50 protein-coding genes and 1 pseudogene (1 of these 51 running past the window's edge) are annotated in these 57266 nt (G+C 64.8%); 34 read left to right on the plus strand and 17 right to left on the minus strand.

All coding sequences use genetic code 11. The annotated features are described in order from the left end of the window. Positions 1-94 precede the first annotated feature (94 nt). A pseudogene (locus C7441_RS21960) lies at positions 95-775 on the plus strand (Gfo/Idh/MocA family protein); the annotation flags it as partial. A 99-nt stretch (positions 776-874) separates the two neighbouring features. On the opposite strand, the gene C7441_RS21965 reads toward C7441_RS21960, so the two are convergent. Further along, the gene (locus C7441_RS21965; protein ID WP_244916227.1) at positions 875-1921 is read right to left on the minus strand and encodes a zinc metalloprotease HtpX; all 1047 of its coding nucleotides are present in this window, start codon (positions 1919-1921) and stop codon (positions 875-877) included. 176 nt (positions 1922-2097) lie between these two features. Here C7441_RS21965 and dnaK point away from each other — a divergent pair, with 176 nt between their 5' ends. From dnaK to C7441_RS22005, 8 genes are all read left to right on the plus strand, one after another. Continuing rightward, positions 2098-4014, plus strand: a complete 1917-nt coding sequence (dnaK, locus tag C7441_RS21970) for a molecular chaperone DnaK (RefSeq protein WP_109614701.1) — start codon at positions 2098-2100, stop codon at positions 4012-4014. Between the two features lie 195 nt (positions 4015-4209). Beyond that, the gene (gene dnaJ / locus C7441_RS21975; RefSeq protein WP_109614702.1) at positions 4210-5346 is read left to right on the plus strand and encodes a molecular chaperone DnaJ; all 1137 of its coding nucleotides are present in this window, start codon (positions 4210-4212) and stop codon (positions 5344-5346) included. A gap of 115 nt (positions 5347-5461) precedes the next feature. After that, complete coding sequence (gene pmtA, locus C7441_RS21980; RefSeq protein WP_109614703.1) at positions 5462-6070, plus strand: phospholipid N-methyltransferase PmtA; 609 nt, start codon at positions 5462-5464, stop codon at positions 6068-6070. A gap of 63 nt (positions 6071-6133) precedes the next feature. Then, complete coding sequence (locus tag C7441_RS21985; RefSeq protein WP_086002606.1) at positions 6134-6724, plus strand: NADPH-dependent FMN reductase; 591 nt, start codon at positions 6134-6136, stop codon at positions 6722-6724. Continuing rightward, the gene (gene pyrF / locus C7441_RS21990; RefSeq protein ID WP_170125228.1) at positions 6724-7419 is read left to right on the plus strand and encodes an orotidine-5'-phosphate decarboxylase; all 696 of its coding nucleotides are present in this window, start codon (positions 6724-6726) and stop codon (positions 7417-7419) included. Before C7441_RS21985 ends, pyrF begins: the two co-directional genes overlap by 1 nt. Before the next feature lie 52 nt (positions 7420-7471). Continuing rightward, positions 7472-7759: a DUF1330 domain-containing protein gene (locus C7441_RS21995; protein ID WP_109614705.1), complete on the plus strand. Its 288-nt coding sequence runs from the start codon at positions 7472-7474 to the stop codon at positions 7757-7759. A gap of 217 nt (positions 7760-7976) precedes the next feature. Next, positions 7977-9254, plus strand: coding sequence for a polyhydroxyalkanoate depolymerase (locus tag C7441_RS22000; RefSeq protein ID WP_109614706.1), 1278 nt, complete (start codon positions 7977-7979; stop codon positions 9252-9254). 177 nt (positions 9255-9431) lie between these two features. Then, positions 9432-10055 carry a transglutaminase-like cysteine peptidase gene (locus tag C7441_RS22005; protein WP_170125229.1) on the plus strand — a complete coding sequence of 208 codons (624 nt, stop codon included), beginning with the start codon at positions 9432-9434 and terminating at the stop codon, positions 10053-10055. Between the two features lie 540 nt (positions 10056-10595). Here the strand turns inward: C7441_RS22005 and C7441_RS22010 are convergent. Together C7441_RS22010 and gshB are read right to left on the minus strand one after the other, a co-directional pair. Then, complete coding sequence (locus C7441_RS22010) at positions 10596-12128, minus strand: YifB family Mg chelatase-like AAA ATPase (RefSeq protein WP_109614707.1); 1533 nt, start codon at positions 12126-12128, stop codon at positions 10596-10598. A gap of 175 nt (positions 12129-12303) precedes the next feature. Further along, positions 12304-13245 (minus strand): glutathione synthase, encoded by a 942-nt coding sequence (gene gshB / locus C7441_RS22015; RefSeq protein WP_109614708.1) that lies wholly within the window; start codon positions 13243-13245, stop codon positions 12304-12306. A 187-nt stretch (positions 13246-13432) separates the two neighbouring features. On the opposite strand from gshB, the gene C7441_RS22020 reads away from it, so the two are divergent. From C7441_RS22020 to mgrA, 8 genes are all read left to right on the plus strand, one after another. Further along, a complete protein-coding gene (locus C7441_RS22020) occupies positions 13433-14782 on the plus strand; it encodes a putative bifunctional diguanylate cyclase/phosphodiesterase (protein ID WP_109614709.1) in 1350 nt (449 codons plus the stop codon). 88 nt (positions 14783-14870) lie between these two features. Next, positions 14871-15638 (plus strand): SDR family NAD(P)-dependent oxidoreductase, encoded by a 768-nt coding sequence (locus C7441_RS22025; protein ID WP_109614710.1) that lies wholly within the window; start codon positions 14871-14873, stop codon positions 15636-15638. 48 nt (positions 15639-15686) lie between these two features. Next, positions 15687-16568 (plus strand): SMP-30/gluconolactonase/LRE family protein, encoded by an 882-nt coding sequence (locus C7441_RS22030; RefSeq protein WP_109614711.1) that lies wholly within the window; start codon positions 15687-15689, stop codon positions 16566-16568. Positions 16569-16663: 95 nt separating this feature from the next. Then, positions 16664-17095 (plus strand): Fur family transcriptional regulator, encoded by a 432-nt coding sequence (locus tag C7441_RS22035; RefSeq protein WP_109614738.1) that lies wholly within the window; start codon positions 16664-16666, stop codon positions 17093-17095. Positions 17096-17244: 149 nt separating this feature from the next. After that, a complete protein-coding gene (gndA, locus tag C7441_RS22040) occupies positions 17245-18666 on the plus strand; it encodes an NADP-dependent phosphogluconate dehydrogenase (RefSeq protein ID WP_109614712.1) in 1422 nt (473 codons plus the stop codon). A gap of 36 nt (positions 18667-18702) precedes the next feature. After that, the gene (locus C7441_RS22045) at positions 18703-19449 is read left to right on the plus strand and encodes a sugar phosphate isomerase/epimerase family protein (protein ID WP_109614713.1); all 747 of its coding nucleotides are present in this window, start codon (positions 18703-18705) and stop codon (positions 19447-19449) included. A 28-nt stretch (positions 19450-19477) separates the two neighbouring features. Then, the gene (locus C7441_RS22050) at positions 19478-20617 is read left to right on the plus strand and encodes a Gfo/Idh/MocA family protein (protein WP_109614714.1); all 1140 of its coding nucleotides are present in this window, start codon (positions 19478-19480) and stop codon (positions 20615-20617) included. Positions 20618-20827: 210 nt separating this feature from the next. Then, the gene (mgrA, locus tag C7441_RS22055; RefSeq protein ID WP_109614715.1) at positions 20828-21856 is read left to right on the plus strand and encodes an L-glyceraldehyde 3-phosphate reductase; all 1029 of its coding nucleotides are present in this window, start codon (positions 20828-20830) and stop codon (positions 21854-21856) included. Between the two features lie 260 nt (positions 21857-22116). Here the strand turns inward: mgrA and C7441_RS22060 are convergent, their stop codons facing one another. From C7441_RS22060 to C7441_RS22075, 4 genes are all read right to left on the minus strand, one after another. Beyond that, the gene (locus tag C7441_RS22060) at positions 22117-23709 is read right to left on the minus strand and encodes a peptide chain release factor 3 (protein WP_109614716.1); all 1593 of its coding nucleotides are present in this window, start codon (positions 23707-23709) and stop codon (positions 22117-22119) included. A 262-nt stretch (positions 23710-23971) separates the two neighbouring features. Next, positions 23972-24598: a phosphonate metabolism protein/1,5-bisphosphokinase (PRPP-forming) PhnN gene (gene phnN / locus C7441_RS22065; RefSeq protein WP_170125230.1), complete on the minus strand. Its 627-nt coding sequence runs from the start codon at positions 24596-24598 to the stop codon at positions 23972-23974. Beyond that, on the minus strand, positions 24595-25734 hold the full coding sequence (locus C7441_RS22070; protein ID WP_109614718.1) for an alpha-D-ribose 1-methylphosphonate 5-triphosphate diphosphatase: 1140 nt from the start codon (positions 25732-25734) through the stop codon (positions 24595-24597). Before C7441_RS22070 ends, phnN begins: the two co-directional genes overlap by 4 nt. A gap of 2 nt (positions 25735-25736) precedes the next feature. Continuing rightward, positions 25737-26444: a DUF1045 domain-containing protein gene (locus C7441_RS22075; RefSeq protein ID WP_026060384.1), complete on the minus strand. Its 708-nt coding sequence runs from the start codon at positions 26442-26444 to the stop codon at positions 25737-25739. Positions 26445-26671: 227 nt separating this feature from the next. Here C7441_RS22075 and hrpB point away from each other — a divergent pair, with 227 nt between their 5' ends. The 3 genes from hrpB to C7441_RS22090 all read left to right on the plus strand — a co-directional run bounded on the left by hrpB (position 26672) and on the right by C7441_RS22090 (position 31203). Beyond that, a complete protein-coding gene (hrpB, locus tag C7441_RS22080) occupies positions 26672-29173 on the plus strand; it encodes an ATP-dependent helicase HrpB (RefSeq protein WP_109614719.1) in 2502 nt (833 codons plus the stop codon). A 38-nt stretch (positions 29174-29211) separates the two neighbouring features. Further along, the gene (locus tag C7441_RS22085; RefSeq protein WP_026060383.1) at positions 29212-30540 is read left to right on the plus strand and encodes an ActS/PrrB/RegB family redox-sensitive histidine kinase; all 1329 of its coding nucleotides are present in this window, start codon (positions 29212-29214) and stop codon (positions 30538-30540) included. A gap of 99 nt (positions 30541-30639) precedes the next feature. Next, on the plus strand, positions 30640-31203 hold the full coding sequence (locus C7441_RS22090) for an ActR/PrrA/RegA family redox response regulator transcription factor (protein WP_019172113.1): 564 nt from the start codon (positions 30640-30642) through the stop codon (positions 31201-31203). A 221-nt stretch (positions 31204-31424) separates the two neighbouring features. On the opposite strand, the gene C7441_RS22095 is transcribed toward C7441_RS22090, so the two are convergent. The 3 genes from C7441_RS22095 to mtgA form a co-directional block, all read right to left on the minus strand. Next, positions 31425-33017 (minus strand): gamma-glutamyltransferase family protein, encoded by a 1593-nt coding sequence (locus C7441_RS22095; protein WP_342353283.1) that lies wholly within the window; start codon positions 33015-33017, stop codon positions 31425-31427. A 306-nt stretch (positions 33018-33323) separates the two neighbouring features. Then, positions 33324-33506: a 50S ribosomal protein L32 gene (gene rpmF, locus C7441_RS22100; protein ID WP_008834724.1), complete on the minus strand. Its 183-nt coding sequence runs from the start codon at positions 33504-33506 to the stop codon at positions 33324-33326. 173 nt (positions 33507-33679) lie between these two features. Beyond that, positions 33680-34387, minus strand: coding sequence for a monofunctional biosynthetic peptidoglycan transglycosylase (mtgA, locus tag C7441_RS22105; RefSeq protein ID WP_170125232.1), 708 nt, complete (start codon positions 34385-34387; stop codon positions 33680-33682). Positions 34388-34588: 201 nt separating this feature from the next. Here mtgA and C7441_RS22110 point away from each other — a divergent pair, with 201 nt between their 5' ends. Both C7441_RS22110 and C7441_RS22115 read left to right on the plus strand, forming a co-directional pair. Further along, complete coding sequence (locus C7441_RS22110) at positions 34589-35506, plus strand: polyprenyl synthetase family protein (RefSeq protein WP_109614721.1); 918 nt, start codon at positions 34589-34591, stop codon at positions 35504-35506. 261 nt (positions 35507-35767) lie between these two features. Then, on the plus strand, positions 35768-38110 hold the full coding sequence (locus C7441_RS22115; RefSeq protein WP_109614722.1) for a response regulator: 2343 nt from the start codon (positions 35768-35770) through the stop codon (positions 38108-38110). 22 nt (positions 38111-38132) lie between these two features. On the opposite strand, the gene C7441_RS22120 is transcribed toward C7441_RS22115, so the two are convergent. From C7441_RS22120 to ispG, 3 genes are all read right to left on the minus strand, one after another. Then, positions 38133-38888 carry a class I SAM-dependent methyltransferase gene (locus C7441_RS22120; RefSeq protein WP_109614723.1) on the minus strand — a complete coding sequence of 252 codons (756 nt, stop codon included), beginning with the start codon at positions 38886-38888 and terminating at the stop codon, positions 38133-38135. A 106-nt stretch (positions 38889-38994) separates the two neighbouring features. Further along, on the minus strand, positions 38995-39957 hold the full coding sequence (locus tag C7441_RS22130; protein ID WP_170125231.1) for a lytic transglycosylase domain-containing protein: 963 nt from the start codon (positions 39955-39957) through the stop codon (positions 38995-38997). 3 nt (positions 39958-39960) lie between these two features. Then, positions 39961-41214 carry a flavodoxin-dependent (E)-4-hydroxy-3-methylbut-2-enyl-diphosphate synthase gene (ispG, locus tag C7441_RS22135; protein WP_109614725.1) on the minus strand — a complete coding sequence of 418 codons (1254 nt, stop codon included), beginning with the start codon at positions 41212-41214 and terminating at the stop codon, positions 39961-39963. A 326-nt stretch (positions 41215-41540) separates the two neighbouring features. Between ispG and C7441_RS22140 the strand changes: the two genes are divergently transcribed. The 3 genes from C7441_RS22140 (at position 41541) to C7441_RS22150 (ending at position 43367) form a co-directional block, all read left to right on the plus strand. Then, complete coding sequence (locus C7441_RS22140; protein WP_019172103.1) at positions 41541-42500, plus strand: sugar-binding transcriptional regulator; 960 nt, start codon at positions 41541-41543, stop codon at positions 42498-42500. A 101-nt stretch (positions 42501-42601) separates the two neighbouring features. Then, the gene (locus C7441_RS22145) at positions 42602-43048 is read left to right on the plus strand and encodes an SRPBCC family protein (protein WP_109614726.1); all 447 of its coding nucleotides are present in this window, start codon (positions 42602-42604) and stop codon (positions 43046-43048) included. Next, positions 43035-43367: an ArsR/SmtB family transcription factor gene (locus C7441_RS22150; RefSeq protein ID WP_019172101.1), complete on the plus strand. Its 333-nt coding sequence runs from the start codon at positions 43035-43037 to the stop codon at positions 43365-43367. Before C7441_RS22145 ends, C7441_RS22150 begins: the two co-directional genes overlap by 14 nt. An 11-nt stretch (positions 43368-43378) precedes the next feature. On the opposite strand, the gene C7441_RS23890 is transcribed toward C7441_RS22150, so the two are convergent. Next, a complete protein-coding gene (locus tag C7441_RS23890; protein ID WP_146201551.1) occupies positions 43379-43561 on the minus strand; it encodes a hypothetical protein in 183 nt (60 codons plus the stop codon). 117 nt (positions 43562-43678) lie between these two features. Between C7441_RS23890 and C7441_RS22155 the strand changes: the two genes are divergently transcribed. From C7441_RS22155 to C7441_RS22195, 9 genes are all read left to right on the plus strand, one after another. After that, complete coding sequence (locus tag C7441_RS22155; protein WP_109614727.1) at positions 43679-44584, plus strand: LysR substrate-binding domain-containing protein; 906 nt, start codon at positions 43679-43681, stop codon at positions 44582-44584. Between the two features lie 194 nt (positions 44585-44778). Continuing rightward, a complete protein-coding gene (locus C7441_RS22160; RefSeq protein WP_109614728.1) occupies positions 44779-46092 on the plus strand; it encodes an ABC transporter substrate-binding protein in 1314 nt (437 codons plus the stop codon). 86 nt (positions 46093-46178) lie between these two features. Further along, on the plus strand, positions 46179-47051 hold the full coding sequence (locus C7441_RS22165) for a carbohydrate ABC transporter permease (protein ID WP_019172098.1): 873 nt from the start codon (positions 46179-46181) through the stop codon (positions 47049-47051). Positions 47052-47061: 10 nt separating this feature from the next. Beyond that, entirely contained in the window at positions 47062-47886 is an 825-nt protein-coding gene (locus tag C7441_RS22170) for a carbohydrate ABC transporter permease (protein WP_109614729.1), read from the plus strand. A gap of 41 nt (positions 47887-47927) precedes the next feature. Next, entirely contained in the window at positions 47928-48926 is a 999-nt protein-coding gene (locus tag C7441_RS22175; RefSeq protein ID WP_109614730.1) for an ABC transporter ATP-binding protein, read from the plus strand. Continuing rightward, on the plus strand, positions 48923-49699 hold the full coding sequence (locus C7441_RS22180; RefSeq protein WP_109614731.1) for an L-iditol 2-dehydrogenase: 777 nt from the start codon (positions 48923-48925) through the stop codon (positions 49697-49699). Before C7441_RS22175 ends, C7441_RS22180 begins: the two co-directional genes overlap by 4 nt. A 69-nt stretch (positions 49700-49768) precedes the next feature. After that, positions 49769-51238, plus strand: coding sequence for a mannitol dehydrogenase family protein (locus tag C7441_RS22185; protein WP_109614732.1), 1470 nt, complete (start codon positions 49769-49771; stop codon positions 51236-51238). A 287-nt stretch (positions 51239-51525) separates the two neighbouring features. After that, entirely contained in the window at positions 51526-52458 is a 933-nt protein-coding gene (deoC, locus tag C7441_RS22190) for a deoxyribose-phosphate aldolase (RefSeq protein ID WP_244916228.1), read from the plus strand. 24 nt (positions 52459-52482) lie between these two features. Beyond that, positions 52483-54858, plus strand: coding sequence for an aldehyde dehydrogenase family protein (locus C7441_RS22195; RefSeq protein WP_109614733.1), 2376 nt, complete (start codon positions 52483-52485; stop codon positions 54856-54858). A gap of 113 nt (positions 54859-54971) precedes the next feature. Here the strand turns inward: C7441_RS22195 and C7441_RS22200 are convergent, their stop codons facing one another. From C7441_RS22200 to C7441_RS22210, 3 genes are all read right to left on the minus strand, one after another. Continuing rightward, positions 54972-55514: a hypothetical protein gene (locus C7441_RS22200; protein ID WP_109614734.1), complete on the minus strand. Its 543-nt coding sequence runs from the start codon at positions 55512-55514 to the stop codon at positions 54972-54974. Then, positions 55511-56860 (minus strand): HD domain-containing protein, encoded by a 1350-nt coding sequence (locus C7441_RS22205; RefSeq protein ID WP_109614735.1) that lies wholly within the window; start codon positions 56858-56860, stop codon positions 55511-55513. Before C7441_RS22205 ends, C7441_RS22200 begins: the two co-directional genes overlap by 4 nt. Before the next feature lie 136 nt (positions 56861-56996). After that, on the minus strand, positions 56997-57266 hold the 3' end of the coding sequence (locus C7441_RS22210) for an NADP-dependent malic enzyme (protein ID WP_109614736.1). 2016 nt of this gene lie beyond the right edge of the window; only the last 270 of its 2286 coding nucleotides appear in the window; its start codon lies off the right edge, out of view; it ends in the stop codon at positions 56997-56999.

Here is a 57266-nt window from a genome sequence, read left to right on the forward strand (position 1 = left end):
CTTGACCAGTCATCATCGAGAGAAAATGCGCGTTTCATCTCGATGTTGAATCATCGAAAGCGCAAAACGCCAACCCTTAAGTTAGCGCCTATGGGACATCGCCCCGCTCATCGAAATCCGCGACCGCGAAAAGGTGCTGGTCAGCGAAGCCTTCATGCTGTTCTACCATCCGCAATGGCACAAGGTGCGCGAACTGGTGGCGAACGGCGCCATTGGCCGGCTGCGGCATGTGCAGGGCGCTTTCAGCTATTTCAACGTCGACCCGGCCAATATGCGCAACCAGCTTGCGCTGGGCGGCGGCGCGCTGCCCGATATCGGCGTCTATCCCACGGTGGCGACGCGGCTGGTGACGGGCAAGGAGCCCCGGCGCGTCCAGGCCACCATCGAGTGGGACAAGGCGTTCGGGACGGACATCTATTCCTCGGTGAAGGCCGATTTCGGCGATTTCGAGCTGAGTTTCTATTGCTCCACGCAGATGGCGCAGCGCCAGTCCATGGTGTTTCACGGCGAGGCGGGGTTCATCGAGGTGCATGCGCCTTTCAATGCGGGCGATTACGATCATCACCGCATCGAACTGCACAACCAGAAGCATACGGAAGCGACGGTGCTCCGCTTCCCCGGTACGCGCCAGTACCGCCTGCAGGTCGAGGCTTTTGCACGCGCCGCTCAGGGCGGCGGCGAGCCGGTCTTCACGCTGGAGAACTCCGTGCTCAACCAGAAGGTGATCGACGCGATCTATCGTGCCGGCGCGCAGGACGGATGGGAAGAGGTCTGACCGCGATCACCGGTAGACACCGCGCGTCAACCGGATGTGCGGCCCTTGCGGCGGGTTGAGGGGTAGCTCACTGGCAGGCGTATCCCGCTCGTTTTCGGGCTAAATGGCAAAAAGTGCGGAAAAATTGCCCATTCCGCCCAGATGCCGGCCTGAATGCGGCCGGATATGCGGCACGGTGGAAGCGCGCCGCCGTCGCTGCGGCGCCTCATAGGGGGCGAAGGGGGCCTCAAACGCGGTTCGCGCCCGCTTCAGCGCCATCAGCCGCGCCACACGCTCGTCCGTGCGCGGATGCGAACGCAGCACCGAAGGGTCGGGAATGCGCGCGCCCGGCAACAGGATGCTCTCCCAGCGCCGCGCCTGCGCCTGTTCCAGCTTGGCGAGTGCGGCGGCAAGGCCGTCCGGGTCGCCGGTCAGCGCGGCCGCACCCAGATCGGCGTCGAATTCGCGGGTGCGCGACAGGGCCATTTGCAGGAGCCCGCCGATGGTCGGGGCGGCCAGAAGCACGATGACGCCGAGCCAGGGCACGTGGTAGCCGGCGCCGCCCACCGCCCCGCCGATATTGAGGAACAGCGAAAACAGGCCCACCGTCGACATGACCGAGGTGAAGCGCGACACCATGTCGGCAAAGGCCATCACCTTCACGTCCTCATTGGCGATATGGGTCATTTCGTGGGCCAGAACGCCCGCAAGCTCGCGCGTCGACAGGTTGCGCGCCAGCGCGTCGGTGATGGCGATGGCCGAATCCTCGCGGCGGCCGACCGCGAAGGCGTTCATCATCTGCGACGGAATGACATGCAGCCGGGGAACGCTGGGCAGCCCGGCGCGGCGCGACAACTCGGCCACGATGCGCGGTCCGGCGGGAAATGTTTCGGGGGAAATCGGCTTCGCATTGTACATGCCAAGCACCATCTGCGGCGTCACACGACGCACCGCCGCGATTGAAAACGTTCCGAAAACCAGCGCGAAGACGACGCCCGCCAACCCCGCGAATGCCCAGGCGGTGACGGCAAGCAGGACTAGGCCCGCCGCGCCGAGCAGCCAGGTATGCACCATGTTCGTCCGGCGATTGCGCCTTTGGGCCATCAGGTCGAGCTTGCCGAAATGGGTCATGCCTTCAATATGGGGCTGGTGCGGGGCTTTGCCCAATGGCCATCCCGCTATCTTGAACGCTTGCGCAGCAGGGCCCCTCTTCTTATATACCCCCGAGATCGTCCGGCTTGCCTTCAGCCGAAGCGAGGCGGACGAAATTCTTGTGAACCAAAGGGGCTGCCGCCGGAACGCCTGATGGGTCCTGGCAGCTTGCTAAGTGGAGAGAAACAAAGATGGCAAAAGTAATCGGCATCGACCTCGGAACGACCAATTCCTGCGTCGCCGTCATGGACGGCAAGGACGGCAAGGTTATTGAGAATGCGGAAGGTGCGCGCACAACTCCTTCCATTGTCGCCTTTACCGACAATGACGAGCGACTCGTCGGCCAGCCGGCCAAGCGCCAGGCGGTGACGAATCCCGAAAACACGATTTTTGCGGTCAAGCGCCTTATCGGCCGCCGCTATGACGACCCGGTGACCGAGAAGGACAAGAAGCTTGTTCCCTATCACATCGTGAAGGGCGACAATGGCGACGCCTGGGTCGAAGCCGGCGGCAAGAAGCAGTCGCCCTCGCAGATTTCCGCGATGATCCTGCAGAAGATGAAGGAAACGGCGGAAGCCTATCTCGGCGAGAAGGTCGAGAAGGCGGTCATCACCGTTCCGGCCTATTTCAACGACGCCCAGCGCCAGGCCACCAAGGACGCCGGCAGGATCGCCGGCCTGGAAGTGCTGCGCATCATCAACGAGCCGACCGCTGCTGCGCTGGCCTATGGCCTCGACAAGCGCGAAGGCAAGACCATTGCCGTCTATGACCTTGGCGGCGGCACCTTCGATATTTCCGTGCTGGAGATCGGCGACGGCGTGTTCGAGGTGAAGTCGACCAATGGCGACACCTTCCTCGGCGGCGAGGACTTCGACATGCGTCTGGTCGAATATCTGGCCGACGAGTTCAAGAAGGAGCAGGGCATCGACCTGCGCGGCGACAAGCTGGCCCTGCAGCGCCTCAAGGAGGCCGCTGAAAAGGCCAAGATCGAGCTGTCGTCCGCCTCGCAGACCGAAATCAACCTGCCCTTCATCACGGCCGACGCCAGCGGCCCGAAGCACCTGACCATGAAGCTCACGCGCGCCAAGTTCGAGAGCCTCGTGGACGACCTCGTGCAGCGCACCATCGAGCCCTGCAAGGCCGCTCTCAAGGATGCCGGCCTGCGTGCGGGCGAGATCGACGAGGTGGTGCTGGTCGGCGGCATGACCCGCATGCCCAAGGTCCAGGAAGTCGTGAAGCAGTTCTTCGGCAAGGAGCCGCACAAGGGCGTGAACCCTGACGAGGTCGTCGCCATCGGCGCCGCCATCCAGGCGGGCGTCCTGCAGGGCGACGTCAAGGACGTGCTCCTGCTCGACGTAACCCCGCTCTCGCTGGGCATCGAGACGCTGGGTGGGGTGTTCACGCGCCTCATCGAGCGCAACACCACGATCCCGACCAAGAAGAGCCAGACCTTCTCGACCGCCGAGGACAACCAGAACGCGGTCACGATCCGGGTCTTCCAGGGCGAGCGCGAAATGGCGGCAGACAACAAGATGCTCGGCCAGTTCGACCTCGTCGGCATTCCGCCCGCACCGCGCGGCGTGCCGCAGATCGAGGTGACCTTCGACATCGACGCCAACGGCATCGTCAACGTCTCGGCCAAGGACAAGGGCACCGGCAAGGAGCACCAGATCCGCATCCAGGCCTCGGGCGGCTTGAGTGATGCCGACATCGACAAGATGGTCAAGGACGCCGAGGCCAATGCCGAGGCCGACAAGAAGCGCAAGGCGCTGGTCGAGGCCCGCAACCAGGCCGAATCGCTCGTGCATTCGTCCGAGAAGTCGCTCAAGGACTATGGCGACAAGGTCTCCGAGGCCGACCGCACCGCCATTTCCGATGCCATTGCGGCGCTGAAGACGGCGGCTGAGGGCGATGACGCCGCCGACATCGAGGCCAAGACGCAGACGCTTGCCGAAGTTTCGATGAAGCTCGGCCAGGCCATGTACGAGGCCTCGCAGAAGGAAGCCGCCGAATCCGACGCCGCTGCCGATGCGGCCAAGGACGGTGACGTCGTGGACGCCGATTTCGAGGAAATCAGCGAAGACGACGACAAGAAGAAGTCGGCCTGACGGGCTCGATCCAAGTCTCACCAGAGGCCCGGCGACGTTTGCCGGGCCTTTTTGCAACTGGTGGGAAAAATCCACGCTTCGCGGCACTGTCACTCTGGTATCGGCGCGCGAGGCTTACTAAATCGGATGCTGTGCGCCGAAGATAACGGACGAAGCGATGCATCAAGACATTGAAAATCCGGGTCGCGGAATACGATGAAAGCCGACTTTTATGAAACGCTGGGCGTCCAACGGGGCGCGGATGAAAAGGAGCTGAAAAGCGCTTTTCGCAAGCTGGCGATGCAGTTCCATCCGGATCGCAACCCCGGCGATCACGCTTGTGAACACAAGTTCAAGGAAATCAACGAAGCCTATGAATGCCTGAAGGACCCGCAAAAGCGCGCGGCCTATGACCGTTTCGGTCATGCGGCATTCGAAAATGGCGGCATGGGCGGCGCGAACGGCTTTGCCAATGGCTTCGGCGCCGGCGGTTTCTCCGACATCTTCGAGGACATTTTCGGCGAGATGATGGGCGGCGGCCGTCGCCGCTCCTCCGGCGGCCGCGAGCGCGGCGCCGACCTGCGCTACAATATGGAAATCTCGCTGGAGGAAGCCTTCACCGGCAAGACGGCGCAAATCCATGTGCCGACCTCCATCTCCTGCACCGACTGCTCCGGTTCGGGCGCCAGGCCCGGCACCCAGCCGGTCACCTGCTCGATGTGCTCCGGCTCCGGCCGCGTGCGCGCCGCGCAAGGGTTCTTCTCGATCGAGCGCACCTGCCCGCAGTGCCAGGGGCGCGGCACGACGATCAAGGACCCGTGCCCGAAATGCTCCGGCCAGGGCCGCACCACCGAGGAACGCTCGCTGTCGGTCAACATTCCCGCCGGCATCGAGGACGGCACCCGCATCCGTCTTTCGGGCGAGGGTGAGGCCGGCCTGCGCGGCGGTCCATCCGGCGACCTCTACATCTTCCTGTCGGTCCGGCCGCATGAATTCTTCCAGCGCGACGGTGCCGACCTTTACTGCAAGGTGCCGATCTCGATGACCACGGCCGCACTCGGCGGCTCTTTCGAGGTTGCCACGCTCGATGGCACGCAGACCCGCGTGAAGGTGCCCGAAGGCACCCAGAACGGCCGTCAGTTCCGCCTGAAGGGCAAGGGCATGCCGGTGCTGCGCCAGTCGGCGATCGGCGATCTCTACATCCAGACGGTCGTGGAAACGCCGCAGAACCTCAGCAAGCGCCAGCGCGAATTGCTGGAGGAGTTCGAGCAGCTTTCCTCCAAGGACAACAGCCCGCAATCGAGCGGTTTCTTCGCCCGCATGAAGGATTTCTTCGAGTCCTTCGGCGAGTGACGAACCCGCTGCGCGTTGTTGGTTTCGCATCGCAGGGCTCTATTTTACCTTGCGCGGATCAGGCTGCTGACGCTAGGTAAAATCGCTCGGGGGCGAGACGCAGGAGACAACGCCGATGGCAACTGGTTCTGGATTGCGCAAGTCGCTCGCGACGAAATTCGACGACGAATTGCGCTTCTTCAAGGGATGGATCGACAAGCCCAAGGCGGTCGGAGCCATCATTCCAACGAGTTCCATCACCGCCAAACGCATGGCTTCCGTCGTCAATCCGGCTTCCGGGCTTCCGGTCCTGGAACTGGGGCCCGGCACCGGCGTCGTCACCCGCGCCATTCTCGGCCGCGGTGTTGCTGCCGCCAATGTCTATTCGGTGGAATATTCCGTGGAATTCGTCGAGCACATGCGCCGGGCTTATCCGGGCGTGAACGTCATTCAGGGCGATGCCTTCGATCTGGACAGCACTTTGGGCGAAACCGCGAATCACAAGTTCGATTGTGCGATTTCGGCCGTTCCGCTGCTCAATTTCCCCACTGTCAGGCGGGTCCAGTACATAAACGACCTGCTCGACCGCCTGCCGATCGGCCGGCCCGTCATCCAGATCACCTACGGCCCGCTGTCGCCGGTGCCGGCGCGGCGCGGCGAATACACGGTCGAGCATTTCGATTTCGTCATCCGCAACATTCCGCCGGCCCAGCTCTGGGTCTATCGCCGTCTCGGCAGCGCATAAAGGATGGCGGCGGTTGATTCGGACGCGCGTTCGCCTATACCCGGAAGCGAACAGGAGATGCCGATGACCGCCCGTATCCTCGTCTTTGCCGGATCGATCCGCACCGGCGCCTATAGCGGCAGAACCGCCGATGCCGCCCAGCGTGCGCTGGCGCTGCAGGGGGCGGAGGTCACGCGCATCTCGCTGGCCGACTACCCGCTGCCGATCATGGATCAGGATCTGGAGAAGGAGAAGGGCGTACCGGAGAACGCCATGCGCCTTGGCCGGCTGATCGCCACGCATGACGGCTTCCTGATTGCCAGCCCGGAATACAATTCCTCCATCCCGCCGCTGCTCAAGAACACCGTCGACTGGGTCAGCCGCATCCGCAAGGACGGCGGCGTGCCGTTCCATCCCTATGCCGGCAAGGTGGCTGCGCTGTGCTCTTCCTCCGACGGCAATTTTGCCGGCGTGCGCGGGCTCTACCATCTGCGCTCGGTGCTGATGAATTGCCAGGTCGAGATCATCACGCCGCAATGCTCCGTGCCGCGCGCGCAGGATGCGTTCGACGACAATGGTGAGTTCAGGGACGAGCAATTGCGCAAGCGCATGGAACTCGTCGCGCGCACATTGATAGAAAGGGCCAGGATGCTTTCGACACGGGTGGAAGTCTGATGGCCGGCTCCCTGCGCGATCGCCTCATCGTCGGGCTCGACGTGCCGACGGTGAAGGACGCCGAAGCGGTGGTGCGCGAACTCGACGGCGTGGCCTCCTTCTACAAGATCGGCTACCAGCTCGCCTTCGCCGGCGGGCTGGATTTCGCCCGCGAGCTGGCGAGCGGCGGCACCAATGTGTTCCTCGACATGAAGCTGCTCGACATCGACAACACGGTCGCCAGGGGCGTCGAGAACATCGTCAGGATGGGTGTCTCGATGCTGACGCTGCATGCCTATCCCAAGGCGATGCGCGCGGCGGTGGAGGCGGCGAAGGGTTCCGACCTGTGCCTGCTCGCCGTCACCGTGCTCACCTCCATGGATGCGCAGGACGTGGTAGAGGCGGGCTACGAATATGACCCGCACACGCTGGTGTTGCGCCGCGCCGAACAGGCGCTGGCCGCCGGCATGGGCGGCATCGTCTGCTCGGCGGCGGAAGCGAGCGCGGTGCGCAAGGTCGTCGGGCCAAAGCTTGCGCTGGTGACGCCGGGCATCCGCCCCGCGGGCGCCGAGCGCGGCGACCAGAAGCGGGTGGTGACGCCGGCCGATGCGCTGCGCAATGGCTCCAGCCATCTCGTCGTGGCCCGTCCGATCATCGGCGCGGTTGACAGGCGGGCGGCTGCCGAAGCTATTCTGGCCGAAATGGCGAACGCCTAGCTTTCGAGGCACCGGAGTGCCCATGCGGGCTGCTGAGGGGAGGAAAAACATCATGGCGAAGGGATACTGGATCGCGCGCGTCGATATCCGCGACCCCGAGGGTTACAAGGACTATGTCGCCACCGCCAGGCCCGCGTTCGAGCGCTTCGGCGCCAATTTCCTGGCGCGCGGCGGCGCGCATGAAGCCGTCGAAGGGCCCGGCCGCGCCCGCAATGTGGTGATCGAGTTCCCCTCGCTGCAGGCTGCGCGCGATTGCTACAATTCGCCCGAATACCAGGCCGCCAGGGCCATCCGCCAGAAATATGCCGATGGCGAGATCGTGCTGGTGGAGGGCAGCTGACGCCTGCGCCCCCACATCATTGAAAATGCTTGCAAGGCATGAAGACGCCGGCGGGAAGCCGTTTTCGGCAACAAATTTTCAATATTTTGCGCCAGAATATGAACGATTGGCATATTGACTGATATGTTGCATCGCAGCAAAGCTGAGGAACCTGGCCATCCGGGTTGAAAAGGGCTTCCGGTCGGCTCGATTCCATAGCGGCCGAGGAAGGTTTTCGATGTTCTATCAATTGTATGAAATGAATCATGCCGCGCTGCAGCCGGTGCGGGCCTGCGCCGACGCGGTGCGCATGTTCTATTCGAACCCCCTGAACCCGGTCTCCCGCACGCCGTGGGGCCGTTCAGTCGCGGCCACGGCGGAGCTGTTCGAGCGCACCACGCGCCGCTACAGCAAGCCGGCCTTCGAATTGCCGCACACGACGGTCGACGGCAAAACGGTTCCGGTGGCCGAACGGGTGGCGTGGTCGCGCCCCTTCTGCAACCTGCTGCATTTCGAGCGGGCTGTGCCTGCCGGACGTCGGGCCGACCCCAAGCTGCTGATCGTCTCGCCCATGTCCGGCCACTATGCCACGCTGTTGCGCGGCACGGTGGACACGATGCTGCCCCATGCCGAGGTCTATGTCACCGACTGGGTGGACGCGCGCATGGTGCCCGTTTCGGAGGGTTCCTTCGACCTCGACGACTATATCGACTATGTCATCGAGATGCTGCATTTCCTGGGACCGGACACGCATGTCATGGCCGTGTGCCAGCCGTCGGTGCCGGTGCTTGCGGCCGTTGCGCTGATGGAAGCGCGCGGCGATGCCGACGCTCCGGCCAGCATGGTGCTGATGGGCGGCCCGATCGACACCCGCCGCAACCCCACGGCGGTCAATCTGCTGGCCGAGGAAAAGAGCCTCGACTGGTTCCGCGACAACGTCGTCATGCCGGTGCCGTGGCCGGCGCCGGGCTTCATGCGCGATGTCTATCCGGGTTTCCTGCAGCTTTCGGGCTTCATGAGCATGAACCTCGACCGCCATATCATCGCCCACAAGGACTTCTTCATGCATCTGGTGAAGAACGATGGTGACGGCGCCGACAAGCACCGCGAGTTCTACGACGAATATCTGGCGGTGATGGACCTGACGGCGGAGTTCTACCTGCAGACGGTCGACACCGTGTTCATTCGCCACCTGCTGCCGAAGGGGGAGATGACCCATCGTGAAATCCCGGTGGACCCCGCCGCCATCCGCAATGTGGCGCTGCTGACCGTCGAAGGCGAGAACGACGACATCTCCGGCCTGGGCCAGACCCAGGCGGCGCATGATCTGTGCGTCAATATTCCCGAAAACATGCGCCAGCACTATATGCAGCCGGCCGTCGGGCATTACGGCGTTTTCAACGGATCGCGCTTCCGCGCCGAGATCGCCCCGCGCATCGTCGATTTCATCAATCGCCACGGCCACCGGCAGCGGGCGCGCCCGAAACCGCGGCTGGTGCGGTCCTCGAAATCCTGATCCCGGGTCCCGGAAGCTGCGCAAGGAATGCCGCTTGGGGCTGTTGCAGAATCGTCGCGCAGCGCCTTGCCCGGTAACCATAACGCCAGATCGCCCTGTCGCCGCAATTGACAGCGAGCCGTTACAGCCCTTAACGTTTTGTTAACGATTAATTCAAGGGCAAGCGGGACTGGGGGAATGAACTCCTCACCGAAGATGCAGGGCGCGCGCCTGCGCGCAGCCTTTCTCGTTGGACTGTTGACTGCCGGGCTGCCGGCAGCGGTTGCGTTCGCGGGTGCGCCGATGGCCACCGGCGGGCTTACCTCGCAGCCCATCGGCCATTATGAGTTTTGCAAGGCCAATCCGGCCGAATGCGCGCTGCGCCCGCGTGACAAGGGGCCGGAGCGCATGACCGGTGCGCTCTGGAAAACCGTCACCGCCATCAATCTCCAGGTCAATCGTGCGATCAAGCCGATGAGCGACATGGAGATCTACGGCAAGGACGAGGTCTGGGCCTATCCGGACAATGGCGTCGGCGATTGTGAGGACTATGTGCTGGAAAAGCGCCGCGAGCTGATGAGCAGGGGCGTCTCGCTTTCCAATCTGCTGATCACCGTGGTGCGCAAGCCCGATGGCGAGGGCCACGCCGTCCTGACATTGCGCACCGACAAGGGCGATTTCGTCCTCGACAATCTGACCGATGCCGTGCGCCAGTGGGACGAAACCGGCTATCGCTTCCTCAAGCGGCAGGCATCCAACCACACCGGCCATTGGGTCGGCATACGCGAAGGCCAGGCCCCGCTCGTCGGCGCGGTGCAGTAGGGTATCTTGCAGCCGGACGGAAACGCCCGGCGTCGCACAAATGCGGCTAAGAAAACCAGACCGGGGCAGCCGAACCGCGTTCGTCGGGACGCCCGCAGCGGCAGCCTGCGCGGGTTCGCGGACGGTTTCGTCGCCTGCCTGCCCCGGAGTCTGATGATGTGTCCCCGGATCGTCGTCAGGCGCTATCCGGGGCCCTTCCAGCAAAAGTGCGAAACGGCTTTGCTTGCCGCGAAATGCGTAGAACCAAATAGGTGCAGCGGTTCCGACGATCCCGTAAAACAGGAACCGCTCCAATGTTTGAGCACAATCTTTTCCGACACCCGGTTTCCATCTTCGCGGGTGCAAGCCTCCGGTCCGGGAGCGTGCCCCGGTTCGGCAGGCGATGGATCGCATCCGTGACCGCGCTTGCTTGTCCAGCCCGCATATGCCGGATCGGCGCGCCTGACGGACCTCAGCCAATCACGGTTGCCGCCTGGCCCTTTCTCGCAAGCAGATTGGCGTGTGAAGCAGGCTTTGAACCTCCCGTAAAATCCGTCCTCCTCATGCCGCCTGCGCCAGCCGGTCGCCTGCGATGCGATAGGAAATCGCCTCCGCCAGATGAATGCGGCCGACCGTGTCGTTGCCGTCGAGATCGGCCAGTGTGCGCGCGACCTTCAGCACACGGTGATAGGCGCGCGCCGAAAAGCCGAGCTTGTCGCTGGCGTCGCGCAAGAGGGCGAGGCCGGCGGCATCGGGTGCGGCTATCTGCTCGATGAGCGAGGTGGTGCAATGAGCGTTTGTGGCGGCTGCCATGGTGCCGAAGCGTGCATGGCGCTCCTGCTGGATGGCGCGTGCCTGGGCCACGCGCGCCGCCACCGAAGCACTGCTCTCAGCCTGGCCCGGCCGGATGAGGTCGCTTGCCGACACCGCCGGCACCTCGATGCGCAGGTCGATGCGGTCGAGCAACGGCCCCGAAATGCGCGCCTGGTAGTCCGCCTGGCAGCGCGGCCCGCGTGCGCAGCGATGGCCCGGCTCGCCGGCCATGCCGCAGCGGCACGGGTTCATGGCCGCTATGAGCTGAATGCGCGCCGGATAGCTGACCCGGTGGTTGGCGCGCGCAATCACGCATTCGCCGGTTTCGATGGGCTGGCGCAGGGAATCGAGCACTTGCGGTGAAAATTCCGGCAATTCGTCGAGGAACAGCACGCCATTATGGGCAAGCGAAACCTCGCCGGGCTTGACCCGCAAGCCGCCGCCCACCATTGCGGCCATGGAGGCCGAATGATGTGGCGCGCGGAACGGCCGCCGGTCGCTCAGCTTGCCGCCGGCCAGCTCGCCGGCAATGGAAGCCACCATCGAAACCTCGAGCAACTCTCTCGGCGCCAGAGGCGGCAGAATGGAGGGCAGGCGCTGCGCCAGCATGGATTTGCCCGAACCGGGCGGACCGACCATCAGCAGATTATGCGCGCCGGCGGCCGCCACCTCCAGCGCGCGCCTGGCGCTTTCCTGCCCCTTGATGTCGGCGAGGTCGGGCAGGTTCGCCGCCGGTGTGTGGATGCTGGCTTCCGGCCGCGACAGAATCTGGGTGCCGCGAAAGTGGTTGGCGATGGCAATCAGGCTGCGCGGCGCGAGAATGTCGATCTCCGCATCCGCCCATGCCGCCTCGGGGCCTGAAGCGGCCGGACAGATCAGCCCCTTGCCCTCGGCATTGGCCCCGATCGCCGCCGGCAGCGCACCCGCCACCGGGGCGATCGTGCCGTCGAGCGACAATTCGCCAAGCACCACATAGCCGCCCAGCGCATCGGCGGGAACGGCGCCGAGCGCGGCCATCAGCCCAAGCGCGATGGGCAGGTCGTAGTGGGACCCTTCCTTGGGAAGGTCGGCCGGCGCCAGATTGATCGTGACCTTCTTGGCCGGCATCGACAGGCCGGAGGCATGAAGCGCCGCCTGCACCCGCTCGCGGCTTTCGGCAACCGCCTTGTCGGGCAGGCCGACGATATACATGCCGACCTTGCCGGGCGCGACCATCACCTGCACATCGACAGGAACGGCCTCGATGCCCTGAAATGCCACCGTGCGCACGCGCGAAACCATGCCGCCCCCCCCCAGCCCGCCGGTCTTCCCCAAAACACCAGCCTGCAACTGACAGGCCGTCAGACAAGCATAGTTTCAGGGGTGGATCAAGAACAATTCAGGAACAGGCTGACGTGCAGGTTGCAGATGCGGTTGCGGCCGGTTGCGAAGCTGGAACATCCGGCCGCGATACTTTCTATCTGCGCTTGTCTTTCACCGAATCCCAGAACAATGCCGCGATGTCGGCGCCGCCGAAGCGCTTCACCTCGCGCACGCCGGTGGGCGAGGTGACATTGATCTCGGTCAGGTAGTCGCCGATCACGTCGATGCCGACGAGGATGAAGCCGCGTTCGCGCAGCGACGGGCCGATGCGCGCGCAGATTTCGCGCTCGCGGGTCGTCAGGTCGGTCTTTTCGGCGCGGCCGCCCACATGCATGTTGGAGCGGGAATCGTGCTCGGCCGGCACGCGGTTGATGGCGCCCACCGGCTCGCCGTCGATCAGGATGATGCGCTTGTCGCCCTTGCGCACTTCCTTCAGGTAGCGCTGCACGATGAAGGGTTCGCGGAACATCTGGCCGAACATCTCCAGCAGCGCCGACAGGTTGCGATCGGCTTCGTGCAGATGGAAGATGCCGGCGCCGCCATTGCCGTAGAGCGGTTTGACGATGATGTCGCCGAATTCCTTGCGGAAGGCGGCGACTTCCTGCGGATCCTTGGTGATCAGCGTTTCCGGCATCAGGTCCGGAAAATCCATCACGAAGATCTTTTCGGGGCTGTTGCGCACCCAGGCCGGGTCGTTCACCACCAGCGTCTGCGGGTGGATGCGCTCCAGCATATGGGTGGTGGTGATGTAGTTCATGTCGAAGGGTGGGTCCTGGCGCAGGAGCACCACGTCCATCTGCGACAGGTCGGTGCGTACCGGCTCGCCGAGCGTGAAATGGCTGCCCTGTTCGTCGCGCACCCGCAGCTCCTCCAGCCAGGCGGTTACCTGCTTGCCGCGCATCGAAAGCCGGTCGGGCGTGTAGTGGAACAGTTTGTGGCCGCGGCGCTGGGCCTCCAGCGCGAGGGCGAAGGAGGTATCGCCGGCGATCGAGATCGTCGCGATGTGGTCCATTTGTATGGCGATGTTGAGCGGCATGCGCGGTCTCCGGCGGAAAGGGCGTGTACAGCCCGCATGTATAGCTTGCCGGGCGCGCTGCCAATCCCGCCGCATGCAAGTCGAAGCGTCCGGCGCGCTGGCGACGGAAGATTAGCTGGTGCGCGGATACCTTTCCTAAACGGTTTTCTGCCACGGTGCGCCGGGATTTTAAGTGCAGGAAATTGCAATGCAGGCGCCTTTCGGCATGAGCCGCTCCGTGAAAGACAGCAGCGAGCTTGCCTTTACCGACCCGTTGACGGGACTCGGCAATCATCGCCGTTTCTTCGACAAGGTGGACCGCCTCATCAGCGATCGCGCCGAAGACCCCGCACCCTTCACGGTCGGCATCCTCGATCTCGACGGCTTCAAGCCCATCAACGACCTGTTCGGCCATCGTGCCGGCGACGACATATTGATCCAGGTCGGCATGCGGCTGCGCGCGGCCATGGATGGCCAGGCGACCGTCACCCGCATCGGCGCCGACGAATTCGCCTTCCTCTATCCGATGGTGTTTTCGGAAGAGGCGGCGGCGGAAAAGTCGCGCATGCTCATCGAAATCCTGTCGGCGCCCTATGATGTCGGCGAGCGCACCGCGCGGCTGTCGGCCTCGGTGGGGTGTTCGCTGTTCTATTCGGGTGACGAAACCACGGAAATCCTGGTCAACAAGGCCGAGACCGCGCTTTACCACGCCAAGCGCTCCGGCCGCGGCCGCGTCGTGGTCTATACGCGCGAGATGGAAGAGGCGGCCAAGCGCGTCACCCGCATCGAGCAGGCGCTGCGCCGCGCCGTGTCGGCGGGCGAGGTGGAGCCGCATTTCCAGCCAATCGTCGATCTCAAGACCCGGCAGACCATCGGTTTCGAAACGCTGGCGCGCTGGACCGATCCCGATCTCGGTTTCGTCTCGCCGGCCGTCTTCATCCCGATCGCGGAAGAACGCGGCATCATCGGCCCGCTGTCGCAGCTCGTACTGCGCAAGGCCACCGAGGCCGCCCGCAGCTGGCCGAAGGATCTGTTCCTGTCGTTCAACCTGTCGCCGTCGCAACTCGTGGACCAGAACACCGGCCTGCATATCCTGGCGATCCTTGAACGCACCGGCTTCGACCCGCGCCGGTTGGAAATAGAGATCACCGAAACCGGCCTGATGACTGATCCGGCCTCGGCCGAAAAGATCGTCAGCGACCTGCGCCGCTGCGGCATCCGCGTCTCGCTGGACGATTTCGGTACTGGCCAGTCGTCGCTGGGGCGGCTGCGCGAATTCCAGTTCGACAAGCTCAAGATCGACCGCGCCTTCGTCTCCTCGATCCTTGAGGACCGCCCCTCCGAGCACATCATCCGCGCGATCCTGGCCATGTGCGAAGGGCTGGGCATGGATGTCGTGGCCGAGGGCATCGAGGAAGAAGCGCAGGCCGACCGTCTCATCGAGTTCGGCTGCGCCGGAGGGCAGGGCTATCTGTTCGGCAAGCCGGCCGATGCGGACGCCACGCTGGGCTATCTGCGCGACACGTTTCGCGGCGCCTCGCGGGTCGGCGCGCTGTAAGGGCGCCGTAGCCGGGCGTTTTTCTCTGGCCAGCCCGTGCCGGGCGTGCTTTCCATGATGTGAGCACGCAATGGGAGAGCCATCGGCCATGATGCCATCTGCGAGATTTCCCGACCTCCAGGACGCTTCGGTGCTGATCACCGGCGGCGGCTCCGGCATCGGCGCAGCGCTTGTCGAAGGTTTTGCCCTGCAGGGCGCGAAGGTCGCCTTCATCGACATTGCCGACGCACCGAGCAAGGCGCTTTGCGTACGCGTCGGGGAGCAGGCGGGCGCTTCGCCATTGTTCCTGAACGCGGACCTGCGCGACATCGAAGCATTGCGGGCTTGCGTGGTGCGCGCCGCCGAAGCGCATGGCCCGGTGACGGTGCTGGTCAACAACGCCGCGCTCGATGATCGTCATGCGGTGGAGGACGTCACGGTCGACTATTGGGACAACAACCAGTCGATCAATCTCAGGCCGCATTTCTTCACCGCGCAGGCGGTTGCGCCGGGCATGAAGCGGGCGGGGCGCGGTTCGATCATCAACTTCACCTCCACCTCCTTCATGATCAACCACCCCGACATGCCGTCCTATACGACGGCCAAGGCAGGCATTGTCGGCCTGACCAAGGGACTGGCGGGCGAACTCGGGCCGCACGGCATCCGCGTCAACGCGGTCGCGCCGGGATGGGTCGTCACCGAGCGTCAGCGCGCGCTCTGGGTCACGGAGGAGGCGCTCGCCGCCCATGTCTCGCGCCAATGCATCCGGCAGGTCATGCAGCCCCACGACATGGTCGGACCATGCCTGTTTCTGGCGTCGGACGCTTCGCGTATGCTTACGGCCCAGACGCTGATCGTCGACGCAGGGTTTCTGTGACATCGCACGGCGCTGCTGCGGGCCACGGCGCGGTTTCGGGAGGAATGAATGGCTGGCGAAGTGGGCGTTTCGATCCTCTCGGACTATCCGTGTCATCTCGGCGAGGGACCGGTCTACGATCCCGACACCGATACGCTGTTCTGGTTCGACATTCTCGGCAGGAAGCTGCTCGAAAAGCGGCTTGGCGGCATGGAAACCGTGATCCGCGACCTGCCCGAGATGATGAGCGCGCTGGCGATCATCAATGAGGGCAACCAGCTTCTGGTCGGCGAAAGCGGCCTCAGCATCCGCGACGTGAAGACCGGAGCCATCACGCCCTATTTCGCCATCGAGGGCGACAATCCCGCCACCCGCTCCAACGATGCGCGCGTGCATCCCTGCGGGGCGCTCTGGCTGAGCACGATGGGCAAGAAGGCCGAGCGCGGCGCGGGCTCGATCTATTGGTTCTTCAAGGGCGAGTTCCGCACGCTCGTCCCGGACATCTCGATCCCCAATTCGATCTGCTTTTCGCCGGACGGCGCGGCCGCCTATTACACCGACACTGCCGTCAACCTGCTCTACCGCGTCGCCTGCGATCCCGAGACCGGCCTGCCGGCGGGTGAGCGGCGGGTCTTCTTCGACCATGGTGGCAGGCAGGGCGGGCTGGACGGCTCGGTCGTCGATGCCGAGGGCGTGTTGTGGAATGCGCGCTGGGGCGCTTCGTCCATCGACGCCTATTCACCGGATGGCCGTCTCGTCCGCAGCATCGCCCTGCCCACCGGCCAGCCTTCCTGCCCGGCCTTTGTCGGGGCGAATGCGGACCGGCTGGCCGTGACCACGGCCTGGGAACACATGGACGAGGCTGCCCGTCAGGCGGACCGCCACGCCGGCAGGACGCTGTTGCTGGACCTGCCGGTGCAGGGCCGCTTCGAGCCGCGCGTCCTGATCTGAACGGCGTTGCGGGGCTGACGCGAGGGCAACCCGAAGTTGGGTGCGACCTTCAACAATCTTTGCAACTGGTTGTCATCTGGCGCATAGTTGCGGCCATGGCGGACACGAAGAATCAGAAGCCCGACTACGAGAAGATGCTGCGCAAGGCAGGGGTGCGGATCACCCGTCCGCGGCGCGTCATCGTGGAGATTCTGTCGGCCAGCGACGATCATCCCGATGCGCTGGAAATCTTCCGCCGAGCGTCTGAGATCGATCCCAGCCTTTCGCTTTCCACGGTCTATCGCACCATGAAGCTGCTGGAGGGGCTGGGCGCCATCCACCGCCACGCCTTCGAGGGCGGGCCGTCGCGTTTCGAGCAGGCCGGCGGCGAGCATCACGACCACCTGATCGACCTCGACACCGGCGATGTCATCGAGTTCAAGTCCGACCGCATCGAGCATCTGCAGAACGAGATCGCCGAGGCGCTCGGCTACGACATCGTGCACCACCGGCTCGAACTCTACGGGCGCAAGCGCAAGGCCAGATAGGCCGCGTCTATGCGCGGGGCGCAGCCCTGCGTTGCAGGATTGCCTGCCCCTTCCGCGTCGCGACAGGTTGACGCGACAAGCCTGCAGGTCAATCATCATCCGCAATGGGAGAGATGCATTTTCAATTCTGATCTCAGCGGGACATTGTAATGGAAAAAGCCGAAATCGGCCTGATCGGCCTTGGCGTCATGGGCTCCAACCTGGCGCTCAACATCGCCGAAAAGGGTCATCCGGTCGCCGTCTTCAACCGCACCACATCGCGCACCGGCTCCTTCTTCAAGGCGGCGGGCGAGTTGCGCAGGATGATCGTGCCGTGCAGCACCCTCAAGGAGTTTGCCGCATCGATCCGGCCGCCGCGCCCGATCATTATCATGGTGTCCGCCGGCCCGGCGGTGGACGAGCAGATCGCGGCGCTGCGCAGCGTCCTGTCGTCGGGCGACATCGTCATCGATGCCGGCAACGCCAATTTCCGTGACACGGTGCGCCGCTTCACCGATCTGAAGGATTCCGGCCTCACCTTCATCGGCATGGGCGTGTCGGGCGGCGAGGAGGGCGCGCGGCACGGCCCGTCGATCATGGTCGGTGGCACGCGCGACGCCTATGCGCGCGTGGAAAAGGTGCTCACCGACATTTCCGCCAAATATGAGGGCGAGCCCTGCGCGGCCTGGCTCGGGCCCGACGGCGCCGGGCATTTCGTGAAAACCATCCACAACGGCATCGAATATGCCGACATGCAGATGATCGCCGAAATCTACGGCGTGCTGCGCGATGGGCTCGGCATGGCGCCGAAGGAGATCGGCGGCGTCTTCGCCGAATGGAACAAGGGCCGGCTCAATTCCTATCTCATCGAGATCACGGCCAAGGTGCTGGCGGCGGACGACCGCGAGACGGGTCGCCCCATGGTCGACATGATCCTCGACCGCGCCGGCCAGAAGGGCACCGGCAAATGGTCGGCCATCGAGGCGCAGACGCTCGGCGTCTCGGCAACCGCGATCGAGGCAGCGGTTTCGGCGCGCGTGCTGTCGTCGCTGAAGACCGAGCGACTGGCGGCCGAGAAGGCCTATGCGCTGGGCGACCTGCCAAAGATTTCCGGCGACCGGCAGGAAATCCTGCGCGATCTGGAACTGGCGCTGTTTGCCGGCAAGATCGCGGCCTATGCGCAGGGCTTCGCGGTAATGGAGGCGGCCTCGAAGCAGTTCGACTGGCGCCTGCCGCTGCCCACCATCGCCAAAATCTGGCGCGCCGGCTGCATCATCCGCTCGCAGTTCCTCGGCACGCTGGCCGAGGCCTTCCAGGAAAGCGGCGAGCTGCCCAATCTGCTGATGGCGCCTGCCTTCATCGAGATGATGAAGGAGGCGCATCCGTCGCTGCGCCGCATTCTTGCGCGCGCGGTCGAGTCCGGCCTGCCGATGCCGGCGCTGTCGTCGGCGCTCGCCTATTTCGACAGCTACCGGCAAGGGCGCGGCACCTCGAACCTCATTCAGGCGCAGCGCGATTTCTTCGGCGCGCACGGTTTCGAGCGCATCGATGCGGAAGGCGCCTTCCACGGGCCATGGGGCATGGGTGGCTGACCGCCGCTGACGGCAGCGGGCGCGAAGGAGGATGTGTTGGACTGGTCATTTCAACTCTACAGCGCCCGCAATTTCCAGCCCTGGGCGCAGGTGCTGGCAACGCTCGGCCGCCTCGGCTACCGGCAGGTCGAGGGGTTCGGCGGGGTCTATGACAATCCCGCCCTCATCCGCGACGAGCTTGACCGCAACGGCCTGTCCATGCCCGGCGGCCACTTCGCGCTCGAGGCGCTGGAGCAGGATTTCGACGGCGTCGAGCGCATCGCCGAAACGCTCGGCATCGGACTGCTCGTCTGCCCCTGGCTGGACGCGGAAACGCGGCCTGCCGATGCCGCCGGCTGGCGTGATCTTGGCAGCCGGCTGGCGGCGATCGGCAGAAGGGCCGAAGACGTCGGGCTGGAATTTGCCTGGCACAATCATGACTTCGAATTCCTGCCGCTTGGCGACGGCTCGCTGCCACTGGACCATCTTCTCGAAGCCGCGCCCGCCATCGGCTGGGAAATCGACGTGGCCTGGATCATCCGCGCCGGCGCCGACCCGCTCCACTGTATCGCGCGCCATGGGCAGCGCATCGTCGCCGCCCATGTGAAGGACATGGCAGCGCAAGGGCAGGCGGGGAACGAGGACGGCTGGGCCGATGTCGGCCACGGCACGATGGATTGGCGTGCGCTGCTTGCCGCGCTGCGCAACCGCTCGCGCGCCCGCTATTTCGTCATGGAGCACGACAATCCGTCCGATTTCGAGCGCTTCGCGCGCCGGTCGATCGAGGCGATCCGGCACTTCTGATCGCGAGCGACAGGCCAAAGGAGGGGACATGGCCAGGGCATTGGGCATCGGCGTCATCGGTTGCGGCAATATCTCGAAAACCTATTTCCTGCTGGCGCCGCTGTTTCGCGGCATGGAAATGCGCGCCTGCGCCGACATGAACATGGACGCAGCCAAAGCGCGCGCCCGCGAATTCGGCCTGCGCGCCGAGACGGTCGAAGGGCTGCTCATGGCCCGCGACATCGACATCGTCGTCAACCTCACCGTGCCGATGGCCCATCACGACGTCTCGCAGGCGATCCTCGACGCGGGAAAGCACGTCTATTCCGAAAAGCCATTCGTGCTGTCCGTTGCCGACGGCCTCGATTTGAAGAGGCGAGCGGACAAACAGGGCCTGCGCATCGGCTCGGCGCCCGACACGTTTCTCGGCGGCTCGCACCAGCTCGCGCGGTATCTGGTCGATGCGGGCAAGCTTGGCAGGATCACCAGCGGCACCTGCCATGTGCTGAGCCACGGCATGGAGGCCTGGCACCCGAATCCGGATTTCTTCTTCCAGCCCGGCGGCGGGCCGGTGCTCGATCTCGGCCCCTACTACCTGGCCGATCTGGTGCAACTGATCGGGCCGGTGAAGCGCGTGGCGGCGCTGACGTCGATTCCGGCAAGGGAGCGCACCATCGGCTCCAGGCCACGGCGCGGCGAAAGGATTCCTGTCTCGACGCCGACCACCGTCAGCGCCCTGCTGGAATTTGCCGGTGGCGCGGTCATCACCTTCAATGCAAGCTGGGATGTCTGGGCGACCGGCCACGCGCCGATGGAGCTTTATGGCGAGGAAGGCACGCTTTTCATGCCCGATCCGAATTTCTTCGGCGGCGAGCTGCGCGTCACGAAGCGGGACAAGCAGGCGAGGATGCTGCCGAAATGGAACCATCCGTTTTCGCCCGACAATGAAATCCATCCGCACGGGCCGGTCGCCAATTATCGCGCGGCGGGGCTGGCCGACATGGCGCTGGCCATCAGGGAGGGCAGGCCGCATCGCTGCTCGCTCAACCTGGCGCTGCATGTGGTGGAAGTGATGACCGCCATGCTGGAATCGGGCCAAGACAAGAAATTCATCGAGATGAAGACAAGCTGCGAGCGCCCGGCGCCGCTCGGCCCGCGCGAGGCGAGGGCATTGATGGTGCGGCGCTGACGCGCTTGCTCTCCTCGTTTGAGAGTGGTCGTCGCCTGCCTTTTACGGGAGGAGCCCGGCCGCGCACCGGAATGGATGGTGCGTCATTCTTGACGCGGCTCCCTTGACACCCCCACGCCGTTCCGCATTGTCGCTCTGCGACATGCTTCATCGTCCTTCCCACGGGAGGCGACGGCATTGCCGCATTCAGCAATAGTCGAGGTTCATTCCATGACCTATGTTCCCGCCGAAAACCGCTACGACACCATGCTCTACAATCGCTGCGGGCGCTCCGGCCTGAAGCTGCCGGCGGTCTCGCTCGGCTTGTGGCACAATTTCGGCGGCGACACGCCGCATGAGACCAAGCGCGCCATCTGCCGCACGGCTTTCGACCTCGGCATCACCCATTTCGACCTCGCCAACAATTATGGCCCGCCGCCCGGATCGGCCGAGACCGCCTTTGGCGAGATCCTGCGCACCGATTTTGCGAACCACCGCGACGAGCTGATCATTTCCAGCAAGGCCGGCTACGACATGTGGCCCGGCCCCTACGGCGAATGGGGCAGCCGCAAATATCTGCTGGCCAGTCTCGACCAGAGCCTGAAGCGCATGGGGCTCGACTATGTCGATATCTTCTATTCGCATCGTTTCGACCCCGAAACGCCGCTGGAAGAGACCATGATGGCGCTGGATCACGCCGTGCGCTCGGGCAAGGCGCTGTATGTCGGCATCTCGTCCTACAATTCGCAGCGCACGCGCGAGGCGGCGCGCATATTGCACGAGCTTGGCACGCCCTGCCTCATCCACCAGCCGAGCTATTCCATGCTCAACCGCTGGGTGGAGGATGACGGACTGCTCGACACGCTGGACAGTCTCGGCATCGGCTCGATCGTGTTCTCGCCGCTGGCGCAGGGCATGCTGACGACGAAATATCTGAAGGGCGTGCCCGAAGACAGCCGCGCCGCGCAGGGCAAGTCGCTCAAGCCGAACTTCCTCAGCGAACGCACGCTGGCCAATATCCGCGCTCTGAATGCGATCGCCGAACGCCGTGGCCAGACGCTGGCGCAGATGGCCATCGCCTGGGTGCTGCGCAAGGGCCGCGTGACTTCGGCGCTGATCGGCGCCAGCAGGCCGCAACAGGTGGAGGATTGCGTCGGCGCGCTGAAGAATCTCGATTTCAGCGATGCGGAACTGGCCGAAATCGACCAGTACGCCCGCGACGCCGACATCAACCTGTGGGCACGCTCGGCCGAAAGGTGAGGTAATTCAGCTCCCCTCATTGGGGGAGATAGAATTCTGCCCCACCCCGGTTTGCTTCGCAAACCACCATTCCGGGGCGAGCCACGGTTCCCGCCCGTCCTTCGGCCCCCCTTGACGGGGGGAGAGGAAACGCCGTCCGCAAGCCTGGCACCCTTCCTCTCTCCTTTTGAGGGGAGAGGCCGAGCGAAGAGAAGCGGAGTGGGGGGTAGGTCGCGCCATATGCGATTGCCCCCATCAAAACGGAAGGTCCGGCGTGCTTATCACGCCGCCTTGTCGCGGACCTGATAATCCTTCACCGCGGCAAAGCGGATCGCCTTCCAGCGCTCGGCCTCGTAGTTCAGCGAGAACTCGTGCTGGGCGAGGAACACCGGGTCGTCGTCGAGGTCGCGGGCGATGTCGCCGCGATGGCTCTCGATGAAGCGGTGCAGGTCGGCCTTGTCGTCGGCGTCGATCCAGCGGCAGACCGAGAAGCGCGCCACCTCGAAATCCACCGGCAGCGTGTATTCGACGTTCAGCCGTTCCTTGAGAACGTCGATCTGCAGCGCGCCGACCACGCCGACGATGGCCGGCGAGCCGTCCTCGGGCTGGAAGAGCTGCACCACGCCTTCCTCGGCCATCTGCTGCAACGCCTCTTTCAGCTTCTTGGCCTTCATGGCGTCGCCAAGGCGCACGCGGCGCAGGATTTCAGGCGCGAAATTCGGCACGCCGCGGAACAGGATTTCCTCGCCCTCGGTCAGCGTGTCGCCGATGCGCAGCGTGCCGTGGTTGGGAATGCCCACCACGTCGCCGGCATAGGCTTCGTCCGCCGTGATGCGCGAGCGGGCAAAGAAGAATTGCGGCGCCGAAAGGCTGATCGGCTTGCCGGTGCGCACCAGCTTGGCCTTCATGCCGCGTTGCAGAGTGCCGGAGCAGACGCGCACGAAGGCGATGCGGTCGCGGTGGTTGGGGTCCATATTGGCCTGGATCTTGAAGACGAAGGAGGTCATCTTCTCCTCCGTCGCCTCGACCTTGCGGGAGTCGGCTTCCTGCGCGCGCGGCGAGGGGCCGTAGGCGCCCAGCGCCTCGATCAGATCGCGCACGCCGTAATTGCGCAGCGCCGAGCCGAAATAGACCGGCGTCAGATGCCCCTGGCGGAAGGCTTCGAGGTCGAAGGGACGGCAGGCCTCGCGCGCCAGCTCCAGTTCCTCGATGAAGGCCGGCCGGTCGTTGTCGGGCAACAGCCCGGCGGCACGGTTGGAATCGGGACCGTGGACCGGCGTGCGTTCCTTCTCGTCGTCGCCGCGCCGCACCGCATTTTCGGCAAGATGATAGGTGCCGGCGAATGTCTTGCCCTGGCCGATGGGCCAGGTGATGGGCGCGGTGTCGAGCGCCAGCTTCTGCTCGATCTCGTCGAGGATCTCGAAGGTGTCGCGCGCGTCGCGGTCCATCTTGTTGACGAAGGTGACGATCGGGATGTCGCGCATGCGGCAGACTTCGAACAGCTTCAGCGTGCGCGGCTCGATACCCCTTGCCGCGTCGATGACCATGACGGCGCTGTCGACCGCCGAGAGCGTGCGATAGGTGTCGTCGGCGAAGTCCTCGTGGCCCGGCGTGTCGAGCAGGTTGAAGACGTTGTCGCCATATTCGAAGGTCATCACCGAGGTGACGACCGAGATGCCGCGCTCGCGCTCGATCTTCATCCAGTCCGAGCGGGTCTGGATCTTGTCCTTCTTGGCCTTCACCTCGCCTGCGAGCTGGATGGCGCCACCGAACAGCAGCAGCTTTTCGGTCAGCGTGGTCTTGCCGGCGTCCGGGTGCGCGATGATCGCGAAGGTGCGGCGGCGCGCGACCGCCTTGGCTATGTCTTCGGCCATGTCATGGTGATCCTGTTTGATGGAGCGGCTTCTAGCAGGAGGCCGGGCCGCTGTCGAGAAAATGGGACGAGCCGGTCCGGCTGCCGGAACCTGCCCATATGCCAGTGCCGGATTTAGGTGATTTCGCGCGGAAACTCACCAGAATGCCGGTCGATTTTCCATCAAAACATATGAAACAGCGCCCGGAACTGATGACTTGGGCGAGCGGATTCATGCAATCCGGCAAGAGTTGCGCGATGTTTGCGCGGCTGGTGCGGCGGTTTCAGAACCGCCCGACATCGGCGAAGGCGATGGCCTTGCGGATGATGGCGACGAAGCGGTCGCCGGCGATTTCCTTCTCGCCGCTGTTGTCGATGGTGGAAACGCCCGGCCCCGAAAGCTCCATTGCACCGCCGCGCGCAAGGCGCGCCAGCACCTGCTCGCGCGTTTCGCGGCCGCGTGCCGAAAGCCGTTCGGCCAGGATTTCCGGCCGCGCTGTGATCTCCACCACGGCGACGTTTTCATAGCGCGCCCGCAGTGCCGCGATGGTGCCGCGCGAGGCGTTGGCGATGGCGACGCGGCCGTCGCCGATGGCGACATCCACGCTTGCCGGAATGCCGTAATGCAGGCCATGCGCATACCACGACAGGGCAAAGGCGCTTTTTGCCTCGGCATCGCGGAATGCTTCTTCCGTCAGCGTGTCGTGGTCTTCCGTCGCGCCGTCGGACGGGCGGGTGATGACGCGGCGGACGAAATCGACGCCGTCCTCGCCGGCGAAATGTTCGCGCGCATAGGCCATGATCGTGTCCTTGCCGGCGCCGCTGGGGCCGACCACGGCGATGAACACGCCATTGCGGACAGGGAAGGCACTGCTCGCCTGTTCGCGCTCGATCAGGGCCGAAACCATCATGCCACCCGGCGTCCTTCGCGCCACACCATGCGCACCACCGGCACATGCTCATCCACCCTGACCCGCACGAGATCGGCGCGGCGGCCGGGCTCGATCACGCCGCGGTCGGTAAGGCCGACGGCCTCGGCAGGCGTCTTCGACACCATGGCCACCGCCTGCGGCAGCGAGATCGCATCGACGACTTCGCCAAGGAAGAAGGCCGACTGGATCATGCTGAAGGGGATGTAGTCGGAAGACAGAATGTCGAGCAGGCCGTTTTCGGCCAGTTCGCGCGCCGAGACGTTGCCCGAATGCGAGCCGCCGCGCACCATGTTGGGCGCGCCCATCAGCACGCCCAGCCCGGCTTCCTTCGAAGCGCGCGCGGCCTCCACCGTGGTCGGAAACTCGGCCACGCGGATGCCCTGTGCGATCGCTTCCTCGACATGGGCGGTGGTGGCGTCGTCATGGCTCGCCAACACGATGCCGCGCTGGTGGCAGGCAGCCGAGATCGCCGCGCGGTTGGGCGCGGAATTGGCGGCCGACTGCGCCATGCGCTTTTCGCAATAGACGCGGAACTGCTCCTCCGACATCTTCATCTTGCCCATGTAGTAGACCGCATAGGCCTCGAAACTGGCGAACTGGCGCTGGCCGGGCGCATGGTCCATCAGCGAAGCGAGCTTCACCCGGTCATCGTCCTGGAACAGATCGAACGCCTCGCGGCAGTCAGGTGCCGAGACCTCGCAGCGCAGGTGGATGAAGTGGTCGGCGCGCAGGCGGTCTTTGCGCACGCTGTCCTCGATGGCGTCGGCCAGCTTGCGCATGTCCTGCGGCGTGGTGTCGCCATCGGTGTAGAGGCCGACGCGCAGCGCGTCGAACACGGTGGTGATGCCGGCGGTCGCCACCTGCGCGTCATGCGCCAGCACCGAGGCGATGGGGTTCCAGCGCACTTTCGGGCGCGGCGCATAGTGGCCTTCGAGATGGTCGGTGTGCAGCTCCACGAGGCCGGGAATGACGTAATCGCCTGCCATGTCCTCGCCGGTCCGGGACGCACCCGCCGAGACGTCGGCGATCCTGCCGTCGCGGATCAGGATGGAACCATCGACCACCTCGTCGGCCAGAACGATGCGGGCATTGGTCAGTGTCGTTTCGGTCGTCATGTTCAGGCGGTCTTTCTTTCGGTCTGGCGGCCAAGCGCATAGTGGGAGTGCACCATGAAGGGCGCGCCGGGCTCCTGCTCGACGAACAGTGCAAGTCCGTCGATTGCGAAGGGCTCCTGCAGCGCGGGGCCGAAGGTTTCGTCCAGTGCCGCTTTAAGCTTGCGGCTGTCGTCGCCGGCGACGCGGCCGGTCAGCGTCATGTGGAAGCGGAATGTGTCGAACACGTAGGGATAACCCCACTGGCACAGATTGCGGAACTCGGTCTGGCTCAGCGCGTCGGGATTGCGGCGCGCGATTTCCTTCTCCGTCAGCGGCGCGCGAAAACGCTCGAAACCCTCCACGATGTCTCCCGCAAAGCGATTGAGGTCGGATGAGACCTCGCCCGGCACCAGCGCGAAGAAGCCGTCGATCTGGCCGATCACGAGGCGCGGCAGCACCACCGGCTCCAGCGTGGCCGCGTAAGCGGCAAGCGCCCGGTCGAGCGAGGCTTCGCTTTCGCCCTCGGCGAGCCGGAAGGGCGCTTTCAGCGTGGCGTGGAAGCCGTAGCGGCGAGCGGACGCGGTGTGGAAGGCGATCTCGCCCGACGACAGTTCGCCATTGGCCGCAACCTCGTGCTGTGCGCCGGTGAAGGGGTTGCGGCCAAGCCAGTTCGCTGCAATGCCGGTCAGGGCATCGTCGGGGCCGGGAGTGAAATAAATCGCATAACGCATGGGGTTATCCTCGCCTTGCTTCGATGCCATAGGCGATTTGCATGACGGATTGACGAAAGTTCGAATAATTTGTTGGAGATACCAGACAAGTCCCGCAAAGTCACCAGCACGCCGGCCGGCGGCCGGCCCGTGGGCAGGGTGCGGCCGGTTGCAACGACCGCGCCGCTGCTGGTATTTCCTCGCCGCCTCCCGACGCCGACGCGTCCCCGCCGGACCCGATTTCAGCCATGACGAAGACCCTGCCGCAGCTTCCCGTCACCGCCGTCCTGCCGGCGCTTGCCGATGCGCTTGCGGGTGGATCGAGCGCCGTTTTGGTGGCGCCGCCCGGCGCCGGCAAGACCACGCTGGTGCCGCTGGCGCTGCGCGACGCGCCATGGCTGGGCGACGGCAGGATCCTGCTCCTGGAGCCGCGCCGTCTGGCCGCCCGCGCCGCCGCGCGCCGGATGGCGCAGTTGCTGGGCGAGGAGCCGGGCGGCACGATCGGCTATGCCATGCGCATGGAAAGCAAGCAGTCGGCTCGGACAAGAATCCTCGTCGTCACCGAGGGCATCCTGGCGCGCATGATCCTCGACGATCCCGAGCTGACGGGCATCTCGGCGGTGATCTTCGACGAGTTCCACGAACGCTCGCTGGACGGCGATTTCGGCCTTGCGCTGGCGCTCGACGTGCAGGGCGCGCTGAGACCCGAACTGCGCCTGCTGGTGATGTCGGCGACGCTTGACGGGGCGCGCGTGGCGAGCCTGCTCGGCGACGTGCCGGTGATCGAAAGCGCGGGCCGCAGTTTTCCCATCGATGTCCGCCATCAGGAGCGGCCGGCCGGCACGCCCATCGAGGACGCGATGGCAAAGGCCGTGCGCGAGGCGCTGGCCGACGAGCCCGGCAGCGTGCTTGCCTTCCTGCCCGGCCAGCGGGAGATCGAGCGTACGCGCGAGCGTCTCGAAGGCCGTGTCGGTGCCGACACCGACATCGTGCCGCTCCACGGCATGCTGGATGCCAGGACGCAGGACGCCGCGATCAAGCCCGCGCCCGCCGGCCGCCGCAAGGTGGTGCTGGCGACCGCGATCGCCGAAACCTCCATCACCATCGACGGTGTGCGGGTGGTGATCGATTCCGGCTTGTCGCGCCTGCCGCGCTACGAGCCGGCGAGTGGCCTCACGCGGCTGGAAACGGTGCGCGTCAGCCGTGCCTCGGCCGACCAGCGGGCGGGACGCGCCGGCCGCACGGAACCGGGCGTAGCGATCCGGCTGTGGCGATCCGAGCAGACGGCGGCCTTGCCCGCCTTCACGCCGCCGGAAATCCTTGAGGCCGACCTGTCGGGCCTGATGCTCGATTGCGCCGCTTTCGGGGTGGCCGATCCGGCGAGCCTCGCCTTTCTCGACCCGCCGCCCGCGCCGGCGCTTTCTGAGGCGCGCACGCTGCTCACCGAACTCGACGCCATCGACGCCGATGGCCGGCTGACGCAGGCGGGTGCCGCCATGCGCAAGCTGGCGCTTCCCGTTCGGCTCGCGCATATGGTGGCCGAAGCGGCGCGGGAAGGGCAGGGGCTCGAAGCCGCGCGCCTTGCCGTGCTGCTCACCGAACGCGGCCTTGGCGGCGACAGCGTCGATCTGGAGCGCCGCCTGCCGCGCTTCATGGGCGAGAAATCGCCGCGCGCGGTGGCGGCAAGGCAACTGGCCGAGAGGCTGGCGAGAACTTTACCTTCCCCCTTGCGGGGTGGGGGTCGACTTCCAGAAGCGACGGCTTCCCCTTCGAAGGGGGCGGTGGAAAGCGTCGGCGCTCTTCTTCTCCGCGCCTGGCCCGACCGCGTCGCAAAGGCGCGCGGCGCGCGCGGTCGCTTTGTTCTTGCCAATGGCAGCGGCGCAATGCTCGATGCCGCCGATCCGCTGGCGGGCGAAACCTATCTCGTCGTGGCCGATATGCAGGGCAAGGCGCAGGGCGCGCGCATCGCCGCCGCGGCTTCCGTCTCCGAGGCCGAGATCCGCACCGTGCTCGGCCATCGGGTGGAAAAAAGGCTGGAAAGCGCCTTCGATCCGGAAAAGCGCGCCGTGCGTGTGCGTGAGACGGTGCGGCTGGGGGCCATCGCCCTGTCCGAGCGCATGCTGCCCGCTCCTTCCGGCCCGGATGCCGACCGGGCCATCATCGAAGCGTTGAAGACACATGGCCTGTCGCTGCTGAACTGGGGCAAGGAGGCCCAGATCCTGCGCCATCGCCTGCAATGGCTGCACACCGGGCTGGGCGCGCCATGGCCCGATATGTCGGACGGGGCGCTGATGGCCTCGCTTGACGACTGGCTGCTGCCCTTCCTCACCGGCGAGGCGAGCTTTGCACGCATCGGCGCGGGCGTGCTGCACGATGCGCTGCTGGCGCTTGTGCCGCATGACCTGCAGCGCAAGCTGGCCTCGCTCGCGCCCACCCATTTCGACGCGCCGTCCGGCAGCCGCGTGCCGATCGACTATGACGGCGAGTGGCCGGTGCTGGCCATTCGCGTGCAGGAACTGTTCGGCCTCGACACGCATCCGGCAATCGCCGGCGGCACGGTGCCGCTCACGCTGGAACTCCTGTCGCCCGCGCATCGGCCGATCCAGACGACGCGCGACCTGCCCGGCTTCTGGCGCGGTTCATGGGCCGATGTGCGCGCCGACATGCGCGGCCGCTATCCCAAGCATGTCTGGCCCGACGATCCCGTGTCGGCGCAGGCCACCGCGCGCGCGAAACCCCGCGTCAAATAACGCTTGGCGCGGGTGCCTGTCCGGCGCATATACCCTTCATGGTCAAGAGACAGCATATGCCAGATATCCAGCAAACGGCCCGCCTGCGCCTTAACACGCTCATCCGGCTGCGCTGGCTGGCCATCATCGGCCAGAGCGCCACGGTGGTGATCGTCGCCTATTGGTGGCAGTTCCCACTGCCGGTCAGCCTGTGCTTCACGCTGATCGCCTGTTCGGCCTGGCTCAACCTGCTGCTCACCTTCCGCTATCCGGCCGCGCACCGCCTGCAGCCGCTGGCGGCGCTGGCCATCCTCACCTTCGATGCGCTGCAACTGGCGGGCCTGCTCTACATGACCGGCGGGCTGACCAATCCCTTCTCGGTGCTGATGACGGTGCCGGTGGTCATTTCCGCCACCTCGCTGCCGCTCAGCCTGACGGCCATCCTGGGCGTGTTCGTCATGGTGCTCACCACGCTGCTTGCCTTCTTCCACCTGCCGCTGCCGTGGTTTTCCGGCACCGAGCTTGCCATGCCGTTCCTTTATGTTGCCGGCATGTGGATGGCGGTGCTGTCCACCGTCGCCTTCACCGCGATCTATGCCTGGCGCGTGGCCGAAGAGGCGCGACTGCTGGCCAATGCGCTTTCGGCCACCGAACTGGTGCTGCAGCGCGAGCAGCACCTGTCGGCGCTCGACGGGCTGGCGGCCGCGGCCGCGCATGAACTGGGCACGCCGCTCGCCACCATCACCCTCGTCGCCAAGGAGATGGAACGGGCGCTCGGCAAGGATCCCAAATACCACGAGGACGTGACGCTGCTGCGCTCGCAGAGCGAGCGCTGCCGGCAGATCCTCAAGCGGCTGACCAGCCTGTCCTCCGACAGCGAGGTGCATCTGGCGCGCATGCCGCTCACCTCGCTGGTGGAGGAGGTGATCGCCCCGCACCGCGACTTCGGCATCGCCATCAGGCTTGAGCCCGGCGAGCAGGTCGGACCCGAGCCGGTCGGGCATCGCAATCCGGGCGTCATCTACGGTTTCGGCAATCTGGTCGAGAACGCGGTGGACTTCGCCGCCAGCGCGGTCGTCATCCGCTGGAGCTGGAACGACCGCAGCGTCGTCTTCGAGATCATCGACGACGGCCCCGGCTTCCCGCCCGAAATCATCGACCGCATCGGCGAACCCTACATGACGACGCGGCAGGGCGGCGGCGAGCAGGGCGGCGGGCTGGGGCTCGGCCTGTTCATCGCCAAGACGCTGCTGGAGCGCTCCGGCGCCACGCTTGCCGTCTCCAATGCCAATGAGCGCGGCAAGGGCGCCATCGTGAAGATCGAGTGGCCGCGCGACAGTTTTCTCAATGCCGGTTCCGCCGCCAGCTCGATGTTCGACACCGCGTGACGAGAAAGAGCGCTTCCGTCGGGTAGAAAACGAGACTTTCCGCACTTATATTGTTTGCAAAAAGACGCAAGAAAAACAGATAGAACGGACCAGACAATCATGAACGGCGAAGAGACAGTTGATGGTAATCTCACCGGCGGCGACACCTCGCTGCTGATCGTGGATGACGACAAGCCGTTCCTGACGCGTCTGGCGCGGGCGATGGAAAGCCGCGGCTTCCAGGTCGAAACCGCCGAGAGCGTCGAGGAGGCGGTGGCCAAGGCGCGCGCCCACGCGCCCGCCTATGCTGTGGTCGACATGCGCCTGGGCGACGGCAACGGTCTCGACGTGGTCGCCGCCATCCGCGAAAAGCGCGCCGATGCCCGCACCATCATTCTCACCGGCTATGGCAACATCGCCACCGCCGTGACGGCGGTGAAGCTCGGCGCCGTCGATTATCTGTCCAAGCCGGCCGACGCCGACGACGTGTTCGCGGCGTTGACGCGTACCGCGGGCGAACGCGCCGCGCCGCCGGAAAATCCGATGTCGGCCGACCGCGTGCGCTGGGAGCATATCCAGCGCGTCTATGAGATGTGCGAGCGCAATGTGTCGGAAACCGCGCGCCGGCTCAACATGCATCGCCGCACGCTGCAGCGTATCCTGGCCAAGCGCGCGCCTCGCTAAAGCATGATCCCGAAAAGTTGCAGACTTTTCGGGCAAGATCATGCTTCAAAAACAAGCTTTGGAGCGAGTTGGCGTTTCTGGGAAAAGTCATCCCGCGCCAAAGCATGATCCCGAAAAGTTGCAGACTTTTCAGGCAAGATCATGCTTCAAAACGAGCTTTGGAGCGAGTTGGCCTTTCAGGGGAAAAGTCGTCTCGCTCCAGTCGGGTCAGCGCCTCGGCATCACCATCCCAGCGCCAGCCCGTCCTTGCGGTGGTCCGACCCGGCGACGAGAAAGCCGTTCTTCTCGTCGATCACGATAGCCTGTCCGCCGCCATGCGGCTTGGCCGCGCTGCGCAGGGCATGGCCCTTGCGCGTCAGTTCGGAGCGGATCTCGTCGGATATTCCGGCCTCTGCCTCCAGCACCGTCCCGTCATCGTCGTCCCAGAACAGCCGAGCGTGGTCGAGCGCCTGCTGCGGGTCCATGCCGTGGTCGGCAAGGTTGGAAAACACATGGGCATGACCCATCGGCTGATAGGCGCCGCCCATCACGCCGAATGAAACGACCGGCTTGCCGTTCTTCATCGCCATGGCTGGAATGATGGTGTGCATCGGCCGCTTGGCCGAGCCGAGCTCGTTGGGGTGGCCTTCCTCCAGCGAGAAGCAGGCGCCGCGATTCTGCAGGGCGATGCAGGAGTTCGGCGTGACGATCTTCGCGCCGAAGCTGCTGTAGACGGAGTTGATGAAGGAGACGGCGCGGCGCTCGCGATCGACCACGGTGAGATAGATCGTGTTGGCGCCGGGCAGTTTCGGCAGCACGATTTCCGGATTGCGCCGCATCGGGTCGATATGGGCGGCAAGCGCGTCGGTATAGGCCTCCGAAAGCAGCGTCTCGGGCGAAACCCTCATCATCGCCGGGTCCGCCACCATGTGGTCGCGCACGGAATAGGCAAGCCGCGCGGCCTCGATTTCGAGATGATAGCGGTCGGCACTTGCCGGATCGAGCAGGCCGGTGCCGATCTTGCGCATCAGGTTGAGCAGGATCAGCGCGGTGATTCCCTGTCCGTTGGGCGGTATTTCGAGCACGTCATGACCGGCATAGGGCGTGGAGATCAGTTCGACCCAGTCCGCCGAAGCGGCCGCCAGATCCTCTTCGGTGAGGAAGCCGCCCTTGGCCCGCACGGTCGCGGCGATCTCGGCGGCGATTTCGCCTTCATAGAGCACTTTTGCGCCGTCGCGCGCGATGCGGCGCAAGGTGGCGGCGAAGGCGGGCACGCGGTGGCGCGACCCCACTGCCGGTGCCTTGCCATCGACCAGATAGTGCCGGCCGGCGCCTTCATCGGCCGCCAGTTTGGCGGCTTGGTCGGACCAGTCGGCGGCAACCCGCGGATGGAGCGCGTAGCCATCCTCGGCATAGGCGATGGCCTCATCGAAAAGCCGCGCGAAGTCGAGCCGGCCGAAGCGCTGGTGCAGGGTTTCCCACGCCTTCACCGCGCCGGGCACCGTGACCGAATGGGGGCCGCTGTCCGGCATGCGGGCATGGCCCATTTCGCGTAAACGCGCCGCGCTCGCTCCTGCCGGAGCGCGGCCGGAGCCGTTGAGCCCATGCACCGAGCCGTCCGGCTCGGCCAGAATGACGAAGCAGTCGCCGCCGATGCCGGTCATATGCGGCTCCACCACGGTCAGCACGGCTGATGCCGCGATGGCTGCGTCGACGGCGTTGCCGCCTTCCTTGAGCACCGCAATTGCAGCCGCCGTCGCCAACGGGTGCGAGGTCGCGGCCATGCCGTTTTCCGCATAGACGGGCGAGCGGCCCGGTCGGTCGAATTCTCTCAATTGTCCATCCCCTCCGCTGCTGCCTCATGGGCGCAGGCGTCTTGTTTATTGCCGATACAAGTTTCACCTCGCCGCACGTAAATGCAACGGGGAAGATCGCCTCTGAGGGAAGATAAATCGGGTATGTCCCGAACCGGAAAACCGGGTCGGCGAAATGCGGGAACCGATTTTCGGGACAAGATCATGCTCCGGCAAGGAGCCGGACCGGCGTTTTATGGCGCAATATGCGCTGCCGAAAAGTCCAAAAGAAAAAGGACCGGCGCGGGGCCGGTCCTTTTCAAGTCACGCGAGACGCGTGGGAAAGGCTCAGCTTTCCTTCGGCGTCAGAACCTGGCGGCCGCGATACATGCCGGTCTTCAGGTCGATATGGTGCGGGCGGCGCATTTCGCCCGAGTTCTTGTCCTCGACATAGGTCGGGGCCTTCAGCGCATCGGCCGAACGGCGCATGCCGCGCTTGGACGGCGAGGTTTTTCGTTTTGGCACAGCCATGGAAGTGCTCCATCCATCGTAAAGCCCCGTCTTCCCTCGCGAAAGGGCCGCACGTCTTGGGCCGGAAACTGAGATAAGTGGGTGGGCCTATACACGGCCGCGCGCCAAAAGGCCAGTACCGCCGCGATTTTTTTCTCGAACCGGGCGCGTTGGTCGCGGGCCCGCTGGCCGGATCAGTCCACGCAGCTCACATAGCCGCCCGCCCGCGAGGCGCGCCGCTGGACGATGGAGGCCACGCGCTTCAGCCCCGGGCCGGCCTTGGCCGGGTTGCGGTCGATCGGATTGGGCAGCGCAACCGTCAGCAGCGCGGCTTGCCGCGGCGTCAGTTTTTTCGCCGAAACGCCGAAATGATGCTGCGCGGCCGCCTCGACGCCATAGATGCCAGGCCCCCATTCGGCGATGTTGAGATAGATTTCCATGATGCGCTTCTTCGGCATAACCGCATCGAAATAAACCGCAAGCGGCATTTCCAGCCCCTTGCGGATGATGGAGCGTCCATTCCACAGGAACAGGTTCTTCACGGTCTGCATGGTGATGGTGGAGGCGCCGCGCGTGGATTCGCCCGCCAGCGCATCGTCGATCACCGCGCGCATCTCGCCCCAGTCGATGCCGCGATGCGAGCAGAACTGTCCGTCCTCCGACATGATGACCGAGTGGGAAAGCACTGGCGCGACATCGTCGATGGAAACCCAGCGCCGGTCGTAGCCCTGGAACGTCGCCAGGTCCTTCAGCATCAGCGTCGAGATGGGGTGTAGGAAGGGCGGCAGATACAGGAAGGTCAGCACCAGCGGCACCAGTGCGATGCAGACAAGGGCGGTCATGCCTCGCCGGATCCAGACGCGAAAAAGGCCGCGCGTGTTCGCCTTGCGCCTTGGTGCCATTGCGAGCTCTCGCGCCTCGGGATCGATTGTCGGGTCGTCCAAGCCGTCTGCCCCTCGGTCTCCTTTCCCTTTCGCATAAAGGGGCTTGGCCGCTTGCGCAACGCCTGAACGGCCAAAGTCACCGCAAAGCGCCCGGCTCCGCGCTGTTTTGACCCGTGGCGCGGCTTGACCGGGCGGGCATTTGCCGTAAACCGTGCCGCCATGATGACGAGTCAGGAAGTTCCGTTCGAAGCACAGCTTGAGGCGCGCGCGCAGATCATCGAGGCGCTGCTGCGGCGCCTGCTCGACGAAAGGCTGCTGCCGGGAGAGATCGCGCGGCCGCAGCGCCTGTTGGCGGCCATGCGCCATGGCGTGCTCAATGGCGGCAAGCGGCTGCGTCCGTTTCTCGTGCTGGAAAGTGCTGCCCTGTTCGATGCGGACCCGGAAGCCGCCCTGCGCGTGGCGACGGCTCTGGAATGCGTGCATTGCTATTCGCTGATCCATGACGACCTGCCGGCGATGGACGACGACGATCTGCGCCGCGGCCAGCCGACGGTGCACAGGGCCTTCGACGAGGCCAGCGCCATTCTGGCGGGCGACAGCCTGCTGACCTATGCCTTCGACATCATCGCCGACGAGGCGACCGCCGTTCCCGCCGGGCGCAAGCTGGCGCTGGTGCTCGGCCTTGCGCGCGCCGCCGGCCCCGGCGGCATGGCCGGCGGCCAGGCGCTCGACCTCGAGGCCGAGCGCACCGCGCCGGACGAGGGCGGCATCATCCGGCTGCAGGCGATGAAGACCGGTGCGCTGATCCGCTATGCCTGCGAGGCCGGCGCCATCCTGGCCGACGCGCCGCAGGGCGACCGCGAGCGGCTTGCCGAATTCGGCTCGGCCATCGGACTTGCCTTCCAGCTTGCCGATGATCTGCTCGACCTGACGGCGGACACCGAGACCATGGGCAAGGCGACCGGCAAGGACGCGGCCGCCGGCAAGGCGACGCTCGCCTCGCTCAACGGCGTCGATTGGACCCGCGCCCAGCTGCGCGGCCTCGTCGCGCAGGCGCACGCGCTGCTGGAACCCTATGGCGAGCGCGCCGCGCTGCTGAAACAGGCGGCGAGCTTCGTAGCCGAGCGGACGAAGTAGGCGCGAACATGATTGGCGTACAGGCTTAGAGCATGTTGCAGCCGAGTGGGTCGCCTGGCGTCGCACGCCGGCGACGATGTCGTCCGAAAACCGCTTTACACTTTTCGGCATCATGGCCGAGAGGTTGGCGGGCCAGCGGGGGCAACGTGGAGCGCAAACTCTTCCGGCAGAGTAACGGTTAAAAGCGGAACGATTTTTTAATTCAAATTGAGCGTAATTCGGCGCGAGGAAAATTGTACCTTGTGTCCGGAGTGCTTCAGCGTGCCCGATTATTCCTTGTTTATCCGGTCGGTCCGGATTCGATATTTGTCGGGCCTGCTGATCTTCGCGCTGGCGACGGGCGCAATCCTCTATGCGTTCAACAGCATCGGCCAGCACCGCAACGACATCGACCGCATCGGCGGCGCACTTGCCGAACTGGCAAGCGATCTGCGCAACGCGACGGCCTTTTCCGAAACCACGGTGGTTGCCTGGCAACCACAGACCCGCGCCGGGCTGATCGATGCCGCAAACGGCCATGCCACCCGCCTCAGCCGCAACATCGACGAGCTGACCGGCAGGCTGGATGCCATTCGCCCGCATCTTTCCGCGCAGACGCGCGACGAGCTCGATGCGGTTTCCATCAATGGCGATCTGTTCTGGTCGGCGCGCGACATGGTGCGCAATCTCGGCCTGCTCGGCGGCATCAGCAAGATCATCGACTGGAACAATCGCGAAATCCGCAACCAGAACGAGCTGTTCGCGCAGCCCATGCTGCTGCGTGCCCGCGCCACGCTCGACCGCGAGCGCGCGCTTGCCGAACAGCGCAGCAACAGGCTGCTTTCCTATGCAAGCATGCTGATGATCGCGGTGCTGGCGCTGGTGGGCTTCTGGGTTTTCCGGCCGATGGAAAAGGCGATCCGGCAGGCATTTTCCGAAACCAGCGAGTCGCTGCTCAAGGCCGAAGCCGCCGACCGCGCGAAATCCGAATTCCTGGCCAATATGAGCCACGAAATCCGCACGCCCATGAACGGCGTGCTCGGCATGGCCGAACTGCTCGCCCGCACCGAGCTGACGCCGCGCCAGAAGACATTCACCGATGTCATCGTGAAGTCGGGCAATGCGCTGCTGACCATCATCAACGACATTCTCGACTTCTCCAAGATCAATGCCGGCCAGCTCACGCTCGATCCCGCGCCCTTCAACATCGCCGAAGCGGTGGAGGACGTCGCCACCCTGGTCTCGGCGCGGGTGGCGGAAAAGAACCTGGAACTCATCGTGCGCGTCGATCCGCGCCTGCCCGCCTGCGTGGTGGGCGATGTCGGCCGCTTCCGCCAGATCGTCACCAACATGCTCGGCAATGCGGTGAAGTTCACCGAAAAGGGGCATGTGCTGGTCGATGTCACCGGCGAGGCGGTCGATGGCGTGGCGCGGCTGCAGGTGCGGGTGGAGGATACCGGCATCGGCATTCCCGCCGACAAGCTGAAAACCGTCTTCGAGAAGTTCGCGCAGGTCGACGGCTCCTCCACGCGCCGGCATGAAGGCACGGGGCTCGGCCTTGCCATCGCCGCGCGGCTGGTGGACCTGATGGGCGGCAAGGTCGGCCTCGAAAGCGAGGTCGGGCGCGGCTCGGTCTTCTGGTTCACCGTGCCGCTGCCGGTCCATGCCATGAGCGACGACAATGACGGCGTGCCGACCGATGTCACCGGCGCGCGCGTGCTGGTCATCGATGACAATCCGGTCAACCGCGAAATCCTGCTGGAGCAGTTGCGAAGCTGGGGCTTCGACTGCGCGGCCGCTGAAAGCGGCGCGGTGGGGCTTGCCTTCCTCGACCGTGCCTTCCAGCTCGGCGCGCGGGTGGATTGCGTCATCCTCGACTATCAGATGCCGGGCATGAACGGCGCCGATGTTGCCAGGGCGATGTCGTCCGACAGCCGGCTTTCCTCCATTCCCGTCGTGCTGCTGACTTCGGTGGACCAGATCGATTTCGGCCGCCTCGTCATCGAGTTCGGCATCGCGGCCCATCTCACCAAGCCGGCGCGCTCGGCCGTGCTTCTGGGCACGGTCATCGGAGCGATCCAGAAAGCGCGCACGCAGGCCGGCAAGGCGGCATTCGTGCGCGAGGCAGCCGCTCCGGTTGTCGCCGCACCCGTCGCCGCCCGTCCGCAGCGTCCGGCTGCGATCACACTGCTGCAGCCCCCGGCGCCCGAGGCATCGCCGGCCGCCGGCGCGCCGCTCGACATTCTGGTGGCGGAAGACAATGAGGTGAACCAGCTCGTCTTCGGCCAGATCCTCGACGGGCTCGGCCTGAGCTACAGGATCGCCGCCAACGGCCGCACGGCGGTGGAGATGTACCGCTCCTTCCAGCCGCGGCTGGTGCTGATGGATGTCTCCATGCCCGAAATGAACGGCTATGAGGCTGCTCGCGCCATTCGCGAGCTGGAGCGCGGCAGCATGCACACGCCGATCATCGGCGTTACCGCCCACGCGCTGAAGGGCGACCGGGAAAAATGCATTGAGGCGGGCATGGACGACTACCTGCCCAAGCCCGTGTCACCCGACCGGCTCGGCCGCAAGATCGGCGCATGGCTTAGCGAGACGACCGAACTGGCGCGCATCGCGTAAGGTGCGGCGCAGGCGGGTATGTTTAGCGCAGCCTGCCGATCGGGATGATCTCCCGCATCGAGGGGGCGTAAGGCGCGCCCCGCCAGTCGCCCAGCCATTTGTCGGCGACGAGCCCGACCTCGCCCATCAGCGTCTCGATCTCCTCCCTCGGCGGGAAGGCGATTTGCGAGCGTGCCGACAGTGTCCGGCCGGCTTCCCTCATCCGATAGAAGGTCTCGTAGGTGACGATCCCCGTTGCCGGGTCCTGACGGACATCGTTCCAGGCCTCGACATCCCCGAACCGGGGATGGGCGACCACCCGCATCGACTGCTCCGGCGTCCAGCTTCGCCAGCGCTCCAGCGCCGGGTTGCGGCTGTCGAAGATGAAGCGGCCATGCGGTGCGAGATGGCGGGCGATGGTTTCAAGCACGGCCTTGCGGTCGGCCGGCGTCAGGAAAACCTGAAAAGCATGGCCGGTCAGCACGATCAGGTCGAAAGCTCGGTCAAGCCGCACTTCGCGCGCATCCGCCTCGATCCACGCGACATCGTTCCCGCCGGGTCTTGCGCGCGCGACGTCGAGCATCGCGCCGGCGGGATCGACGCCCACCACCGCGCGGCCGGGTGACAGCGCCGCAGCAAGCTGGCCGGTGCCGCAACCGAGATCGAGCACCGAGCGCGCGCCTTGCGCCAGCCGCAGGCAGAAGTCGAAATCGTCGCCGCACTCGTTTTCCAGATCGTAGAACTGGACGAGGTCGGGATCGCTGTAGAGACGGTCCTCGTCGGCTTCCTCGACACTCATGGCAAATCCCCCTCATGGTGAGGATGCGATGGAAACCGAAACAATCGGCGGCGGCAAGATGAAGTTGCGACGCCCGGTGCATCTGTCGCCGGGTGTTGCCGAACCGCTACCGGTTGCGCATCACCACGCAAAAACCGCCTGCGCCGCGCAGCTTGCTGCAGATGTCGCGCGCGGTGGCGCGGTCGTCGGCGCCGATGCGCACCGCATAGACGCCGGCGCGGCCCATCGGGGAGCGCACGCGGCTCACGACGGGCTCATAGGGTTTCAGCAGGGCGGGAAACCGGCCCCGAATCCGCTGCCATTGCCGGATGGCCGCCGCGCGGCGGAAATTGCCGGCCACCTGTACGCCCCAGGGCTTGATGTTGACGGCGGCCATGGGGATCGTCGCCGAGCGGATGACGGGCAGAAGGCGGCAGGCTTCGCCGAAGGGTTTGTCCTTGTCGAGCGGCGGGAACTTGCCGGGATAGTTGCGGTCGGTGAAGGTGTCGGCCGGCTCGCCCATGATGTCGAGCACATAGCTTTCCGTCTCCAGCGGCAGGAAGCCGCCGACCGACAGCCAGCGCGAGACGCGATTTTCGCCGGCATTGTAGGCTGCGGCCGCAAGGCCGAGATTGCCGAAACCCTGCCTGAGATCGTGCAGGTATTTTGCCGATGCCGGGATTGCCTGGTCGATGTCGAAGGGGTTGGCCAGACCGCGCAAGCGCGCCGTGCCGGGCATGAATTGCGCGATGCCCTGCGCGCCCACCGGGCTCACCGCATTGGCGTCGAAGCGGCTTTCCTTCCAGATCAGCCGGGCGAAGAAGTCGCGCGGCAGGCTGTTGCGGTCGGCTTCCGCCTCGATCAGGTTGCAGATGCGGCCGATGGTGGGGGGAAGCGAGCGTCCCGGCGGATCGGCGAAAGCGACGTCGCTCCACACCGTCGCGCAAAGCAGCACTGCCGCCTTGGCCAGACCACGATGCCGAAAAGTGGGAACCGGTTTTCGGGCGACATCATGGTCTGTCTGGTCGATTGCGGTCCATTTTGCAGCGAGGCGTTTCCGGTTCGCCGCAAAATGCGCCGAGGCCCGCATGGCCTATTCGGCCGCTTGCTTGCCGCCCTGGCCGAACCTTTGTTCGACATAGTCGGCGACCATCTTCTCGAATTCCTCAGCGATGTGAGGTCCGCGCAGGGTGGTCGCCTTGCGCCCGTCGATGAAGACCGGGGCGGCCGGCGTCTCGCCGGTGCCGGGCAGCGAAATGCCGATGTCGGCATGCTTCGACTCGCCCGGACCGTTGACGATGCAGCCCATGACCGCGATCTTCAGTTCCTCGACCCCCGGATATTTCTCGCGCCATACCGGCATGTTCTTGCGGATGTCGGCCTGGATGTTCTGCGCCAGTTCCTGGAACACGGTGGAGGTGGTGCGGCCGCAGCCTGGGCAGGCGGCGACGATGGGGATGAACTGGCGGAAGCCCATGGTCTGCAGCAGTTCCTGCGACACCTGCACCTCGCGGGTGCGGTCGCCGCCGGGCTCCGGCGTCAGCGAGATGCGGATCGTGTCGCCGATGCCCTGCTGCAAGAGGATGCCCATGGCCGCCGACGAGGCGACGATGCCCTTGGTGCCCATGCCGGCCTCGGTGAGACCCAGATGCAGCGCGTGGTCGCAGCGCTGCGCCAGCATGGTGTAGACGGCGATCAGGTCCTGCACCTGGCTGACCTTGGCCGACAAAATGATCCTGTCGCGCGGCAGGCCGATTTCTTCGGCAAGGTCGGCGGAAATCAGCGCCGACTGGACGATGGCCTCGCGCGTGACTTCCTGCGCGGTCAGCGGCGAGCCCTTGGCCTGGTTGTCGTCCATCAGGCTGGTCAGCAGCTCCTGGTCGAGCGAGCCCCAGTTGACGCCGATGCGCACCGGCTTGTCATGCCTTATCGCCATTTCGACGATGTCGGCGAACTGTTTGTCCTTCTTGTCCTTGAAGCCGACATTGCCGGGATTGATGCGGTATTTCGCCAGCGCCTCGGCGCAGGCCGGATGATCGGCCAGAAGCTTGTGGCCGATGTAATGGAAGTCGCCGACCAGCGGCACGTGGATGCCGAGCCGTTCCAGCCGCTCGCGGATATAGGGCACAGCGGCCGCGCTCTCGTCGCGATCGACGGTGATGCGCACGATCTCGGAGCCGGCGCGATGGAGGGCGGCGACCTGCGCCACCGTCTGGTCGATATCGGCCGTGTCGGTGTTGGTCATCGACTGGACGACCACCGGCGCGTCGCCGCCGACGATCACGCCGCCGACATCGACGCCGACCGATTTGCGGCGGGGGAAGGGGGAAGAAAAATATCCGGTCATTGCCGGCAGCCTCTTTGCAAAAGAGCGAAAATCATTGCGTCTGACGTGGAGGACGATGCGGCTCATGTCAATGGCCGCGTCGATCCCTCCGCGATCCTAATGCTTCCGTATAACGGCGAAATGTCGGCGGGATTGGCCGCAGCCAGGTTTCATCCTCCGCACGGGGTGCAATTTTGCGGGTGCGCGCGAACCGGGCCGATGACATCGCGAACGGCGCGCATGGGGTTGCATCGAGGTGTGAACAATTGCCATCTGCGATAGCAATTGCGCATTGGGAAAAAGCCTGCGACAGTGACGATCTGAACATTTGCGCAGAACGGACGACGATGAGTACCCGGCAGGATCACGGCAATGGACGGCTCGACGACGCGGCACGTGCCGGCTGGCTCTATTATGTGGCCGGCAACACACAGGACCAGATCGCCGGCAAGCTCGGCGTCTCGCGCCAAACAGCGCAGCGCCTGGTATCGCTGGCGGTGTCGGAGGGGCTGATCAGGGTGCGCGTCGACCATCCCATCGCCAACTGCCTCGACCTCGCCGCGCGGCTCAAGTCGCGCTATGCGCTCGATCTGGTCGAGGTGGTGCCGAGCGATCCGGATTCCACCTCCACCACCATCGGCATCGCGGGGGCGGCGGCGGTCGAGATCGAGCGGTGGCTGCGTTCTTCCGAGCCGATCGTCATGGCCATCGGCACCGGCCGCACGCTGAAGGCGGCGATCGAGCAATTGCCGCCGATGGAGTGCCCGCAGCACAAGGTGGTGTCGCTCACCGGAAACATCGCGCCGGATGGTTCGGCGGCCTTCTACAACGTCATCTTCACCGTGGCGGACCGGATCAAGGCGCGCAGTTTTCCCATGCCGCTGCCGGTCATCGCCTCCTCGCCCGAGGAGCGGGAAATGCTGCTTGGCCAGCCGATGATCCAGCCCACGCTGGCGCTGGCCGCGCGCGCCGACGTCACCTTCGTCGGCATCGGCGACCTTGGCCCCAGGGCCCCGCTGTTCGAGGACGGCTTCATCACCGAGGCCGAACTGAAGGCATTGCAAAAGGCCGGCGCGGTGGGCGAGATCGTCGGCTGGGCCTATGATCAGGATGGCCGCATGATCGAGGGCATCACCAATGAGCGCGTCGCTTCCGCGCCCCTGCCGTCGCGCGAAAAGTCGCTGGTGGTGGCGCTGGCCATGGGCGAGCGCAAGCTGCCGGGCATACGCGCGGCCGTCGCCCGCCGCCTCGTCAACGGATTGATCACCGACGAACGCACGGCCGAAGCGCTGCTGGCAGCTGGCTGAAATGGCGCCGGGGCCGGGTCCTCGCAAATCATAATGCACAACTTTTTGGTTGCCAATAACTGCGAAGCTTGTCATGTTAAGCGCAACCAGGAGGTTGCGTCATGACAGATCGCATCGAAAAGAGCGTTGAACTGAATGCGCCCGTCGCGCGTGTGTGGCGCGCGCTGACCGACCACAAGGAATTCGGCACGTGGTTCCGGGTGAAGCTTGAAGGCCCGTTCGTGCCGGGCGCGGTTTCGCGCGGCCACATCACCTATCCGGGATATGAGCATGTCGTCTGGGAGGCGCGGGTCAGGCAGATGGACGAGCCGCGCTGCTTTTCCTTCACCTGGCATCCCTATGCCGTCGATCCCGAAGTTGACTATTCCGGCGAGACGCCGACACTGGTGGAATTCCGGCTTGAGCCGACCGCTGGCGGTACGCGGCTGACGGTCACGGAATCGGGTTTCGACAAGATTCCGGCGCATCGCAGGCCGGAGGCGCTGCGCATGAACGACGGCGGCTGGGAAGAGCAGATGAAGAATATCGCGAACCATGTCGCAGCCTGAATGCCGCGCAGCCGATCCGGCCCCGATCTTTGCAGCCCTTGGCGATCCCACGCGCCTGTCGCTGCTGACGCGATTGAGCGACGGGCAGAGCCGTTCGATCGCCAGCCTGTCGGTGGATACGCGGCTGACTCGGCAGGCGATAACCAAACATCTCCATGTGCTGGAAAGCGCCGGGCTGGTAACGTCCAGCCGCATCGGCCGCGAGAGCCGGTTCGCTTTCCAGCCGGATGCCGTGGCCGAGGCGAAAGCCTATCTGGATACGGTGTCGCGGCAATGGGACGATGCACTCTCGCGGCTGCGGGCCTTCGTGGAGGCGTAAATCCTCCACCGTCACGCGCGCCGCCGTCCGGGTCCGTTGCCGTCCTTGTAGCCGATGTCGCGCTGGAGGTGCTCGGGCAGGGTCCTGACGTCCAGGTGGCGCTGCCTGGATTCGAGCAGCCATGACAGGTTGAAAAGCCGGGGCCAGGGGGCTGGCTGCCGGCCGGAAACTGTTGCACGTCCTGTATAAGCCATCGCACCGCCGGTCTCGTCCGAGACCGCTCCCGATTAATGCGTTGGTCTTCTATCTGTGCGCCGAAAGCGCTATTTTCCAATTGAAATTCGATCGGTATGCATAAGCAGGATTGATCCATGCCCTTGCCGCTTCCGCCCCTGTCCGCCGTGCGCGCCTTCGAGGCCGCTGCCCGCCATGGCAGTTTCACCAAGGCGGCGGAGGAGCTGGGCATGACGCAGGCGGCGGTCAGCTATCAGATCAAGATGCTGGAACAGCGTGTCGGCGCGCCGCTGTTCCTGCGCAGGCCCCGCCAGGTCGCGCTCACCGAGGTCGGCCAGCGACTGGCGCCGGTGTTCACAGAGGCCTTCACGCTCATCGGCGAGGCTTATGCGCAGGCCCGCTCGGGCGCGGAAGGGGTGTTGTGCGTCTCCACCATCCTCACCTTCGCCTCGAGCTGGCTGGCGCGAAATCTCGGTGCCTTTCAGATACAGCATCCCGCGCTGGCGGTGCGGCTGGACACCTCGACCCGCCTGATCGATTTCGCCCGCGAGGATGTCGACATCGCCATCCGCTCTGGCAGCGGAAACTGGCCGGGACTGGCGAAGCACTTCCTGTTCAAGGCCGATTTCACGCCGGTGCTGAGCCCGAAACTCGCCGAAAGCATCGGCGGGGTGAAGGAGCCGGCCGATCTGTTGCGGCTGCCTGTTCTGGATCCGGGCGATCCGTGGTGGAGGGAGTGGTTCGCGGTGGCGGGCCTGCCGGTCGATGCGCTGGCCGAGCGTCCCCGCAGCAGCCTGGGCGCGCAGGCCTATGAAGCCAATGCCGCCATGGCCGGCCACGGCGTGGCGATCGTCACGCGCGCGCTGTTTTCGGCCGAACTCGCCGACGGGCGGCTGCTCCAGCCCTTCGACCTCGTCGCCAATGACGGCAATTCCTATTGGCTGGTCTATCCCGAAGCACGCCGCAACGTTCCGAAAATCCGCGCCTTCCGCGACTGGCTGCTCGCCGCCGTGGCCGGTTCGCTCGGGCCTCGGGACGCCTGAGCGCTTCCTTTCACCCTGCATCCGGCGGCCGCCCCGACGCAACCGAAACCCCGCTGCGGAGTTTGTGGGCAGATGGCATGGCTGCGCCTTGCCGCGGCGCGGCAGCGAATCCGGCTTGACATAAATAAGACTGAATGAATAATTGCTCACGGATAAAGCAATTGCTCATTCTTGATCCATGGGAGGAAATCCGGATGAAACTCACCACGCTCTTTCTGGGGCTGTGCTCGGCCAGCGTGCTCGCCTCTGCCGCGCATGCCGAGACGCTGACCATCGCCACCGTCAACAATGGCGACATGATCCGCATGCAGAAGCTGACGGACGACTTCACCGCCAGGAACCCGGACATCCAGCTTCAGTGGGTGACGCTGGAGGAAAACGTGCTGCGCGAGCGCGTCACCACCGACATCGCCACCAAGGGCGGCCAGTATGACGTGATGACCATCGGCAATTACGAGGTGCCGATCTGGGCCAAGCAAGGCTGGCTTCTGGAGCTGAACGGCCTCGGCGACGACTACGACGTCGATGACCTGCTGCCGGCCATCCGCGCCGGCCTGTCCATGGACGGCAAGCTCTATGCCGCGCCGTTCTACGGCGAATCCGCCATGATCATGTACCGCACCGACCTGTTCGAGAAGGCCGGGCTGAAGATGCCCGAGAAGCCGACCTGGGAGTTCATCGGCGAAGCGGCCCGCAAGATCACCGACCGCAATGCCGGCATCAGCGGCATCTGCCTGCGCGGCAAGGCCGGCTGGGGCGAGAACATGGCTTTCCTGACCGCCATGGACAATTCCTTCGGCGGCCGCTGGTTCAACGAGAAGTGGCAGCCGCAATTCGACCAGCCGGAATGGAAGGACACGCTGCAGTTCTACGCCGACCTGATGAAGGATGCCGGTCCCGAAGGCGCGTCCTCCAACGGCTTCAACGAGAACCTGACGCTGTTCCAGCAGGGCAAGTGCGGCATGTGGATCGACGCCACCGTCGCGGCCTCCTTCGTCTCCAACCCGAAGGACTCGACCGTTGCCGACAAGGTCGGCTACGCGATCTTCCCGAACAAGGAAGGCGTGGACAATCATGGCAACTGGCTGTGGTCGTGGAACCTTGCGGTGCCGGCCGGCAGCCAGAAGGGCGAGGCCGCGCAGAAGTTCATCTCCTGGGCGACGAGCAAGCACTACACCGAACTGGTCGCGGAAAAGGAAGGCTGGGCCAACGTGCCTCCGGGCACCCGCACCTCGCTCTACAAGAACGCGGAGTATGAGAAGGCGGCACCCTTCGCCGCGCCCACGCTTGCCGCGATGGATGCCGCCGACATCACCAAGCCTTCGGTGAAGCCGGTGCCCTATACGGGCGGCCAGTTCGTGGCGATCCCCGAGTTCCAGGGGTTGGGCACCACGGTCGGCCAGCTGTTCTCGGCGGTGGTCGCCGGCCAGATGTCGGTCGATGACGCGCTGGCCCAGGCCCAGCAGGTCTCGGTGCGCGAAATGACCCGCGCCGGCTACATCAAGTAGAGATCCTCCCGCATTTCGGCCGCCCGACACCCGATTGGGCGGCCGCTTTTTCCGACAGCCGTCTTGCGGCCGGCACGGAGGCAGCCATGGCAACCCGACAGACACGTTCGCTCGCGCGCCTCATGCTGGCGCCCTCGGTCATTCTTCTGCTGATCTGGATGATCGTGCCGCTGGCGATGACGCTGTGGTACTCCTTCCAGAACTACAACCTGCTCAATCCGGCCATGCGCAGTTTCGCCGGGTTCGACAATTACCGCTATTTCTACACGGACCCCGCCTTCTTCCAGGCAATCGCCAACACGCTGATCATTGTTCTCGGCGTTCTGGCGATCACCGTCATCGGCGGCATATTGCTGGCGCTTTTGCTCGACCAGCCCATGTTCGGGCAGGGCATCGTGCGCATTCTGGTGATCTCGCCCTTCTTCGTCATGCCGCCGGTGGCCGCGCTGATCTGGAAGAACATGATCATGCATCCCGGCTATGGCGTGCTTGCCGATGTGGCGAGGTTCCTGGGAATGCGGCCGGTCGACTGGTTTGCGCAATATCCGCTTTTGTCGATCGTCATCATCGTCGCCTGGCAATGGCTGCCCTTCGCCACGCTCATCCTGCTCACCGCGCTGCAATCGCTGGACGAGGAGCAGAAGGAGGCGGCCGAGATGGACGGTGCCAATTTCCTCAACCGCTTCCGCTACATCGTGCTGCCGCACCTGTCGCGCGCGATCACGGTGGTCATCCTCATCCAGACCATCTTCCTGCTGGCGGTCTATGCGGAAATCCTCGTCACCACCAATGGCGGACCGGGCTACGCCTCGACCAATCTGGCCTTCCTCATCTACCGAACCGCACTCCTGTCCTACGATGTCGGCGGGGCTTCGGCGGGCGGCGTGATTGCGGTGGTGTTGGCAAACATCGTCGCGCTGTTCCTGATGCGCGCGGTCGGCAAGAACCTGGACAGGTAGGAGGAGCGACATGGCACGACAGGTCTCCACGGGCAGGAAGACGGTGGCCACGGCTGCCGCCTGGCTCATCGCGCTCATCATCTTCTTCCCGATCCTCTACACCATCATCACCTCGTTCAAGACCGAGCCCGAGGCGATTGCCGGGGTCAGCCTCATCCCTTCGGGCACGTTCGAGAACTATGTCGAGGTGCAGGCCCAGCGCGACTATTTCAAGCCGTTCCTGAACTCGGTCGTCATCTCGCTCGGCTCGACGCTGATCGCGCTTCTGATCTCGGTGCCGGCGGCGTGGTCGATGGCGTTTTCGCCGACGCGGCGCACCAAGGACATTCTCATGTGGATGCTCTCCACCAAGATGATGCCGGCGGTGGGCGTGCTGGTGCCGATGTATCTCATCTTCCGCGACACCGGCCTGCTCGACACCCGCCTTGGCCTCACCATCGTGCTGACGCTGGTCAACCTGCCCATCGTGGTGTGGATGCTCTACACCTATTTCCGCGAGATACCGGGCGAAATCCTGGAGGCGGCGCGCATGGACGGGGCCTCCACGCTGAAGGAGATCGTCTATGTGCTGACGCCGATGGCGGTGCCGGGCATCGCCTCGACCATGCTGCTCAACATCATCCTGGCCTGGAACGAATCCTTCTGGACGATCCGGCTGGCGGCCGCAAACGCCGCGCCGCTCACCGCCTTCATCGCCTCGTTTTCAAGCCCGCAGGGACTGTTCTGGGCGAAGCTCTCGGCGGCCTCGACGCTGGCCATCGCGCCCATCCTGATCATGGGCTGGTTCAGCCAGAAGCAGCTTGTGCGCGGCCTCACCTTCGGCGCGGTGAAATGATGCGCGGCCGGACCCGACAGACAAGGGGATAAAGAAGATCCATGGGCACCATAAAGCTCGAAAACGTCACGAAATCCTTCGGCGCGACCGTCATCATCCCGAAGGTCGATCTGGAGATCGCCGATGGCGAGTTCGTCGTCTTCGTCGGCCCTTCGGGGTCTGGAAAGTCGACGCTTCTGCGCCTCATTGCCGGGCTGGAGGATGTCAGCGGCGGCGCAATCGCAATCGACGGCCGCGACGTGACGCGCGTGGCGCCGGCCCGGCGCGGGCTGGCCATGGTGTTCCAGTCCTATGCGCTCTATCCGCATATGAGCGTCTTCAACAACATCGCCTTTCCGCTGAAAATGGCGGGCGAGAGCCGGGAGACGATCGACCGCAAGGTGAAGGATGCGGCCCGCGTGCTGAACCTCACCAGCTATCTCGAACGCCGGCCGGGCCAGCTTTCCGGCGGCCAGCGCCAGCGCGTCGCCATCGGCCGCGCCATCGTGCGCCAGCCCACCGCCTTCCTGTTCGACGAGCCGCTTTCCAATCTGGACGCGGCGCTGCGCGGCACGATGCGGCTTGAGATCAGCGAACTGCACCACCAGCTCAAGACCACGATGATCTATGTGACCCACGATCAGGTCGAGGCGATGACGCTGGCCGACAAGATCGTGGTGCTGAACGGCGGCAATGTCGAGCAGGTCGGCTCGCCGCTGGAGCTTTACCGCAAGCCGGCCAATCTGTTCGTGGCCGGCTTCATCGGGTCGCCGCGCATGAACCTCATCGAAGGCGCGGCAGCCGATGCCAAGGGCGCCAGAACCATCGGCGTGCGGCCCGAGCATGTCACCGTTTCCAAAACGGCCGGCGACTGGAAGGGAACGGTCGGCGTGGCCGAGCATCTCGGCTCCGACACCTTCCTTCATGTCCAGGCCGACGGCGTCGGCCCGGTGACCGTGCGCACCGATGGCGAAATCGGCCTTGCGCATGGCGAGACCGTCTATCTCACCCCCGACCAAACCAAGCTGCATCGTTTCGGTGCCGACGGGAGAGCATTGTGACTGGAAGACTGGAAGGCAAATCCGCCCTCATCACCGGCGCGGCGCGCGGCATCGGCCGCGCCTTTGCCGAAGCCTATGTGCGCGAAGGCGCGACGGTGGCGATCGGCGATATCAATATCGAGGCGGCGCGGAAGACGGCCGCCGAAATCGGGCCGGCGGCCTATGCCGTTGCGCTCGACGTCACCGACCAGGCCGCCATCGACGCCGCCATCCGCGCGGTCGAGGAAAAGACCGGCGGCCTCGACATTCTCGTCAACAACGCCGCATTGTTCGATCTCGCGCCCATCGTGGAGATCACCCGCGAGAGCTACGACCGGCTGTTTTCCATCAATGTCGCCGGCACCCTGTTCATGCTGCAGGCGGCGGCGCGCTCCATGATCGCGCGCGGCAAGGGCGGCAAGATCATCAACATGGCCAGCCAGGCCGGCCGTCGCGGCGAGCCGCTGGTGGCGATCTATTGCGCCACCAAGGCGGCCGTCATCAGCCTCACCCAGTCGGCGGGGCTCAACCTCATCAGGCACGGCATCAACGTCAATGCCATTGCGCCCGGCGTGGTGGAGGGCGAGCACTGGGACGGCGTCGATGCGCTGTTTGCGAAATATGAAAACCGGCCGATCGGCGAGAAGAAGCGGCTGGTGGGGCAGGAAGTGCCCTTCGGCCGCATGGGCCGCGCCGAAGACCTGACCGGCATGGCGATTTTCCTCGCCACGCCCGAGGCCGATTACATCGTCGCCCAGACCTACAATGTCGATGGCGGCAACTGGATGAGCTGAGGGCCGCGGGCCCGACATGCCGGCCGCGCAAACGGGCGGTGGCCAGGCATCCGCAAGGAATGAGTTCCCATGAGTGTCAAACTGTCCTTCGCCAATCTCGACAAGCTGTCCGAAAATGTCGCGCGTCCCGGCTATGTCCCGACGGATCTCACCCCCGGTATCGTGCATTTCGGCGTCGGAAATTTCCACCGCGCGCATCAGGCCGTCTATCTCGACGATCTGTTCGGCAAGGGTCTGGGCCATGATTGGGCGATCGTCGGCGCGGGCGTGCTGCCGGCGGATGCCGCCGCGCGCGAAAAACTGAAGGCGCAGGACTGGCTGACCACCGTGGTCGAGCAGGACAGCGGCCACATGGCGGCGCGCGTGACGGCGGCGATGGTGGATTATCTGGTGCCCGGCGATGCGGACGGGATCATCGCCCGGCTTGCCGATCCGCAGATCCGCATCGTCTCGCTCACCATCACCGAGGGCGGCTATTTCATCGATCCGGCCTCTGGAAAGTTCAATCCGGAAAGCCCCGAAATCGTCGCCGATGCCAGGAACCCGGCAATGCCGAAGACCGCCTTCGGGCTGATCCTCGCCGGACTCGCGCGGCGGCGTGCGGAAGACGTCGCGCCGTTCACGGTCATGTCCTGTGACAACATCCCCCATAATGGCCGCGTCACCGCCGATGCGGTGGTGGGGCTGGCGCGGATCATCGATCCCGATCTGGCCGACTGGGTGGAACGAAACGTCTCTTTCCCGAACGGCATGGTGGACCGTATCACCCCGGCCACCACCGAGCGGGAGACAAGATTCCTCGCCGACGAATTCGGCCTCGAGGATGCGTGGCCGGTGTTTTGCGAACCCTTCCGGCAATGGGTGCTGGAAGACAGGTTTCCCGCCGGCCGGCCGGCGCTTGAAAAGGTCGGCGTGACCTTCGTCGATGATGTCTCGCCCTTCGAGCAGATGAAGATCCGCATTCTTAACGGCGGTCATGCGGTGATCGCCTATCCGGCGGGGCTGATGGACATCCATTTCGTCCATGAGGCCATGCAGGAGCCGCTGATCGCGGCCTTTCTGGAGCGGCTGGAGCAGGACGAGATCATTCCCACCGTGCCGCCGGTGCCGGGCGTGGTGCTGGAAGACTATTTCCGGCTCATCCAGCAGCGCTTTTCCAACCCCAGGATCGGCGACACGGTGCGCCGACTGTGCCTCGACGGCTCCAACCGCCAGCCCAAATTCATCATCCCGACCATTGCCGACAGGCTGAAGGCTGGACAGGGCATTGCCGGCCTCGCGCTCGAATCTGCCCTGTGGTGCCGTTATTGCCACGGCACCACCGATTCCGGCGCGGTGATCGAGCCCAACGATCCGAACTGGGAGCGCATGCAGGACACGGCAAAGGCGGCAAAGGACGATCCTTCCACATGGCTTGCCATGGAAGACATCTATGGCGAGGTCGGCCGCAATCCGCTTTTTGCCGAAACATTTGCCGGCCATCTGAAAACGCTGTGGGAACTTGGCGCGCGCGAGACGCTGCGGCGGTTTCTGGCGTGAGCGGCTGTCTCACGTGAATCTTTCCCATGGCCGGTGCGCTGCCGCCCGGCCACCATCATGTCGCCTTGATATGGTGCCGCACTGCCCTGTAGAACTGTGATCATGAGCCCGACGGGAACCGGGCTGCGTTCGGCGCGTCGCGCCGCCAGAAGGGTAGGAACATGACCAGCGACCTCCGCCATGCGGCTGCCGCGCGCGAAACGGAAACCGCGCCGCACCTTGCCGCCGTGCCCGCCAGAACCGCCGCCAACGCAGCCGGCGAGCATGGCATCGTCCGCAATCCGGGCATGGCGCTGGATTTCGGCTTTCTGGAATCCATGCGCAACGTCAACCGCTCGGCGCTGGAGCGGCGGGTCGCGACGCTGACCAAGCGGCGCTCGATCAAGGCGGACAACCAAGCCGCCTGGCTGTTGCGCGCAATCGCCTGCATGGACCTCACCACGCTCAATTCCAACGACACCGACGAGCGCGTGCGCCGGCTGTGCGCCAAGGCGCTGAACCCGCTGCGGCGCGACATCGCCGAAGGGCTCGGCCTCGGTGATGCGGTGATCCGGCCTGCGGCCGTCTGCGTCTACCATCCCTTCGTCGCCACCGCCGCCGAGGCGCTGCAAGGCTCCGGCGTGCATGTCGCGGCCGTCTCCACCGCCTTTCCGCACGGCCTGACGCCGCTTTCCACGCGCCTGCAGGAGATCGAGGCCTCGGTGAAGGACGGGGCCGACGAGATCGACGTCGTCATTGCGCGCGGGCTGGTGTTCGGCGCGAAGTGGCAGGAGCTCTATGACGAGATCGTCGCCATGCGCGCCGCCTGCGGCCAGGCGCATCTGAAGGTCATTCTCGGCACCGGCGATCTCGCCACGCTGCGCAATGTCATGCTCGCCTCCATGGTGGCGATGATGGCGGGCGCCGACTTCATCAAGACCTCGACCGGCAAGGAAAGCGTCAACGCCACGCTGCCGGTGGGCCTCGTCATGGTGCGCGCCATACGCGCCTATTTCGAGTACACCGGCCATCTCATCGGCTTCAAGCCGGCCGGCGGCATTTCCACCGCCAAGGCCTCGCTCGACTGGCTGGTGCTGATGAAGGAGGAGCTCGGCCGGCCGTGGCTGGAGCCGGAGCTCTTCCGTTTCGGCGCCTCCAGCCTGCTCACCGACATAGAGCGCCAGCTAGAACACCATCTGACCGGCCGCTACTCGGCCAACCACCGCCACGCCATGGCCTGATCGCAGGAATTCGGAAGATTTCTCATGAACATTCTCGAGCGCTACGCCGCCATGGATTATGACGCCGCCCCCGAAGCCCGCAATGAAGCCGACGCCTGGCTGGCGGGCAGGGATTTTTCGAAATCGCTGTTCATCGGCGGCGAATGGAAGGCGGCGGCAAGCGGCGGCACCTTCGACACGAGCGACCCCGCCACGGGCAAGCTGCTGGCGAAGATTTCCGATGCCGGCGTGGCCGATATCGACGCCGCGGTCACCGCCGCCGCTAGGGCGCTGCCGAAATGGAGCGTGCAATCCGGTTATGCCCGCGCCAAAATCCTCTACGCCATCGGCCGCGCCATGCAGCGCCACCAGCGCCTGTTCGCGGTGCTGGAATCGCTCGACAACGGCAAGCCGATCCGCGAAAGCCGCGACATCGACGTGCCCCTGGCGATCCGCCATTTCATCCATCATGCGGGCTGGGCGCAGTCGCTGGAGAAGGAGTTTCCCGGTCACAAGCCGGTCGGCGTGGCGGGCCAGATCATCCCGTGGAACTTCCCGCTGCTGATGCTGGCCTGGAAGATCGCGCCGGCGCTTGCCGCCGGCTGCACCGTGGTGCTGAAGCCGGCTGAATACACGCCGCTGACCGCCATCCTGTTCGCCGAGATATGCCAGCGCGCCGGCGTGCCGAAGGGCGTGGTCAACATCGTGCCGGGCGGCCCGGCCGCTGGCGAGGCGATCGTCAACCACCCCGGCGTCCAGAAGATCGCCTTCACCGGTTCTTCCGAGGTCGGCAAGATCATCCGCAAGGCCACCGCCGGCTCGGGCAAGAAGCTGTCGCTGGAGCTTGGCGGCAAGTCGGCCTTCATGGTCTTCGAGGATGCCGATCTCGACAGCGCGGTCGAAGGGGTGGTGGACGGCATCTGGTTCAACCAGGGCCAGGTCTGCTGCGCGGGCTCGCGCCTTCTGGTGCAGGAGGGCGTGGCCGAGGCTTTTATCGCCAAGGTCAAGGCGCGCATGGCGAAGCTGCGCATCGGCAGCCCGCTCGACAAGAACACCGACATCGGCCCGCTGGCCGACCGTGTGCAGCTCGAGCGCGTGAGCGGGCTGGTGACGCAGGGTGCCGCGCAGGGCGCGCAGTGCTGGCAGCCCGATTGCCCGCTTCCCGACGCCGGCTATTTTTATCTACCCACCCTCGCCACCAATGTCTCGCCGGCTAATATTCTCGCGCAGGAGGAGGTTTTCGGGCCGGTGCTCGCGGTCATGACCTTCCGCTCCACCGAGGAGGCAGTCGAGCTTGCCAACAACACGCGCTACGGCCTTGCCGCCTCGGTGTGGAGCGAGAACGTCAACCTCGCGCTCGACGTCGCGCCGAAGCTGAAGGCCGGCGTGGTGTGGATCAACGGCACCAATATGTTCGATGCCGCCTGCGGTTTCGGCGGGTATCGCGAGAGCGGTTTCGGCCGTGAAGGCGGGCGCGAGGGCATGGCCGAATATCTGGCGGCGAAGCTGCCGCTCGGCGCGGCGATCAAGCCGGCCGCGCCCGAAACCGTTTCCGGCCCGGTCAAGGCCGACGCCATCGGCATCGACCGCACGCCAAAACTGTTCATCGGCGGCAAGCAGGTGCGGCCCGACGGCGGCTATTCCTATGCCGTCGCCGACCGCAAGGGCAGGCTGGCCGGCGAGGTGGGGCTGGGCAGCCGCAAGGACATACGCGACGCGGTGGCCGCCGCGCGCGGGGCCAAAGGCTGGGCCGGCGCGACCGGCTACAACCGCGCGCAGGTGCTCTATTTCCTGGCCGAAAACCTTGCCAGCCGCGCCGACGAATTCGCCGCGCGCCTGAGCCAGCTCACCGGCGTGGCTCCCAAGGCCGCGCGCGAAGAAGTCGAGCTTTCAGTCGAGCGGCTGTTTTATTTTGCCGGCATGGCCGACAAGTTCGAGGGCCGCGTGCATCAGCCGCCGGCGCGGGTGGTGACGCTGGCGCTCAACGAGCCGGTCGGCGTGCTGGGCATCGTCGCGCCCGACGCCGCACCCCTGCTCGGGCTCGTCTCGCTGCTGGCGCCGGCCCTTGCCATGGGCAACACGGTGGTGCTGGTGCCGAGCCACGCCCATGCGCTCGCCGCCACCGATCTCTATCAGGTGATCGAATATTCCGACCTGCCGGCCGGCGCGATCAACATCGTCACCGGCAAGCCGGGCGAGCTGGCGGCGGTGCTGGCCAGGCACGACGATGTCGACGCGCTGTGGTGCGTGGCCGATGCCGACACCTGCCGGCTGGTCGAGGCCGAATCGGCCGGCAACCTCAAGCGGGTCTGGACCGGCAACGGCCGCGACCTCGACTGGCGCGCCGACGCGCTCTCAGGCGACGCCTTCCTGCGCCGCGCAATCGAGGTGAAGAACGTCTGGGTGCCCTACGGCGACTGATTTTTTGTCCACGCGCGGCGCGGCTCGCCTCTCCCTGGGGGAGGTTGCCGCACCAACTCCGTCGTTTTTGGCAAGCTCAATCGGAAAGCGGGATGCGAGCCAGCGTCTTCAAATTAGCGACACACGCCGACCGACGCAGCGGGAGGAAGCCCCACGTCAGCTAGAAGTTTTGTTGCTTCTTCCAATCGCCCATTGTCGGTCTTCGATCCCTTGCGGCGACGAATCTCAGCTTCCCAATCATCGACTCTTTCGACCTCTGCCAACCAGTGAGCCGTGGCGGCAAGTTCTAGCACCGTCACGTTCTGAGAAGCCAGTTTCTTGGTTATATCTCGCAAATACTTATTGCTTAGAGAGGTATATTCTTTATCTGCCGATTTGTGCACGAAAATGCTGTAGCGAGCGCCATCAGATATTCTGTAACCATACTGCTCATCTACAAGATCGAAGGCCTCTGCATCCAAGATCGCACTGTCGAGATCACGCGAGTATGGCCCGTAGTGATGGTATGAATAGTCGAATCCGCTTTCAGCTCCGAGCTGATCCAAAAGGTAGGCGATCTTTTGCAAACGGATACGGCTGACCAGGCGACCCCCGGCGGCGTGGAGAATGTCTGCGACATAATATTCTGGTTCATGTGGCATGGCGAACTCCTTCATTTGCGTGCTGCGTCACGCTCGGCGGGATCAGAAAAATAGAACCGAGTGAACTGCTCCTTGGATTCTAGGGCTTCAATCAGCTTGGAAAGTCTGCTGATTTCAACCGGCCGCTCACCATCGAAAATATGCAGTTTCTTATGCATCCGTTCATCGTCGCCGCCGATCTCAGCATAGATACCGATTGCGGCTTTATCGTCGAGCATCACAGTCTCGGCCTTTATCTGATCGCCGAATTTCTCCCTGATCCGTCTCAGTCGATTTCGCTGTGTTCCGGAATCTTTCCCAAATTCGGCTAGGTCGAGCGTTTTGTACAGTTTTCGTTCTCTTAGTCTAGTCGCGATCTCTGCGACATCGGCGTCTTCAGCCTGCGACATCGCGTCGATCGCGCCCAAAATGAGTGCGTCGTCCAACGCAAGATAGTTTTCGACGGTTTCGCCATCTTTGGCGAAAAAGCGGATCAGAGGGTGCGTTTCGGAAAGGCCGCTCTTTTTGATTTCACCCTTTTTGCCTGATGCCAGCCGTGCGACTGCACGAAGCAGCTTACTAATCATATGCTCTAGGCAGCGAGTAGCTTTATGAAAATAGACTTGTTGATGCAGCGTATAACGCGCCAACAAGAATTGCTCCGCAGCTGGCCGCGCCTTTGCGGTCAGGCAGAAGGTCTGAACTCGGCGTGGTTCGCTACCGTCTTCGTCAGGCGCATCGATTTCGATCTCGGCGACACGTACGTTCTCTATCAGCCAATCGAAGTCTATACCGCCGGCACCCGTCCCGGTCATGAGCTTGTCGCGACGAATATAATCGAGCCTGTCGGCATCGAAAGAACTCGAAACGATTGCGTGATAGATATCCTCCGGGTCTTCTTTCTCAAGTAGTGCAGCAACTTCCTCAGTGAAGCCGACGCGGTGAGCCTCAAGCAAGGGGCGTACGCGTCCGCTTGGATTCCTGATGATGTCGGCGGTCCATTTTTCGTGCCGCTTCTTCACTCCACGGGACTCTTGAACACCTTCGAAAGTGTGACTGAAAGGTCCATGGCCGAGATCATGCAGAAGGGCTGCGGCGAGCGCGACTTGCGCCGTTTCATTGTTAAATTCCTGCTCGTTGCGCTTCATCTCGCGCTCCAGGACTTTAACCAGCGTCCGAGCCGTATGGAACACGCCAATCGAGTGAGCGAAGCGCGAATGAACTGCACCGGGAAAGGTGAATTCTGACACGCCGAGCTGACGGATGCGTCGCAGGCGTTGAAATTCCGGTGTGTCGATTAGCTTCCAAGCCAGCATATCGATTGGCTCTTTCTCATCGAACACGATGAGGCCATGCACCGGATCGCGAAGTCTCTTGCCCATCGAATCACCCCCCCCGGATGAAGATACGATGACCGTGTATGGATTTGAATCCTACCCTTAACGACCGCCACACTGCCGCTCGGTACGCTTCTTGCGCGTGGGCGAGGAAACGCAGCTTCGGCGTGAGGCGCTCTCCTCACGCTCCCGCCGTAAACGCCGCAATCGCCGCCATGTTGACGATGTCGGAATCCTTGGCGTTGAGCGGCACGATCTGGACCGGCTTGTTGAGGCCCACCAGGAGCGGGCCGATGACCGTGCAGCCGCCGAGCTCCTGCAGCAGCTTGGTCGAGATCGAGGCCGAGTGATAGGCCGGCATGACCAGCACGTTGGCCGGGCCTGACAGGCGGCAGAACGGGTATTGCTGCATGAGGCGCGGGTTGAGCGCGACGTCGGCGGCCATTTCGCC

Source organism: Pseudaminobacter salicylatoxidans (assembly GCF_003148475.1).
Taxonomy (GTDB): domain Bacteria; phylum Pseudomonadota; class Alphaproteobacteria; order Rhizobiales; family Rhizobiaceae; genus Pseudaminobacter; species Pseudaminobacter salicylatoxidans.

Bases quoted from the DNA above. Each gene is read 5' to 3' on its own strand.
- dnaK (WP_109614701.1), top strand. From the start codon at position 2,098: ATGGCAAAAGTAATCGGCATCGACCTCGGAACGACCAATTCCTGCGTC.
- dnaJ (WP_109614702.1), top strand. From the start codon at position 4,210: ATGAAAGCCGACTTTTATGAAACGCTGGGCGTCCAACGGGGCGCGGAT.
- pmtA (WP_109614703.1), top strand. From the start codon at position 5,462: ATGGCAACTGGTTCTGGATTGCGCAAGTCGCTCGCGACGAAATTCGAC.
- C7441_RS21985 (WP_086002606.1), top strand. From the start codon at position 6,134: ATGACCGCCCGTATCCTCGTCTTTGCCGGATCGATCCGCACCGGCGCC.
- pyrF (WP_170125228.1), top strand. From the start codon at position 6,724: ATGGCCGGCTCCCTGCGCGATCGCCTCATCGTCGGGCTCGACGTGCCG.
- C7441_RS21995 (WP_109614705.1), top strand. From the start codon at position 7,472: ATGGCGAAGGGATACTGGATCGCGCGCGTCGATATCCGCGACCCCGAG.
- C7441_RS22000 (WP_109614706.1), top strand. From the start codon at position 7,977: ATGTTCTATCAATTGTATGAAATGAATCATGCCGCGCTGCAGCCGGTG.
- C7441_RS22005 (WP_170125229.1), top strand. From the start codon at position 9,432: ATGAACTCCTCACCGAAGATGCAGGGCGCGCGCCTGCGCGCAGCCTTT.
- C7441_RS22010 (WP_109614707.1), bottom strand. From the start codon at position 12,128: ATGGTTTCGCGCGTGCGCACGGTGGCATTTCAGGGCATCGAGGCCGTT.
- gshB (WP_109614708.1), bottom strand. From the start codon at position 13,245: ATGCCGCTCAACATCGCCATACAAATGGACCACATCGCGACGATCTCG.
- C7441_RS22020 (WP_109614709.1), top strand. From the start codon at position 13,433: ATGCAGGCGCCTTTCGGCATGAGCCGCTCCGTGAAAGACAGCAGCGAG.
- C7441_RS22025 (WP_109614710.1), top strand. From the start codon at position 14,871: ATGATGCCATCTGCGAGATTTCCCGACCTCCAGGACGCTTCGGTGCTG.
- C7441_RS22030 (WP_109614711.1), top strand. From the start codon at position 15,687: ATGGCTGGCGAAGTGGGCGTTTCGATCCTCTCGGACTATCCGTGTCAT.
- C7441_RS22035 (WP_109614738.1), top strand. From the start codon at position 16,664: ATGGCGGACACGAAGAATCAGAAGCCCGACTACGAGAAGATGCTGCGC.
- gndA (WP_109614712.1), top strand. From the start codon at position 17,245: ATGGAAAAAGCCGAAATCGGCCTGATCGGCCTTGGCGTCATGGGCTCC.
- C7441_RS22050 (WP_109614714.1), top strand. From the start codon at position 19,478: ATGGCCAGGGCATTGGGCATCGGCGTCATCGGTTGCGGCAATATCTCG.
- mgrA (WP_109614715.1), top strand. From the start codon at position 20,828: ATGACCTATGTTCCCGCCGAAAACCGCTACGACACCATGCTCTACAAT.
- C7441_RS22060 (WP_109614716.1), bottom strand. From the start codon at position 23,709: ATGGCCGAAGACATAGCCAAGGCGGTCGCGCGCCGCCGCACCTTCGCG.
- phnN (WP_170125230.1), bottom strand. From the start codon at position 24,598: ATGATGGTTTCGGCCCTGATCGAGCGCGAACAGGCGAGCAGTGCCTTC.
- C7441_RS22070 (WP_109614718.1), bottom strand. From the start codon at position 25,734: ATGACGACCGAAACGACACTGACCAATGCCCGCATCGTTCTGGCCGAC.
- C7441_RS22075 (WP_026060384.1), bottom strand. From the start codon at position 26,444: ATGCGTTATGCGATTTATTTCACTCCCGGCCCCGACGATGCCCTGACC.
- hrpB (WP_109614719.1), top strand. From the start codon at position 26,672: ATGACGAAGACCCTGCCGCAGCTTCCCGTCACCGCCGTCCTGCCGGCG.
- C7441_RS22085 (WP_026060383.1), top strand. From the start codon at position 29,212: ATGGTCAAGAGACAGCATATGCCAGATATCCAGCAAACGGCCCGCCTG.
- C7441_RS22090 (WP_019172113.1), top strand. From the start codon at position 30,640: ATGAACGGCGAAGAGACAGTTGATGGTAATCTCACCGGCGGCGACACC.
- rpmF (WP_008834724.1), bottom strand. From the start codon at position 33,506: ATGGCTGTGCCAAAACGAAAAACCTCGCCGTCCAAGCGCGGCATGCGC.
- mtgA (WP_170125232.1), bottom strand. From the start codon at position 34,387: ATGGCACCAAGGCGCAAGGCGAACACGCGCGGCCTTTTTCGCGTCTGG.
- C7441_RS22110 (WP_109614721.1), top strand. From the start codon at position 34,589: ATGATGACGAGTCAGGAAGTTCCGTTCGAAGCACAGCTTGAGGCGCGC.
- C7441_RS22120 (WP_109614723.1), bottom strand. From the start codon at position 38,888: ATGAGTGTCGAGGAAGCCGACGAGGACCGTCTCTACAGCGATCCCGAC.
- C7441_RS22130 (WP_170125231.1), bottom strand. From the start codon at position 39,957: ATGCGGGCCTCGGCGCATTTTGCGGCGAACCGGAAACGCCTCGCTGCA.
- ispG (WP_109614725.1), bottom strand. From the start codon at position 41,214: ATGACCGGATATTTTTCTTCCCCCTTCCCCCGCCGCAAATCGGTCGGC.
- C7441_RS22140 (WP_019172103.1), top strand. From the start codon at position 41,541: ATGAGTACCCGGCAGGATCACGGCAATGGACGGCTCGACGACGCGGCA.
- C7441_RS22145 (WP_109614726.1), top strand. From the start codon at position 42,602: ATGACAGATCGCATCGAAAAGAGCGTTGAACTGAATGCGCCCGTCGCG.
- C7441_RS22150 (WP_019172101.1), top strand. From the start codon at position 43,035: ATGTCGCAGCCTGAATGCCGCGCAGCCGATCCGGCCCCGATCTTTGCA.
- C7441_RS23890 (WP_146201551.1), bottom strand. From the start codon at position 43,561: ATGGCTTATACAGGACGTGCAACAGTTTCCGGCCGGCAGCCAGCCCCC.
- C7441_RS22155 (WP_109614727.1), top strand. From the start codon at position 43,679: ATGCCCTTGCCGCTTCCGCCCCTGTCCGCCGTGCGCGCCTTCGAGGCC.
- C7441_RS22160 (WP_109614728.1), top strand. From the start codon at position 44,779: ATGAAACTCACCACGCTCTTTCTGGGGCTGTGCTCGGCCAGCGTGCTC.
- C7441_RS22165 (WP_019172098.1), top strand. From the start codon at position 46,179: ATGGCAACCCGACAGACACGTTCGCTCGCGCGCCTCATGCTGGCGCCC.
- C7441_RS22170 (WP_109614729.1), top strand. From the start codon at position 47,062: ATGGCACGACAGGTCTCCACGGGCAGGAAGACGGTGGCCACGGCTGCC.
- C7441_RS22175 (WP_109614730.1), top strand. From the start codon at position 47,928: ATGGGCACCATAAAGCTCGAAAACGTCACGAAATCCTTCGGCGCGACC.
- C7441_RS22185 (WP_109614732.1), top strand. From the start codon at position 49,769: ATGAGTGTCAAACTGTCCTTCGCCAATCTCGACAAGCTGTCCGAAAAT.
- deoC (WP_244916228.1), top strand. From the start codon at position 51,526: ATGGCGCTGGATTTCGGCTTTCTGGAATCCATGCGCAACGTCAACCGC.
- C7441_RS22195 (WP_109614733.1), top strand. From the start codon at position 52,483: ATGAACATTCTCGAGCGCTACGCCGCCATGGATTATGACGCCGCCCCC.
- C7441_RS22200 (WP_109614734.1), bottom strand. From the start codon at position 55,514: ATGAAGGAGTTCGCCATGCCACATGAACCAGAATATTATGTCGCAGAC.
- C7441_RS22205 (WP_109614735.1), bottom strand. From the start codon at position 56,860: ATGGGCAAGAGACTTCGCGATCCGGTGCATGGCCTCATCGTGTTCGAT.